The following is a 54,397-nucleotide window of genomic DNA, read 5'->3' on the forward strand; positions in this document are numbered from 1 at the left end:
TGAGAGGTGGAAAGCCACCGTCACGCGTCACATCGCTCACGACGCGGCGCATGAAGGGGAAGATCTGGCGCGGACACTCGATCAACAGGAACGGGTGAAGCTGATCGTCGGGCACGCCTTCGATGTGGAAAACGCCGACATAGTCCATCTCGAACACGAAGAGCGCATCTTCGCTCCCCTTGTTGCGCGAGGTGATATTGAGTTTGCAGGCGACCTCGTATTGATGCTCGACGGCCCGCTTCTTGGCGTCAAGATTGACGGTCACCTGCACGTCGGGTTGCACCTCGCCGCCGGTGCCGCGTTGGGCAAGCACGTTCTCGAATGACAGATCGCGCACGAATTGCGTGAGAATCTGCATCTTGAGTTGCGGTTGCGGCTGCTGTTCTGTGGCTCCGGCGGTTTCCGGCGCGGCTCCGTTCTCGTGTTCGGCCATCTGGCTCTCCTGATCGAAATGAAGTCCGCGATTGCTTAGCAGGGGAGCGGCCGCGCCTCAATGCCTGGTCCAGCCCGAGGGGTCATTTCTGTCCGGCTCGACGGCTTCATACTCGCCCTCGATGATATCGGGCCGGGGCCTGGGCCGGTTCATGTCATGCACCACGATGCGTCTGCGGATTTGCGCGAACAGCCAGGCGCGCACCGGCGGCAGCAGCAGGGCAAAGCCGACGGCGTCGGTAAAAAATCCCGGCGTGAGCAAGAGCGCACCTGCGAAGAGGATCATTGCCCCGTGAACCAGCGGCTCCGACGGATCGCCATCGCCGCCAAGGGCCGCGCGCAGCCGGTTCATTTCCTGAAATCCCTGTCGCCGCAAAAGAGCTGTGCCCGCAAGGGCAGTCAGGATCACGATGGCCAAAGTCGGCCAAAGGCCGATAACCCCGCCAACCTGAATGAAGAGTGCGATCTCGATCAGCGGCACGGCGATGAATGCCAGCAAGAGCCACATGGACGGCCTCCTTGGATTTGCGTGGCTTGTGGTGGACTTGGCCACTTCCCTCCCCTACATAGGGGCAAGTGACAGAGCCTGCCATGCCCGCACGACACGAGGTGCTCATGAATTCGCCGATCCTGCAATTACTGGTTCTCGCCGGTATCGCCATTTTCCTGATTGTCCGGCTCAAGAGAGTTCTCGGCACGCGGGAAGGTTTTGAGCGAAAACCCGCCACGCGTCCGCTTGAAAAGCCGGTGGAGCGTCGCGGCTTCGAGGTGATCGAGGGCGGTCCCGATCACGACATCACCGATCATGTGCCCGAGGATTCAGACGCTGCTGCCGCGCTCGCAGAGATGAAGCGGATCGAACAGGATTTCGGCGTGACCGATTTCCTTCAGGGTGCGCGGGGGGCCTATGAGATGATCCTCATGGCTTTCGAGCGTGGCACGCTCGACGAGGTGACGCCGTTTCTGTCGCCCGAGGTCTATGAGGCCTTTGCCCAGGTCGTCGATTCGCGTGAGCAGCAGGGGCTGAAGATCGAGTCGGAATTCATCGGCATTCGTGACCTTGCGCTCAATGACGCAAGGTTCGATCCGGCAAGCCGCCGTGCAGAGATTGACGTGCGTTATGTCGCCGAGCTTGTTTCGGTGGTGCGCGATGCCAATGGCGAGATTGTCGAAGGCGAACCCGGGCGCAGCAAGAGGCAGAAGGATCTGTGGACTTATGAGCGCATCATGGGTGCGGACGATCCGAACTGGCGGCTTGTTGCCACGGGCGAATGACCGGAGCGCGGCACGCGTTTCCCCTGATTTTGACGCTATGGTCGGCCATGGCGGGCGCGTCTGAGTTTCGACACGAGATCCTGGATTTTTCCGACCTGCGCGGTTGGGCGGAGGATGACCACGCGCGCGCGCTCACGGTTTTCAACGAAACCTGTGCCGATATGAAGGATCCGGACTGGCAATCGCTTTGCGCCCTCGCGCAGACCGGACCGGACGCACGGACGTTTTTCGAACTGTTCTTTCGTCCGGTGATGATTTCGGACGGAAGCCCGGCGCTTTTCACGGGATATTTCGAGCCGGAGCTGCGCGGCGCGCTGCAACCCGGCGGGCGCTACCGCTACCCGGTCTACCGGATGCCGCCCGAAGCGCGCGAGGTCAGCCCTTGGCTGTCACGGCGCGAGATCCTGTCCGGCGATGTGATGTCGGGCCGCGGATTGGAAATCGCCTGGGTCGATGACCCGGTCGAGCTGTTTTTCCTCCAGATTCAGGGGTCAGGCCGCATCCGGCTGCCGGATGGCGGGGTGATCCGCGTCGGGTATGGCGGCGCGAACGGCCATCCCTATCGCTCCATTGGCAGCGAACTGGTGCGCCTTGGTGTCTACGAGGCGCATCAGGTCTCGGCCGAGGTGATCAAGAACTGGGTGCGGCGTAACCCGGAGGCCGGCGAAGCGTTGCTCCATCACAACCCATCCTATGTGTTTTTCCGGCGCGTGGACCAGGTCCCGCCGGACCGCGGCCCGCTTGGTGCGATGAACCGTTCGGTGACGGCAGGGCGCACGATCGCGGTTGATCCGGCCCATGTGCCGCTCGGAGCGCCGGTCTGGATCGAAAAGGAGGGGCACGGGCCGATCCGCCGGTTGATGGTGGCGCAGGATACCGGCTCGGCGATCAACGGGCCGCAGAGGGCGGATATCTTTTTCGGCACCGGCGCGGATGCCGGGCGCGCGGCGGGGCGCTTGCGTGATCCGGGGCGCATGGTCGTTCTCATGCCGATCCAGCGCGCCTACGCGATGCTGATGGAGACCGGCCAGTGACCCGCAAGCGCCACCTGCGCCCCGAGGAAGAGGCGCTCTGGCAGGAGGTCGCGCGCCGCACCGTGCCACTCAAGCCGCAGCGGCCCGCGATGCCGCTCCTCTCCAAACCCGCGCCACGCGAGGACCCGGCGTCGCAACCAATCGCGCCGTTCCGTCCTGGGCCGGTCGCGCGCCCCGGCGCGCCCGGTCTCGATATGCTGCCCGGTCTCACCGACCGAAGCAAAACCCCACCCGTCGCGATGGATCGCAAGGCGTTCGAGCGGTTGCGGCGCGGCAAGCTGACGCCCGAGGTCAAGATCGACCTGCACGGCATGACGCTGGATCAGGCACATGGCGCGCTTACCGGCTTCATCCTGCGCGCGCATGGTCAGGGCCGGAGGCTGGTTCTGGTCGTCACAGGAAAGGGCAAGCACCGCGACGATGGTGGCCCGATCCCCGTGCGCCAGGGCGTGTTGCGCCATAATGTGCCGCATTGGTTGCGCATGGCACCGCTCGGGCCACTCGTGCTCCAGATAACCGAGGCGCATCTGCGGCATGGCGGGGGCGGGGCCTATTACGTCTATCTAAAGCGGCAGCGATAGCTCTGGTCGGGCGCGGACCACGCCGATCGTCATCATCAGGCTGGAAAAGGCGAAATAGGCGGCAATCATGACGAATTGCGTCTCGATCCCGATCCCGAAATCAATCGCAAGCCCGGTAATCCCCGGTCCGATCGCCGAGCCGAGCACCATGATCGCCGCCGCCATCGCCTTGATCGAACCCATATTGGCGCTGCCATAGAACTCCGCCCAGAAGGCATTGGGCACCACGCTGTTGGCCCCGGTGGTGAGCGCCAGCAGCACAAACCCCGCAAGCAGCAAAATCGGCCCGTCCGAGACCGAAAACACAAGGAAGGCCCCGATCATCGGAAGCTGGATGAACGGCAGCACCCGCGACGTGCCAAGCCGGTCGATCAGGAACCCGGCCAGCACCATCGCGCCGATGCCGACCAGCGTGTAGAGCGGGAACATGGCGACGAGGTCCAGATGCGCCACGGCCTTCACCTCGGCGATATGGACCTGGTGAAAGAAAAACGCGGTGTTGAAGGCGGACGGCCCCAGCAATGCGGGCACCATGAACCAGAACAGGAAATGCCGCAGCGTTTCCCCGCGCGTCCAGTGCCGCCCGCGCATCCCGAGCGACTGGCTTGTCTGTGCCCAGCTTTGCGGCGTGCGTTCCTTTCGGAGGAGCAAAAGAAGCAGCGGGATGCCGATGAAGGCCGCGACCCCCGCCACAACCCACAGCGTCCGCCAGTCATACGTGACCAGCAGCGCCACGAACACGATGGGCAGCAACGATTCTCCGATCGCATTGCCCAGCGTCGCCACCGACAGGGCCTTGCCGCGGGTGGCGACGAACCAGCGCGCCATGGCGACGACGGCAAGGTGGCTCATCATCCCCTGCCCGGCAAAGCGCAGCGCGAAGACGATCACCGGCAGGAGCCACCACACCGGGTTGAGCGCCATCGCCAGACAGGCCAGCACCATGCCGACCAGAACGATGGGGGCCAGCACGCGCACACGGAAGAGATCGGTCAACCCCCCGGCCCAGACCATCAAGAGCGCCGAGGCGGTGGTGCCAAGCGTGTATATTCCACCCCATTCCCCGTGACTTAACGAGAATGCCGCGCGGATTTCCCCGGCAAAGACCGAGATGAAATAGGTCTGCCCGAAACTCGACAGAAACGTGAGCAAAACACCGACCGTCAGCCAGCGCGCATTGTCCCGGAGAAAGGCGAGAATCGGCATGTCCTTAAGTCGCGCGAAACCGGGGGAGAGAAAAGCGGTTTCCACCCACCCGCCCGGACCCGGGGGATCAGGACCCTGTCACCACGGCAAACCCCCGGCCGGGATCGCGCCGGTTTCCTGCCGGTAGCGTGTCGATATCGCGCCGGTGCCGGATGCCGCGCGGGGCGGGCTACCGGCGAGGCGCGGGGTAACGGCGCGGTCGGCGGGGGCGGGACGCCGCCACAAACACACCGTCATCCCCGCGAAAGCGGGGATCTCCTGGGGTGGGTGCTGCGTGGGGGAGAGTCCTGCCTTTGGGGGAATGACGGGGGGGTGGGGAGCGTTATCCAATCTAACACGGGTGCTCGGCATGCGACACGCCAGCACCAGCGCTAGCATTGATCGAGTAGAGTGCCACACCATATAGAAAACACTTGACTTTAAAGCAGTTTTGTTTGCCAGAATTCGATTCGCCCTTGACAAATCCACTTAATCATCTATCTATAGGTTGTTCATCTGCCCATGGCAGAAGGAGCTCGAAAGCCGCTTAATCTCATGGTTGGGCGGCTTTTGCATTAAAATACGTAACCTTTGCTCCGTTTTTTGTCCAAGTCTCTGATGGTCCAATCCTGTGAGACATAGAAGGCTGTAACTAGAACGACGACATGCTTTTTTTCGGCGAGAATGACCACGTATCTTTCGAATTCAAGCCAAAGGTAGATTTTCACCGTACCGTCGCCCTCGACATAGCGCCAACGGCTAAGACTTTGAGCCGTTCCTTCCAACATGGATTGGATCCACGATAGGCGGCGCGCACGCTCAGGATCAAATAGCCTCGGGTTGCCTTTGGATATCACGTGCCAAACGCCCTCCTCTATGTCACCGTCCTTGATCGATGAGTTGTAAACAATAGGCTTTCCTTCGAACTGTCTGCGCGGATTGCATCGAAAAACTTTAGTAAACTCCGAATCGAGTCTACTAACAACGTCTTCCCAGTTTCCATCGGTGTCTATCATTGGCGGCAAAGGCATCAGTTCACCCTCGGACGCCAGACGAAAATGTTGAACTTCTGGTTGCTCAGAGGTGTTGAAACTAGCAAAGACCGTTTAAGCTTGGCTTCAATGCGTTTGCAGATAGCCATCTTTGCAAGGCTTGAATCTAGCCCACGTTGAGCATAAACAAGCGCTCCCAAAAACAAGTCAGTGAGCTGCATAAGCTCCAGCTCGTGCGACCGAGCGTGCTGAATCTTGGAGATCCTTTCACCCGTGAAGTCATAACGATCATTGCACAGGACCTCTTTAAGTTTCTGAACCTTAAATTTGCTCCTTGTATCCTTGATGTCAATGTAAATCTCGTTCTGTTCGACAGGTGAAATAATCTTATTAAGCAGGGAGAAAAACATCTTGTAATAAAATGCATCATGACTTCCAGCATTGAAAGTGTCGTGATCCAAAAGTCTTTTGTCTGGCACGATCAGCGCCCGAAAATGGATGGCGTCATTGTCAAAAAACCAATCAACAACCTCTTGATAGAAATCAATCCGAGAGGTCGACACTTTGGTCCATTTCAATTCCCCGTTCGCGTTATGTCTCCGCTTGATATCACGAAGTTGTGCTGAAAGTAGGCGAACAGAACTGCGGTTCGTCCAAATTGAGCCCAAGCCCATGGCTGTGCTTTCATCATGCTCTAGATGGCAAGATTCGTCACAATAGATCGCGATGCTCATGTGCACGTCTCTTTTAAACTTCTTAAAGGAATAGCGGCTTTGCGCTTCGTCAGCAAGCGGACGATGACCGTTCTTTGCTCACTAATACAACATGAGCATCGGCTTTAGGGGGCGCAGAAGTGTACCATCGGGGACGAATACTTGGCACCTGTGTGCAGCTTCCCCCCTCTACAAAACATACCTCGACAAATCCGCCGACCGCATCAACTCGCCCAAATTCTTCTCCACAAACGCCGCATCCACCACCACGCTCTCGCCCGAGCGGTCGGGGGCGGTGAAGCTGAGTTCCTCGAACACCCGTTCCATCACCGTATAAAGCCGCCGCGCGCCGATGTTCTCGACCGACCGGTTGACCTCCGCCGCGATATGGGCGAGCGCGGCGATGCCGTCCTCGGTGAAGCTGACCGTGACCTCCTCGGTGCCCATCAGCGCGGTGTATTGCAGGGTGAGGGCGTTGTCGGTCTCGGTCAGGATGCGGACAAAATCGGCCTCGGTGAGCGCGCGCAACTCGACCCGGATCGGCAGGCGGCCCTGCAGTTCGGGCAGGAGGTCCGAGGGTTTGGCGATGTGGAAGGCACCCGATGCGATGAAGAGGATATGGTCGGTCTTGACGGGGCCGTGCTTGGTGGAAACGGTGGTGCCCTCGATCAGCGGCAAGAGGTCGCGCTGCACGCCCTCGCGGCTCACGTCGCCGCCGCGCGTCTCTGCGCGGGCGCAGACCTTGTCAATCTCGTCGAGAAAGACGATGCCGTTCTGTTCGACCGCCTCAACGGCGGTGCGGGTCACGGTTTCGTCGTCGAGCAGCTTGTCGGCCTCCTCAGAGATCAGCAAGTCATAGCTCTCGGCGACGCTGAGGCGCTTGGTGGTGCGGCGCTGTCCGAACGCCTTGCCGAAGATCTCGCCCAGGTTCATCATGCCCATCTGACCGCCGGGCTGGCCGGGAATGTCCATCATGCCCAAGGGGTTGGAGGTATCGGCGAGCGAGACCTCGATCACGGTCGCGTCAAGCTCTCCGGCGCGGAGCTTCTTGCGGAACATCTCGCGGGTGCCGTCGCGGGCATCCTCTCCAGCGATGGCGGCGATGACGCGATCCTCGGCGGCCTTGTGGGCGCGGGCCTTGACGTCCTCGCGCATGTGCTCGCGGGTCTGGGCGATGGCGGTGTCGAGCAAATCGCGGATGATCTGCTCGACGTCGCGGCCGACATAGCCCACTTCGGTGAACTTGGTCGCCTCGACCTTGAGGAAGGGGGCGCGGGCAAGCTTGGCGAGGCGACGGGAGATTTCCGTTTTGCCGACGCCGGTAGGGCCGATCATCAGGATGTTCTTCGGATAGACCTCGTCGCGCAGGCCCTCGGGCAGTTGCTTGCGCCGCCAGCGATTGCGCAGGGCGACGGCGACCGCGCGCTTGGCACCCGACTGGCCGATGATGTAGCGGTCAAGCTCCGAGACGATCTCGCGCGGGGTCAGGTCGGTCATTGAGGAATCCTTTACCGGTTTGCGTCAGAGATACGCAGTGTGGGGGGGGATTTGAAGGGGTTGAAAATTGTAGCTACAAAGTGTATCTTTCATGTGAAATTCTTCATCTGATACCGGCGAGGCGAGAAGGCTATCATGGCAGGCAGTGGTAATATTCTCGCAAACGGAGCCGGACATGAATTTCGAATGGGACGAAGCCAAGCGAGTGGCGACGAAAAGGAAGCACGGGATCGACTTTGCCGATGCCATACAAGTCCTTTTGGCAAACCCTATGATTTTAACTGCAAAAAGCGACGTAGAGGACCGCTTCATCGCCATCGGGCCATTGGCGAACACGCTGATTGCCATCGTCTTTACAATGCGAGGCGATACTGTCCGCCTGATCACGGCGAGAAGGGCACGAAAGGATGAGCAAGAGCGATATCAGACGTTACACACTGGAGGAGGCCCGCGAGCTTAAGGGCGAAACGGACTGGGAGGCCTTGAAGAACTCCCCGCCTTATGAGGGGGAACAAGAGTTCGAAGTTGACTGGTCCAAGGCGCGTCTGGTTGAGCCGATGCCAAAGAAGCTCATCTCGCTGCGCCTCGATCCCGATATTGTCGAGTTTTTCCGCAGCCAAGGCAAAGGCTATCAGACGCGGATGAACGCCGTGTTGCGCGCCTATATGGAGGCCAAGATCTCCGGTCAGGGTTGAATACGCTCGACCGTCAGGTTGCCATTTGTGTAGACGCAGATATCGGCGGCGATGGCCATGGCGCGGCGGGCGATGTCTTCGGCCGTAAGGGCGGGGTTTTCCGCAAGGCCACGCGCGGCGGCGAGGGCGAAATTGCCGCCCGAGCCGATGGCGGCGATGTCATGTTCGGGCTCGAGCACGTCGCCCGCGCCGGTGATCACGTAAAGCTGGTCGCCGTCGGTGACGATCAGCATCGCCTCGAGCTTTTGCAGGTATTTGTCGGTGCGCCAGTCCTTGGCCAGATCGACGCAGGCGCGCTGGAGCTGGCCCGGCGTCGCTTCGAGCTTGGCCTCGAGCCGCTCGAGCAGGGTGAAGGCGTCCGCCGTCGAGCCGGCAAAGCCCGCGACAACCGGATGACCGCCGGGGCTGAGGCGGCGCACCTTGCGGGCCGTGCCCTTGATCACGGTCTGGCCAAGGCTCACCTGACCATCGCCCGCGATCACCACCTCACCGCCGCGCCTGACGCCGATGATGGTGGTGCCGTGCCAGCCGGGAAAATCGCTCATGGGGGTCTCCGTTTTGCCTTGGCCTATATGGAAGGGGTGCGCGCGGGGTGCAAGGGCGCGGTCAACCCAGAAGGTCGCGCGCGATCTGCGCGAAAATGCGGCTGCCGATGGGAATGAGGTCGTCGGGAAAGTCGTAATCGGGATTGTGCAGCGCGGCGTGATCCTCGCCCGCGCCGAGAAACAGCATGGCGGCGCAGGCGGCATGGCCAAAGCGCCCGAAATCCTCTGACGCGCGCATGGGCAGGCCGCGCGTGTCGTGGGATATGGCCAGCGCATCGAGCGCATTCCGCAGGATCAGGGTCGCATCCGGGTGGTTCTCACAATGGGCGAAGATGTCTTGATAGCTGTGCGTGACACCGAGGTTGTGGGCCTGTGCCGTTTCCTCCAGGAGCGTTTCGGCGGCCTCACATAGCGCGGCCATGCGGTCATCGGTGAGCGTGCGCAGGGTGACGTAAAGCCTGGCCTCGCCCGGTGCGATGCCGAAGGCGGGCGCGCCCATTTGGGCATGGGTCACTGTGGCGAGGGTATAATCCGGGCGCGCGGTCGTGCCATGGCTGAGCGCGGTCAGCGCCGGCATGAGACGGGACAAGGCGGCCATCGGGGAGGCACCGTTTTCCGGCTCGGAGGCATGGGCGGATTTCCCGGTCAGTATCATGGCCATGCCACGCGAGGCGCAGTTGACCGGACCGGGCGCAAGGCCGACATGGCCCAATGGCAAGCCGGGCATATTATGCAAGGAAAACGCGTAATCGGGTGAAATGGTCTCGAATTTCGGATCGGCAAGGACTGATGCAGCACCGGCGCCGGTCTCCTCGGCGGGCTGAAAAAGGAGGACGGCCCGGCCCCGCGCGGGACGCTGGCGCGACAGCATGCGGGCAAGGCCCATGAGGATCGCCATATGTCCGTCATGACCGCAGAGATGGCCCTTGCCGGGAACGGTGGAGCGGTGCGGCAGCGCGCTTTGCTCTTCGATGGGCAGCGCGTCAAGCTCACAACGGAAAAGCACAGTGGGGCCAGGGGCGGATCCGTCAAAGACAGCGGCAAGCCCGTGCCCACCAAGCCCTGTGACGAGACTATCGGGCGCAAGCGGGGCAAGCGCCACCTCGATGCGCTGCGCGGTCATGGCCTCCTCGCCCGAAATCTCGGGGTGGCGGTGCAGCTCATGCCGCAGGGCGGTCAGGTCTGCGATATCGGAATTGGTCAGGGTCATGGCGCGATCATGCCGATTGGCAGACAAAAGAAAAGGGGCCGCGACATGCGCGACCCCTGACATGCGTTAAGCGGTGGCTCAGATGCTGTCTTCGATCCAGCTTTGCAGCGCGGCCTTGGGGGCGGCGCCGGCGCGGTTGGAAACCACCTCGCCATCCTTGAAGATGAAGAGCGCGGGGATACCGCGCACGCCCATGGCAACGGCGGAATTGGGGTTGGAATCGACATCGACCTTGACGACCTTGACGCGGCCCGCAAGCTCGGTCGACAGTTCCTCAAGGGCGGGACCGATCTGTTTGCAGGGCCCACACCACTCGGCCCAGAAATCCACCACGACGGGTATGTCGGAATTCTTCACCTCGGCATCGAAGGTGGCATCGGTTACGGCGACGGTGGCCATTGGCTCTCTCCTATGATCGGACACTTGCCGCGAACCTATGGAGCGCGGGCGTCAGCGTCAAGGACCGGTGGCGCGGGCAAGCGCCGGGCTCACAAGAGCGTGTGGCAGGCGCATGAGCGTGGCCGTGCGCGTCCAGAGGAGGGCCGTTTCGATGCGACGGCCGGGATAGACGAGGGCGAGCGCATGGGCATAGGCCCCCATCTGGCGCAAAAGCGCCTCCGGCGTGTCCTCCGGGCTTTCGGGCACCTCGGCATTGGTCTTGAAATCGACCGCGAGGATATGGTCGGGGGCGACGACCAGCCGGTCGATGACACCGTGCAGCCGATTTTCGCCCCAAGGCGCGGTAATCGGCACCTCGGCGAGGGCGTCTGCGCCGAACAGCGGTTCGAGGGCGGGTTTGTCGAGCACCCTTTGTGCCTCGGCCAGCAGGAGGGTTGTTTCCTCGGGTCCGGCTGCGTCGGGACCCGATGCAAAGATCAGCGCGGCCTGCTCGGGCCAATCGGCGCGCGGCAGGTCCGGCAAAAGCTCCAGCAGGAGGTGGATCTGATGCCCGCGCCGCTTGGCAGCGGTCTCGTCAAGGCCGCGCTCACCCGGCAGCGCCTTGACCCCTCCAAGATCGGAGGGGCTCCGGGGCTTGGGCGGGTCGAGAGAGGGCGCGTGGGTCTGAAAGAGCGGTGCAAGGGGCGGTTGTGATGGCAAGTCGCGTTGCGTAACTTCAGACACCGTTTCAGCCCAAACACCGGTTTGAACCCTCAATCCGGGGCCAGTAGGCAGCATCTGCTCCGTTGCGCCGACCGCCTCCATTCCGCGCCGCACCCGATCGTGCCAGGCAAGCCCATCCCTTCCCGGATCACCGGCGGCGGCGACGATGAGCCACGTCTCTGCCCGCGTCATGGCGACGTAAAGCAGTCTGTCGCGTTCGGCCATCTGCGCGGCGCGGCCTGCCGCCACGGCGCTGGAGATGGGCGGCGGCATGAGGTCGGTCTTGCCGCGCCAGAGCGGAATCCCGTCATGTGCGACGATCTCGGGCGCGTCGGGCGGTTTCCAGGCACCGGTTTCAGGCAGGATCACCACCGGGGATTCAAGCCCCTTGGCCCCGTGCACGGTCATGACACGGATGCGATTCCCGGCGCTGTCCATCTGGCGCTTGATTTCGAGATCGTCGGTTTCCATCCAGACGAGAAAGCCGGTCAGGCTGTCCACGGCGCGTTGTTCATAGGCAAGCGCCTGAGTGAGCAGCGCGTCGATCCCGTCTTCGGCCTCGGCACCGAGACGCGCGAGCAGGCGGCGGCGGCCGTCGTGGCGCGTCAGCAGGCGCTCGATCAGCTCGAACGGGCGGAGGAAATCGACCTGACGGCGCATATCGTCAAGGATCGCGCGGGTTTCGGGGTGCTCGTCGCGCTCGCGCAGCACCTCCCAGAGGGTCCGGGGGCCACGGCCCTGGGCAAGGGTGAAAAGGTCATTCTCGGACCAGCCGAAGAGTGGCGAGCGCAGCGCCGTGGCGAGCGACAGGTCATCTTCGGGCGTCGCCAGAAACGAGAGCAGCGCGGCGATGTCGCGCACGGCAAGTTCGCCGCCGACCTTGAGCCGGTCGGCCCCGGCGATGGGCAGGCCCTCGGCCTTGCAGGCGCGAATGATCTCATGAAACAGCGCGGAGCGGCGGCGCACCAGAATGAGCACATCGCCTGCCGTGATGGGGCGAAAGGAACCCGGAGCGTCGCGCACCGGCAGCGGCGCGCGCCCCTTGATCAGCGCGCGGACATGCGCGGCGATATGGCCTGCGAGGATCACCGCCGGGTCGCTCTCGTGCCGGATGTCGACGGGCAGGTGCCAGGGCGGGGGGTCCTCTTTGTCGGGCTTGGGCACGACCGGCCAGAGATCGACCCGTCCGGGGAGGGAATCGAAAAACGCGATGTGGCTCTGATCCGGCAGAAAGCCGCTTTCTTCGGCATCGTCAAAGGTGGCATCGACGGTAGCGAGGATCGCCGGGGCGGAGCGAAAGGAGTGGGCAAGAACGCGGCTCTGAAGCGGGGTATCGGTCTCCGCAAGGCGCGCGGCGAAATCGCGCTGCATCCGGTCGAACTCTCGCGGGTCGGCCCCTTGGAAGGAATAGATCGACTGCTTGCCGTCGCCCACGACAAAGATCGTGCGCCGCGTGTCGCCGCGCGCGCCCTGCCCGCTGGTGAATTCCTGCGCCAGACGCTCGATGACCTGCCATTGCGCGGGGCTGGTATCCTGTGCCTCGTCCACAAGGATATGGTCGATGCCACCATCGAGCCGGTAGAGCACCCAGGCGGCGACGGCGGGATCGGTCAGCAGGTCGCGGGCACGCAGGATCAGATCATCGAAATCGAGCAGGCCGCGACGCTGTTTTGCGCGGGAATAGTCTCTGATGAAAACCGCGCCAAAGGCGTGCAGCGAGGTGCTGCGCTCGATGGCGAGCAGCGCGAGACGGGTGTCACGGGCGGTCTCGACGCGGGCCATCCATTGCTCGATCTGCGGCATGATCGCGGCGAAGGACTGTTGCGTTGCCTTGGTCGGAAACGATCCGATCTTCGCGGAAAAAGGTGATTTTGCGGCCTTGCCTGTCAGGAATACATCCTCAAGTATCGGCAAGGCGGTGAAATCGAACGTGGCAATGCGCGCAAGCTTGTCCGCCGCCTTCACATCGTTGGAAGAGCCTGCGCGCAGGCCCGGCAAAAGCTGCTCGAGCAAGGCGCGCTCGGACCCGAGAAAAACCTGCGCCGCGAGGCTTTCGCGGCTCAGATCCGGGGGCTGGCCGAACAACGCACAGAGCGCGGCGGGGTCCTTGATCTGGGCAAAGCCGACCTGATGGCGGAGGATCTCAAGGGTGAATTTATCGAGAGTCTCGCCGGAATAGTGCCTGGCGACATCGTAAAATAGCGCAGCGTCGGGTCCGGCGGCGATCTCCTCCACGATTTCGGCGCGCAGCAGGCGCGCGGTCTGGTCATCCATCTCGGTAAATTGCGGCGTGACACCCGCCTCGAGCGGAAAACGGCGCAAGAGGCTGGCGCAGAAAGAGTGGATCGTCTGGATCCGGAGCCCGCCCGGCGTCTCGATCGACTGTGCAAAGAGACGCCGAGCACGGCGCAGGTCGCTGGCATCCGCCGTTCCCTGATGGCCGAGCTTGCGCAGAGCGTCGGTCAGGGCTTCATCCGGCTTCATCGCCCAATCGCCGAGACGCGCGAAAAGCCGGTTTTGCATCTCGCTGGCGGCGGCCTTGGTATAGGTGAGGCAGAGGATATGCTGCGGGCTGACCCCGTCGAGCAGAAGCCGCGCCACCCGGTCGGTGAGCACACGCGTCTTGCCCGAGCCGGCATTGGCCGATAACCACGTGGACTGATCGGGACGCGCGGCGGCGAGTTGGGCGAGGGTGGCAGCGTCGGTCATGGGCCGACCCACTCGGGTTTGGGAGGATCGGTGATGTCCCATTCGCCGAAGCGTGCAAGCTGATCGAAATCGCCACTCTCCTTTTCGTTGCGCGGGGCGCGGCGGGAGACGTAGCCCTTGTCCCGCTCCATATAGGCAGCGATCAGCTCGGTCAGTTCGGCGATGGTCTGAGCGGTTTGTATCTCATCGAGCGGTGCCTCGACGATGCCGGGGGTGCTTCCCATCCCGATATAGGCGGCGCGCAGCACGGGCAGGGGGCCGAGGTCGTCAAAGCCGCCGCGCTCGGCTATGGCCGCCTCGAGCAGGAGTTGCTTGTCGAAATGAGTCTGCTCCTTTTTGGAGGGCGGCGCGCCGGTCTTGTAGTCGTAGATCAGCGCGCGCCCGTGCGGATCAAGGTCGATGCGGTCGGCTGTGGCGGTCAGGGTAAAGAGCGGGGTTTGCAAAGCGAGCGTGCCGCGCCTTTCGACAGCAGCGGGCCGCGCGTCGCGGCGGCGCGCGGTCTCACCTTCGACAAACCACTCCGCCACCCGTTCGATACGCGCGAGCCAGAGCGCCCGCGCCTCTCCCCAAGGCACCATTTCAGCCAGAACAGTCTTTGTTACCTGCAAAAGAGCCTCGGCGCTCAGGCGCACAGGATCGTTGCGCGTCTCGGAGATGAACCGCTCCAGGATGGTATGGAGCACGGTTCCGCGCATCATCGCGTCGGGTAATCTCATCAAAGGATTGAGAGGCTTGAGGCCAAGAACATGTTTTGCATAGATCGCATAAGGATCTCGGACCAGCCTCTTGATCTCCGTGACCGAGAGACGGTCGGGCCGTAGTGCTACGGGTGGACAGGGCGCGGGCCGTGGAGCGCGGGGCACCGCACCCGATTCCTCGAGTTGGGCGGCGCGGGCAAGCCAGGCCTGACCCCGGGCGCGCATGGTTGAAAGCGTCTCTGTTCCAGCCTGATCCGGCAGACCGGCCAGCAGATTCTGAAGCCGGTTGAGCCAGCGGGAGACGACGGTTTGCGCATCCGAAGAGCGCACGGAGCGCGTGAGCCAGACTTCGCGCGCTGCGATGGCCTGCTGAAAATCGTGCGCCTGAAGGCCGATACGCCGCTCGGGCAGCAAAAGTCCTGCCTGTGTGCGCAATGCGCGATTGAGCCAGGGGTCCGGCGCGGCGCTTTCGGGCCAGGTGCCCTCGTTGAGACCGCCCAGAATGAGCAGGTCGCAGCCTTGAACGCGCGCTTCGAGCGTGCCCCAGATGCGGATTTGGGGATGCGGCTCGAGCGGGTCGCGCACCTCGCGCTGTCGCAGGAGGGCGTGGAAGAGATGCGCATAGTCGACTGCCGAAATCGGGCCACCAGAAGGTGCCTCGGCGATGAGCTCGTCCATCGCGGCGCGGGCCTCTTCGCCTGCCTCGCGCTCCCAAAGCGTGCCACTGCCTTCGGCCCGGCAGCCGCGCGCGATATGTTCGGCGAGCAGGAGATGCTCGGTCACGCGCTCGACCAGCGGGCGGTCGCCCGGAGTGTTGCGCCCGGTGAAACAGGTGCAGAGCCACCGCACCCAGTCGGCGGCAAGCGGCTCGGTCCGGGTCTCGCCCCAGGCGCGCAGGCTCTCGGCATCGGGGTAAGGCGGGCCGTGGCGGCGCAGGTGCAATTCCAGCCGCGCGGTGAGGTGGTGATGCGGGCCGCGCCCGTCGCCCTGATGGGTGAGGGGGTGCTTGAGCAGGGTCAGAAGCGCCTCGGCGCTGAGCCCGTTGGCGAATATCTCGGCGACATGACGCAGAAGGCGACCGGGTGGCGAAAGGTGCAGGGGCTGACCGGCGCTGTCATCGGGGCGGATGCGCCAACGGTCGAGCGCGGCGGCAACCTGACGCCCAAGCGTCCTGTCCGGCGTGATCAGAGCCGCAGTCGTGCCCGTCTCGGCGGCCTCGCGGAGGCGCATTGCGATGGCGAGCGCCTCTTGACGGGTGCTTTGCGCCTCGATCAGGGTGACGCCCTCCATCGCGGCGGGAATATCCGAGAGCGCGGGGCCGTCGCGCAACCATTGATCGGTGACCGGGGCAGGGCGGAGCGCCAGCGACAAGAGGCGGTTGCGCGCGGCATTTGGCGGCGCCGCGTCGGCCCAGCGGCGGATCGCGGTCGGGGCGATACCCGCACCCCTGGCGAAGCGCGCAAAGCGGAATTGCGGGTGATCCTCGGAGGTGTCGGGATCCGCGAGCGCCTCCCAGACGGCGGCGGGCGCGTCGAAATCGAAACCGGGCAGGACAACGGCCCCTTGCGGCAGCCGCGCCACTGCCTGCATCAGAAGCTGTGTCGTTCCGCGCGAGCCGGTGGATCCCGCAACGATCACCGGGTGTTGCGGCGGGGCGCTCCGCCAGCGTTCGATGAGCCGCTCGATCACCATCCGCTGCCGTGTCTCGGGGTCGGGCGCGGTGGCAGAGGCATCAAAATAGGGTCTGACAATGCCCAAAAACGATTTTATCCGCGCCCAATGGCCGGATTGGTCGGTGATGTCGAGCGCGTCGATGGCTTGGGGTGCAACACCTTCGCCATGCATCTCGTCCATCAGCGTGGCAAGGCTGTCGGCGAGATCGAATGCGGCGCTGCGGGGGGCGAGATCAGGCTGGTGGTCGATGAGCGCAGTCACGAGTTGCACCAGTTCCAGCCGTCGCCGCAGACGCGGGGCGGGGGGCGGGAGATGCGCCAGATCCCATCTTTCGCCGAGATCGGTGACAAGGCCGATGCGCGGCAAGAGGCAGGGCGGCCCCTCGTCCAAGATCTCGCGCAGGCGGCGGGCCATGCGGCGGGTGTTGACGATGATCTGAACGCGGGCCAGCGCCTCGGGCGGGGCATCTCGCAGCCGTGCGCGCAGCCCGTAGATGAGCGCGCGCGGGAAATCGACGCCAGGGGCGAGCGCGAAGACGTGAGGGGTCGACTCAGTCTCGAACATTGCCCAAATCCAACATCATTTCGGCCAGCGCGAGTCCCTCGGGGCGGCCCACATCGCACCAACGACCGGGATAGCCGACGCCGAAGAGACGGCCATTTTCAGCGATCCGGTCCCAGACGCGATTAAGCGAAAACCGCGTCTCGGGGACGGTATGGAGCGGATCGGGCGCGATGATCTGGACGCCGGAATAGACAAGACCCGGCCCGCGCGAAAGCATACCATCCTCCGCCATCGTGAAATCGCCCGCGCCGCTGTGGCCGATGGCGTTTTGGGGCGGAATGCAGAGAAGGAGCGCGTCCATGCGCGCAGGATCCCAGAGCGGCGCGAGGAAGGTGAGCGGGTTCGGGCCGCGCCAGATCGCATCGGTGTTCATGGTCACGACCGGGCCGGGGCCGAGGAGTGGCAGCGCAGCGCGCAGACCGCCGCCGGTTTCAAGGATTTCGGGGGTCTCGTGCGAAAAGAGCAGGTCGCGTCCGGCGAGATGGGCGCGGATCTGCTCGGGCAGGTAGTGGAGATTGACCACGGTGCGCGGTGGGGCATAAGCGTCCACCAGATCGAGCGCATGGTCGATAAGGGCGCGGCCTGCCACCTCGACCAGCGGTTTGGGGCGGGTGGCGGTGAGCGCGCCCATGCGGGTGCCGAACCCGGCGGCGAAGAGCATCACCGGCAGGGTCATGCCGCGCACCGGGATTTGAGGCGGGCAAGGATTTCGGGCGTTGGGACCGGCAATTCCGACGCGACCAGAGCAGCGACGGGCGCAAGCGCGGGATGGCGCAGGTCCTGGGCAAGATGTGCCCACACCCGGGGAATGAGATCGACATAATGCGCCTTGCCGTCGCGCAGACAAAGCCGGGCGAAAACGCCGAGTATCCGCAGGTTGCGCTGGGCACCGAGACAGGCATAGGCGGTTGTGAAGCTCTCGGTGTCCTGCGCGGTTCCGGCGATGTAGCGGGCGATCATCGCCTCGGCCAAGGGGCGGCTCACGTCGCGGCGGGCGTCTTGCAACACCGAGACGAGGTCATAGGCCGGATGGCCGCGCATCGCGTCCTGAAAATCGAGCAGACCGACACGGGCGATGCCGTCACGCTCGGGCAACCAGAGCAGGTTTTCGGCGTGATAATCGCGCTGGATCAGCACCGTGTCGAGAGCGGAGAGCGTGGCCAGAACAGTCTCTGTTTCAGCGTAAAATTGATCTCTTCTGATGCTTGTTGTGCCTGTTGCGCCGGGGCGATACCAGTCGAGCGCGAGGCAGGCGAGCTCGGCCATGAGCGCGGGCGTGTAACTGGCAAGACCGGCGGGCGGGGCATGGCGGTGCAGGGCCACGAGAAGATCGGTGGCGGCCTCGTAGAGCGGGGCCTCCATCCCGGGGCTCTGTTCGAGCAGGCGGGCGAAGAGCGCGTCGCCGAGATCTTCGAGCAGCAGAAGGCCGGCCCGCACGTCCTCGGCAAGGATCGTGGGGGCGGAGAGGCCAAGGCCCGAAAGATGCCGCGCGATGTGCAGGAACGGGCGCACGTCCTCGCCGCGATCGCGGGGCGCATCCATCAGCACCGCGCATGCGCCGCCGGGGGCGGTGAGGCGCAGGTAGCGACGATTCGAGGCGTCGCCGGCAAGGGGACGCGCCTCGGCCGCAGCCCAGCCGACGGAGGTGAGAAAGGCGGTGATTTCGACACTGCGCTCAGGCATCGGCAATCCCTTCGAGGCGGGAGGTCCAGCGCGGATCGGACCAGCGCAGGGTGAGGCGGCGGGCTTCGTCGGCGTCCCCGGGGGCAAGGTCGAGCAAGAGCGCGCTCCCGGGCGCAAGATCGCCAAGGCGGTCAGGCCATTCGACAAGACAGATGTCCGTTTCGAATGCTTCGGTCAGGCCAAGCTCGACCAGCTCACCCGGTTGGGTGAGCCGGTAGAGATCGGCGTGCCAGATCCCGGCATGGGGTCCGGGATAGGTCTGGACCAGCGTATAGGTGGGCGAGGGCACATCCTCGGGGGAGGGCAAGAGGCTCTGGATCAGGCAGCGGGCAAAATGGGTTTTCCCCGCGCCGACACCGCCCGACAGCAGCAGGACATCGCCGGGGCCAAGGCGGGGCGCGAGGCGCTGGGCCAGCGCGCAGGTTTCGGCGGGACTGACAAGATAGAGGGTTCGGGTGGTCATGGCGCGAGACTACACGCCCCGCCGGTGCCTGCAAGCCGGATGCGGGCTCAGGCGCTGAGCGCGGCCGCGTCGCTTTGCGCCCGCATGTGGCGAAGCGAGAGCATGGCTTGCCCGTGACCGAGCGGCGAGAGCCCCACGGCAAGGACGGCACCACGCTCGAGTGCCGCGCTTTCACCGAAGGCGGTGATGGCCTCGTTGCGCAATCTGGTCTCGATCCCGTCCCAGAGCGCGGGGCGCGGAAATCGGGTGCGGCAGGCGGCGAGCAAATCGGGCAGGGAAAGGCCCGCGCGCGCCTCTGGCATGAGGCGCAGGAGAAGGGCGAAGCGCCGGTTGCAAAAGAGCAGCGCGCCGTCCCGGTCGAGCACGGCGATCCCCTCGTCGACGCGATCGAGCGCGGCCTGACGCAGATCGAGCGCGGCGCGTTGATCGCGGGTGCTGGCGACCTCGTCGGAGATGTCGGCAAACAAAAAGGCCACCGCCCCGTTCGGATGGGGCCGCCCGGTGACGCGGTAGGTGCGCCCGTTCACAAGGCTCCAGACCTCCTGATACTGGCCGACATCGGCGGCATGGATCATCGCCGTGATCTGCGCTCGCCAGGTGGCATAGCTCCGAGGTTCCGGCATGACCTGCCGGTCGCGCAGCCTGTCGAAGAAATCGAAGATCTCGGGGCGGTTGCTGAGAAATACGGGATCGAGGCCGGTCAGGTCCGTAAGCGCCGGGTTGAACATCGCGAGCGCGCGGCTTCGGTCGAAGGTAGCAAGTCCGGTCGGCAAATCGGCGAAGGTCCTGGCGAGGGTCTGAACGAATTCACGCTGCGATTGTTCGGCACGCACGCTGGCGGTGACGTCGTTGGCATAGATGATCTGCCCCTGTTCATGCTGCACACAGGAGATGTCATACCAGCGCGGCGGGTCATCGAGCGCCACGCGGCCCGGTTGCGTCGTGGCAAGAAGGCGGTTCAGATCCGGTTCGGGGATGATCTCTGCGGCCCTGTTCTGCCACAAAACCCGGCCCGAGGGATCGCGCAGCCAGACCGGCAGTGGTGCCGTCCGGAGTGCGCTGCGGTGACAATCATCCGCTGCCAGCCGCGCGAGGAGGTCCTGGCGCGCGGCGGCGCAAATGTTGGTGTCGGCGAGCGTCACACGGAGCGTTGCGCGTTGCGGGGTGAGCGTGAGGCGCGCGCTATCCGCGGTCAGGGTCATGTCTTCCCCGACCGTTTCGGGCAGGGAAAAGCGGGGGGCGAGCCAGCGGCGGAATCGGGACCAGTCGCTTTCCTGTGGCTCAGCGGCGTCAGGCATCACGAAATCCGACACATCCGTGTCGATCAGCGCGCCATCGCGGAACAGAAAGTGACGCATGGTATCGGTTCCGGGGACGGGCGAGGGCCGCGCTACGAGAAACCCCGAAAGCCACACAACCAAAAGCGAAAGGACCAGGGCTGTCCCCGCAAGGATCGCGAAATCGAGTGTCGTCAGACCCGCCATGCCGCCTCTCCGCATCTTTCCTGTCGGCAAGCGTGGCACAAAGAGGTTAAAGGGCCATTAACAGAGACCGGGTGCTCCCGTGGCACCCGCTCTCTCGAGGTGGGTGTCCGAAAGACACCGTGGATCGTGGTCACGCGCCGATGGATCGCGCGCGGTCGTCTTGCGTTATTCCGCAGCGCCGATGGTGATGGTGAGCGGCGCAAGCCCGTCGATCTCGCCCCGCAGCACATTTCCGGGTGCCACCGGTCCCACACCCGCAGGCGTGCCGGTATAGATCAGATCGCCCGCCCCCAGATGATAGAAGCGTGAAAGATGCACGATGATCTCGGGCACCGACCAGACCATATCCGACAGCCGCGCCTCCTGCGCCACGCGGCCATCCACGTCAAGGCGGATCATCTGTTCGCCGATGTCGCCAAAGGCCGCCTTGGGGGTCAGCGCGCCGATGATCGCCGAATCCTCGAAATCCTTGCCCAGATCCCATGGCCGCCGCTTGTCCTTGGCCTGCCCCTGAAGATCGCGCCGCGTGAGGTCGATGCCGCAGCCATAGCCCCAGACCGCCGCCATGGCCTCGGCCTCGGTCACCCGAAAGGCAGGCGCACCGAGGGCCACGACGAATTCCATCTCGTGATGACAGTCGCGCGTCTCGAGCGGATAGGGGATGTTTGCGCCGCTGAGGCAAAGCGCATGGGGCGTCTTGGTGAAATAGAACGGTGCCTCTCGGTCCACCTCGTTGCCCATCTCGGCGGCATGGGCAGCATAGTTGCGCCCGACGCAGAAGATGCGGCGCACCGGATAGCCCCGCGCATCCCCCTCGACGGGGACGAGCGGCGGGGCGGCAAGATCGAAAAGCGGCGTGGTCATGGGGCCTCCGGGTCTGGTTCGCCGCCGGTTATGCGCCCCGGCCGTGGCCTTGTCAAAGCCCCCGCTCAGGCCACCCGCCGCCCCTGCGACCAGACCCCGCGCACCGCCGGGGTCTCGCCCCGGAGCGTCACGCGGATCACGTCCGCGCGCGCGCCCGGCGCGATGCTGCCCCGGTCCGAGAGCCCCACGGCGCGCGCCGGGGCTTCGGTCACGGTGGCGATGCCGCGCGCCATGTCGCCCCAGTGCCGTCCCAGCCGCACCGCCGCAAACAGGAGCGCCGAGGGCACGTAATCGGATGACAGAATGTGCAGGAGACCAAGATCGGCCAATTCCCCCGCCGCCACATTCCCGGAATGCGACCCGCCCCGGATCAGGTTCGGGGCACCCATGATCACCTTGATCCCCGCCGCGTGACAGGCGCGCGCGGCCTCCACCGTCGTCGGGAACTCCGCGATACCGACGCCATACCGATGCGAGACCGCCACCTGTTCGGCGGTGGTGTCGTCATGGCTGGCCAGCACCGCGCCATAGCGGCGTGCCTGCGCCACCGCCGCCGCCTCGTGCCGGTCGCCATGCGCTTCGCGCAGCGCCTGAAGGTGCGCCACATGGGCTGCAAACTGCGCATCGTCAAGGCCGTGCTTGCCCTTCACATAGGTCTCGAGCTTGGAAATGTCGCGGAACTGCCGCTGTCCCGGCGTGTGGTCCATGAGGCTGACAAGACCCACACGGTCCTCGGGGCCAAAGGCGGCCATCTCGGCCTCGAGCGTCTCGGAACAGACCTCGGCGCGCAGGTGCAGGAAATGGCTGATCCGGAGCGCGTCGGCGGCGCGCAGCGCCAGAAGCTCGTTCGCCAGCCCGCGCGCGTATTCGGCATATTTGCCGATGCCCGACGGCACCGACCCCACGCGCATCGCGTCAAAGACCGTCGTGATCCCGACGCTGGCAAGCTCTGCGTCATGGGCAAGGATTGCCGCCTCATGGGGCCAGTGGACCGAGGGGCGCGGCTGGATATGACGCTCCAGATTGTCGGTATGAAGCTCGACCAGACCCGGCATGACCAGATCGCCCGCGCAATCCACCGCCCCGGTCGGCACGCCTGCGCCATCGGCCAGATCGGCGATGCGCCCCTCGCGCAGCACGACCGATCCGCGCCGCACCTCACCGGGCAGGACGATTTCCGCATTGGCGAGAATGGTCTCTTCTGTCATGTCGCTCTCATGCCTTTCCGCGATCGTGGAGAAATGCCCGATGCCCTTCACCCGCTACGCCATTTATTTCACACCCGCGCCGGGGCCGCTCGCCGCGTTCGGCGCGTCCTGGCTGGGCTGGGACCCGGTGCACGGTGCGCCTTGCGCCCATCCCGCGATGGACCTGCCGCTGGCCGAGATCACCGCCACACCGCGCAAATACGGGCTGCACGCGACGATGAAGCCGCCCTTTCGCCTCGCCCCCGGCCAGAGCGAAGAGGCCCTCGCCGAGGCGCTCGGCACCTTTTGCGCGGGCCGCGCCCCGGTCGCGCTCGATACGCTCGAACTTGCGCGGCTTGGCCGGTTCCTCGCGTTGCGGCCCGTGGGGGATGACCGCGCCCTCGACACGCTCGCCGCCGACACGGTGCGCGCGTTCGACCCCTACCGCGCGCCCCTGACCGAGGCTGAGCTCGCGCGCCGTCGCGGCAACGGGCTCTCGCCGGACCTTGAGGCCAACCTGTGCGACTGGGGCTATCCTTATGTCATGGAGGCCTTCCGCTTTCACATCACCCTCACCGGCACCCTGCCGTCTGACATGCTCGATGTCGTGCAGGCCACGCTTGCGCCGATCCTCACACCGCTCCTGCCGCGCCCGTTCGTGATCGACGCGCTGTCGCTCATGGGCGAGGATCGGGAGGGGCGGTTTCACCTGATCCACCGTCACACCCTGACCGCATGAAGCGCCTTGAGCGCGGCGCGGGCCAGCCTCTCGACCGGCGCGCCGGCGTCGAGCGTCACCACCGGCCCCACCCCCTCGGGCAGCGCTTGCGCCGCGCCGCCGAGGCGCTCGGCGATATCTTCGTCCGTCTCGCGCCCGCGCCCCGCAAGCCGCGCCGCCAGAACACCCGGATCTGCGGTCAGATGCAGGACAAGGAAGGGCTGAAATCGCGCCTGCGCAACGGCCAGCACCGTGCGCGAGAGGTTGACCAGAAGGTCACGCCCCTGCGCCAGGTCCATGCAGACCCCGACCGGCACGCCATACTGCAGCCCGTGCGCCCGCCAGTGCAGCGCAAAACCGCCATCCCTGAGCCGCGCGTCGAATTCCGGTTCGCTCACGGCCTCATGCCCCTCGCCATCCGGGTCGGCGGGGCGCGTGATCACCCGGCGCACCCGCCGCAGGGCGGGCCGCGCCTCGGCCATGGCGCGCATCAGCGTGTCCTTGCCCACGCCCGAGGGCCCGACCACGGCGATGAACCGGCCACGGGTCATGCCGCCGCACCGGCCGCGAAGCCCGACACATCCACTTCGCGGTCGCAGACCCGCGCCCGCGCCCCCTCGTCGTGGAATATCCCGAGGATCGCCGCGCCGCGCGCCTTGGCCTCTTCGATCAGGCACATGACCGCCTCGCGGTTTTCCGCATCGAGGCTCGCCGTCGGCTCGTCCAACAACAGCGCCGGGTAGTCATGGGCAAAGCCGCGCGCGATGTTCACCCGCTGTTGCTCGCCACCCGAAAAGGTCGTGGGGCTCAGTGACCAGAGGCGCGCGGGGATGTTGAGCCGCACAAGCAACGCCTCTGCGCGGTCCAGCGCCTCGGCCCGCGCCACGCCCAGAACAAGCAGCGGTTCGGCCACCACCTCCAGTGTCGGCACACGCGGCACCACACGCAGGAACTGGCTCACATATCCCAGAACCTCGCGGCGCAGCGCGATGATCTCGCGCGGGGCCGCCTGCGCCACATCGACCGCGCCCACCATGATCCGCCCGGCATTCGCGCGGTAATTGCCGTAGATCATCCGTATCAGCGTCGATTTGCCCGCGCCCGAGGCTCCGGTCAGCGCCACGCATTCACCAGGCTCCACCCGCAGATGCGCGCCCGCCATCACTTTGATGACCGCGCCGCCCTGATTGTGCAGCGTGAAACTCTTGTCTGCCGCCTCGACTGCAATCATCCCGTTTCCTTTCAGAGCCATCCACGCCTGCGGAAAAACCACAAGGGCACCGCCGCCGAGAGCACCATCAGCCCCAAAGCCATCGGATAGCCGAGGGTCCATTCCAGTTCGGGCATATGGACAAAGTTCATGCCATAACTCGACGCCACCAGCGTCGGCGGCAGGAACGCTACCGCCACGACCGAGAAAATCTTGATGATCGCGTTCTGCTCGATATTGATCATCCCCAGCGTGGCATCGAGCAAAAGTGCCGTCTTCTGTTGCAGATAGCTTGCGTGTTCCGCGATCGTGTGCGCGTCGCGGTAATGGGTCTTGAGCATCGCCCGCAGCACCTTGCCCGAGCGCAGCTTGTCAAAGACCGGTGCGAGAAAGCCCAGCAAGCGCTCCAGCGTCATCAGGCTCTCTCGGAGCTGCATCACGCGGGTATCAGTTGCCCCGATTTCACGGAGCGCCGCACGGTGATCCTCGGTGCTCAGCTTCTTGGCTCCGAACAGGCGGCGCGAGATGGTGTCGATCTCGCGCCCGGTCTGTTCGATGATATCCGCCAGCCGGTCGATGATCTCTTCCAAGAGCCCCACCAGCACCGCCTCGGCACTGGCACAGCCGAGCGAGGCCTTGTCGGCGCGACCGGGAAAGGTCGTGAACGGGCGCGGCGCATGGTGGCGGATGGTGATCAACTGCGCGGGCCGCAGCACGAAGGTAACCGGCCCCACCTGCATCGCCTCGCTGCCCGCCTGCGACGGCAAAAGCGCCGTCATCACCGGCACCCCGTCTTCGAGATAGAGCCGCGAGGATTGCTCGATCTCCTCCTGATCGGCGCGCGTCGGCAGGTCAACCCCGCTGCGCCCGGAGACAAGCGCAAGCTCGTCCGCATCGGGCTGATAAAGGTCGATCCAGATCGGCGCGGTCGCATCGCCATTGTCAAGAGCGCGTAGCCCCTCGCCCTCGCGCGCATAGGCAGTGATCATCGGTGCTCTCCTTTTGTCAATGCCACCATGCTTATACCTGCAAGACCGAACTGACGAGAAGCTGCGTATACCCGTGCTGCGGATCGTCGAGCACCTGATCGGTCAGCCCGGCCTCGATCACGCGGCCATCCTTCATCACCATGAGCCGGTCCGCCAGAAGCCGCACCACTGCCAGGTCATGGGTGACGATGACGGCCGAAAGCCCCATCTCGCGCACCAGCCCGCGCAAGAGATCGAGAAGCCGCGCCTGCACGCTGACATCAAGGCCGCCGGTCGGCTCGTCCATGAACACAAGGCGCGGACCGGTCACAAGATTGCGCGCGATCTGAAGCCGCTGCTGCATCCCGCCGGAAAAGGCCGTGGGGCGGTCATCGACCCGGTCGGCGGAAATCTCGACCCGGCCCATCCAGTCGATCGCCCGTTCGCGGATATCGCCATAATGCCGCGCCCCCACGGCCATCAGCCGCTCGCCCACATTGCCCCCCGCCGAGACCCCCATGCGCAGCCCGTCGCGCGGGTTCTGATGCACCAGCGCCCAGTCGGTGCGCATCAGCATCCGCCGCTCGGGCTCCGACATCGCGCGCGTGTCCACCGGTCCGCGGTCGCGCGTGTCATAGATCACCGCGCCCCGATCGGGCGCCATCTGCCCCGAGAGGCACGCGAGCAACGTCGATTTGCCCGACCCGCTCTCGCCCACGATCCCCATCACCTCCCCGGGCCAGAGATCGAAACTCACCCCCTCGCAGCCCCGGCGGGACCCGTAGAACTTCGCCACCTCGCGCACCTGCAAGAGCGGGGTCATGCGCCAGCCTCCTCAAAGGGCGCACCCTCGGCCCCGATATGCCCCGCCGCACGCCGCGCCCGGCAATGATCGGTGTCGGAGCAGACGAACATCCGCCCGCCCGCATCATCGACGATCACCTCGTCGAGATAGCTCGTCTCGGACCCGCAGAGCGCGCAGGGCGCATCGGCCTTGCTCGCCTCGAACGGATGATCCTCGAAATCGAGGCTGACAACTTTCGTATAGGGCGGCAGCGCATAGATCCGCTGCTCGCGCCCGGCCCCGAAAAGCTGGATCGCGGGGCAATCCGACAGTTTGGGATTGTCGAATTTCGGAATCGGCGACGGATCCATCACATAGCGCCCCTCGACCTTCACCGGATAGGCGTAGGCGGTCGAAATCGCGCCGTGGCGGCTGATATCCTCGTAAAGCTTGACATGCATGAGGCCATATTCTTCGAGGCTGTGCATCTTGCGCGTCTCGGTCTCGCGCGGCTCCAGAAATCGCAGCGGCTCGGGGATCGGCACCTGATAGACCAGCACCTGATCCTCGGTGAGCGGCGTCTCGGGTATCCGGTGGCGGGTCTGGATAAGGCTCGCGCGCGCCGTCTCCTCGGTCACGGCCACGCCTGCCGTCTTCTCGAAAAACTTTCGGATCGACACCGCGTTGGTGGTGTCATCCGCGCCCTGGTCGATCACCTTCAGCCGGTCCTCGGGCACCAGACACGCCGCCGTCACCTGCACGCCGCCGGTGCCCCAGCCATAGGGCATCGGCATCTCGCGGCTGGCAAAGGGCACCTGATAGCCGGGAATGGCCAGCGCCTTGAGGATCGCGCGCCGGATCATCCGCTTGGTCTGCTCGTCGAGATAGGCGAAATTGTAGTCGCTCACAGCAATCCCCTTTCGCGCAATGCCGCGCGCAACCCGTCCGGCCCATCGAAGAGATGCGCCTGCCAGCCCGCCGCCCGCGCCCCCGCCACGTTCTCCGCACTGTCATCGGTAAAAAAACACGCCTCCGGCCTCACGCCCGCCCGCGCGCACAGAAGATCGAAAATCGCCCGCTCGGGCTTCACCATGCCCTCATGGCCCGACACCACGATCCCCTCGAATACCGCGCCGAGCTGAGGATGCAGCCGCAGCGCCTCGGGCCATGTATCGGCCGAGAAATTCGTCAGTGCCCAGAGGCGCACCCCCCGCGCGCGCAGTGCCGCGATGATTTCCCATGTCCCGTTGATAGGTGTGCGGATGGTCTCGCCAAACCGGTCGAAATAGCCCGCCATCACCCCGGCATGTTGCGGCCAGCGCGCGGCAATCGCGTCCACCGCATCCAAACGGGCACGCCCCCGGTCATTGGCATAATTCCAGTCGTAAAACCCCACCGCGTCAAACAGCGCGTCGATTTCGGCGTCGCTGCCGACTGCATGACGAAACGCCGCCCTTGGATCCCAGCGGATCAGCACGTTGCCGATGTCAAAAACAACCACCGCCCCCGGCTTCATCCTTCCACAAATACTCATTCTGCCTCCCGTCCGTCACCGGCCTCGCGGCGCAGCTTGCGGATCAATTCAAGCTCGCTCTGGAAATCGACGTAATGCGGCAGCTTGATATGTTCGAGAAACCCGGTGGCCTGGATATTGTCGCAATGCATCAGCACGAATTCCTCGTCCTGCGCCGGTGCGCCCTGATCCTCCTCGCCCAGATCCTTCCAGCGTAGTGCGCGATCCACCAGCGCCATGGCGATGGCCTTGCGCTCGGTCTGCCCGAAGACAAGGCCATACCCACGGGTGAATTGCGGCGGCTCGGATTTCGAGCCGGTGAACTGGTTGACGGTCTCGCATTCGGTCAGCACCACCTCGCCCAGCTCGATGGCGAAGCCAAGCTCGGGGATCTCCATCTCGACCGCCACCGCGCCGATGCGCAACTCAGCCACAAAGGCGTGGTTGCGCGCATAGCCGCGCTGCGTCGAATAGGCGAGGCCCAGCAGGAACCCCTCGTCGCCCCGCGCCAGCGCCTGCAAGCGCAGAGCGCGGTTGGCGGGCAGGTCCATGGGTTGTCGGGTCAGGTCGGGCGGCACATCCTCGACGGGCGGCTCGCCCTGGATAAGCCCCTCACGCCCGAGAAATCCCGCCACATGCTGCACATCGCCCGCCCGCGCCGGGGCCTCGGGCGCAGGCAGCGGTTCCGTGCCCTCGGCGGCCAGCGCGAAATCCAGCAGCCGGTGCGTGTAGTCAAACGTGGGGCCAAGCACCTGCCCGCCCGGCGCATCCTTGAAGGTTGCCGAAATGCGCCGCTCGCAGCGCATCGCGCCAGTGTCGACCGGTCGGGACGCACCGAAGCGCGGCAGCGTGGTGCGATAGGCCCGGATCAGAAACACCGCCTCGATCAGATCGCCGCGCGCCTGCTTGATCGCCAGAGCGGCCAGGTCCGGATCATAAAGCGAGCCCTCGGCCATCACCCGGTTGACCGCCAGGGCCATCTGCTCGCGGATCTGCGCCACGCTCAGCTCGGGCACGTCCCGCGCACCGCGCCGCTCTTCGGCAAGCCAGTCATGCGCCGCCTCGATGGCCCGCTCACCGCCCTTGACCGCGACATACATCAGCCTGCCTCCACGCGCGTGCTGCGCGGCAGCGCGGCCAGCCGCTCGCCACAACAAAAGATGAAATCGAGCCCCAGAGGAAAGCGCGCTGCATTCGCCTGAAATGCCGCAACCTCGGGCAGGGACAGCGCCGACACCCCGTCGATCCCCGGCCCGGAAAGCTGTGCGCCCGCCGCCTCCAGCCGCGCCAGCTCGACGATGAGGGTGGCCGAGCGGTCGGGGTATTCCGACGTGCCCATGGCATAGCCGTCGAGCGGCATCAGCGCCTGCCACTCGCCAAAGGCAAAGACCGCCGCCTGCCGCCCGACCACCGGCGCACCGGTATGGAACGCGAGCCAGCCGCGCACGGCGGCGCAGTCGAGCGCCCCCGCCAGACAGACCGGCGTATCGGGATCGCACAGCGTGAGCGCCACCACCCCCGCCGCCACGGACATCGGCGCGGGCGGTGCGGCACCCGCCAGGCGCTCGATGCGACCGGGCCGCGCCATCGCCTGCATCACCGCGCGAAACGCCCGCGCCCCATCGGTCGAGGGGTCGGAAAACCCGCCTGACAGTGCCGCTGCCTGCATCAATCCTCTCCCCGCACCATGGTGAAGAATTCCACCTTCGTCGCCGCCGCCTTGCGGGCGCGCGCGGCACGTCGTGCCGCCTCGGCCTCGGCCAGCGGGGCAAGCACCCCGGCGCGGACCTCGTCGGCACGCGCGCCCTGCATCAGCGCATCGACCAGTGCGGCGTCGCGCGCATGCCCCTTGTCGCGCCCCTGCACATGGCCGTGTCCTGTCGTGCCGCAGCCCAACCGCAACGCACAGCGCGTCACCGTCATCTCGCCAAGGTTGAACGGTGCGCCCGTGGCCCCGGTGCGGCCGCGCACCATCACGGTGCCGGTTTCGGGCGGGCGCAGCCAGTGGTGATCGGGCAGGTCGCCGATACCCGCCACCAGCCGCGCGACATCCCCGGCCCGCGCGCGCGCCAGCAATCCCATCCATCCGGCCCGGTCCAGGTTTTTGGTCACGTAGACACCTTGTCGATTTGTCGGAGTTACTATACAACTAGACAAATCAATACCCGATCCGATCCTGCCCGACAAGCCATCCCAAGGTGAAACTTCTGTGACATGACCCCCGATCCGCTCTGGCGCACCATTCACGACAGCCTGCGCGGCGACATCGCCGCCGGGCGCTATCGCCCCGGCGACAAACTGCCGACCGAGGCTGCGCTTGCCGCGCGCTTTGCCGTCAACCGCCACACCGTACGCCGCGCGCTCGGGGCGCTGGCCGAGGCGGGGACGATCCATACGCGGCGCGGGGCCGGGGCCTTTGTCTCGCATCGTCCGACCGATTACCCCTTGGGCAAGCGCGTGCGCTTTCACCAGAACCTGCGCGCAGCCGGTCGTGCGCCCGCCCGCGAAATCCTAGCTATCGAGACCCGCAGCGTCGCACCGACCGAGGCCGAGGCGCTGCACCTTGCCCCCGGCGCGCCGGTTCATGTCTATGACGGGCTTTCGCTGGCCGACGGGATGCCGCTCTCGCTCTTCCAGAGTCTCTTTCCGGCTGATCGGTTTCCCAGCCTGCCCGAGGCGCTGAGGCGGCACCGCTCGATCACCGCTGCCCTCGTCGAGTGCGGCCTGCCGGACTATACCCGCGCCTCGACCCGCCTGACTGCGAAACTCGCCACACAAAGTCAGGCGCGCCACCTTCAGATCGCTCCCGGCGCGCCGATCCTGCGCACCACGACGATCAACGTGGATGGGGATGGCGTGCCGGTCGAATACGGTCGCGCGTGGTTCGCCGGAGAGCGGATCACCTTCACCCTCGACGCGGAATAATCACGGCAGCGTCACCTGCCCGTTACAGAACCGGCCTATCGGACGGGCATTGCCAGTCCCAATTCCAAGTGTGTTTTGAGAACCAACCGGGGCGGCCTTCGGGCCGTCCCTTTTTCATGCATGTTTCTCGATGAACTCGGCCGCCGACAGCGCGCGGAAATCGTCAAGACTCTCCCGCAGCCGCGCATGATCCCAGTCCCACCATGCCAGCGCCATCATCCGTTCCGCCAGATCGGGGGACAGCCGCGCGCGCAAGGGTCGCGCGGGCACGCCTGCCACGATCATGTAAGGGGCCACGTCGTGCGTCACCACCGACCCCGCCGCGATCACCGCGCCATGGCCCACCGTCACCTCGGGTTTGACCTGCGCGTTGTGCCCGATCCAGGTGTCATGCCCGATCCGCGCCACGCGGGTGCGCCGTCGAGCGAACCAGTCGGTATCGTCTGGCGCATCCTCCCAGTAACTCGCCGAGCGGTAGAGGAAATGATGCAGCGAAGCGCGGTCAAGTGGATGATCCGTCGCCCCCACGCGCACGAAACTGGCGATATTGGCGAATTTGCCGATCTCGGCATTGGCCAGGTCACAGACCCGGTCGCAATAGGAATAATCCCCCATCGCCACATGCGCGAGACGGCTGCCGCGCCCGATCTCGGTGAAGGCGCCAAACTCGCAATCGGTGATCTCGCAATCGGGGTGGATCACCGCCCCGTCAGCCCGCAATTCCGCCATCCGGCACCCCCGATCATGAAGCAGACGAAACCGCTGCGCCTTGGATAGACTAACAGGCTTTCATGACATGCCAACTACGATGGCACCGTCTTGGCTGCGCCGACCGGTTGAGACCGCCGACTGTCTCCGGGTCAATCGGTTGTGCCATGGACATGATCGCATGGCGCGGTTTCCGGTCGCGCTTCAGAACGCCGACAACAATCTCGCAGTGCCGCCGGTCATGACCAGACGGGCGTGCCCGCCCCTCAAATCCGCAGGAAAGGTTGTGCAAGCCGCGGCATCAGCGCGCGGAACCGCAGCGGCGCATCGGTCGCCGCAAGGCAGATGCAATCGTCCCCGATATCGGCCACCGGCATGTGATCCATCGCTTCATTCGCCACCTCGATATCGCCGGGGCCAAAGCGCGCGGTCTCGTCAACGAACGCGCCCCGAAGCACCAGCGTCAGTTCGGTGCCCCGGTGGCCGTGATCGGGCACCGCAGCCCCGGCGGGAATATAGAGAAGCCGCGCGGTGGCGTCTTTCGCCGTGGGCAGGATCGCCTGTTTGACGCCCATGCCGATGGGTCGCCAGCGCACCGATTGGAGATCGCCGCCCACGTAATCGCGCAGCGGCGCGGGCAGCAGGCCGGATTTTCTCGGCGCGGGGCGCTCGCGCTCCGTCCCGGCACCCGCCCGGATACGCGTCATGGTAGCGGCAAGGCTGTCCTCGGCCATCGGGGTCGCCACTTCCTCCAGCAGCGAACCACCAACGGTGTCAAAGGCCCCTAGCCGCGCGCGACATTCGTCGCACATGGAAATATGCGTGGCCACGGTCAGGCTGAACGCCTCGGGGAGCGACCCGGCGGAATAGGCCATCAGGAGCGCGTCGGTAAGGTGATGCTTGATCTGGGTCATGGGGACTTCACTTCATTGCGTGGCGCAGCCTGTCGAGCGCCAGTCTGATTCGGGATTTGATCGTGCCGAGCGGCAGGCCGGTCTGTTCGGCAATCTCGGAATGGCTGAGATCGCTGAAATAGGCCTTTTCGATCAGCGCGCGCTGTTTCTCGGGCAGGGTGGCCAGCGCACGGCCAAGCTGTTCGCTTTCCTGTTGCAGGGCCAGCACATCGGCCTGATCGGGCTCGGGTTCGGGCCCCCAGGACAGGTCTTCGGGCTCGGGACGCCTGGCGCGGCGCAGCACGTCGATGCGGCGGTTGCGTGCAATGGTGAAGATCCACGTCGCCACCGAGGCGCGCGCGGGATCGAACAGGTGCGCCTTGCGCCAGAGCGTCGCCATCACGTCTTGCGCCACTTCCTCGGCCAGCGCGGCATCGGCCCCAGAGCGCATCAGGAACCCTTTCACGCGCGGCGCGAAATGCGAAAACAGGCGGGCAAAGGCCGCCTCGTCGCCCGCGTCGCGTATGAGGGCCATGCACGCCACCCAATCCTCATTCTGGTTGTTCGCGTCCGTCGATGCCACGTCGGTTTCCGTCACTCTCTTCTTCATGCACCGAGGCTTAACACGCGCTGCCGTGGCGAGCGAGGGCACAGGTGCGGCTTGCGCCGATGTGGCATCCATCAACATAATCCTGTTACGTGGACAAAATGCCCCCGGATCACTTTGCGCGCAGGGGTGATCATTCTAATCCGCAAACGCACCTTCCGCGTAATGATCGCAACAACAACATCAGCAGGTTCCCGCCCATGACCCCCAGAAAGATTGCCGTGATCGGTGCCGGTATCAGCGGCATGGGCGCCGCCGAACGGTTGGCCGGACGTCATCATGTCACGCTTTTCGAGGCCGAGCCGCGTCTTGGCGGGCATGCGCGCACGGTGATGGCGGGCAAGCGCGGCGATCAGCCGGTCGATACCGGGTTCATCGTGTTCAACTACGCCACCTATCCCAATCTGACCGCGATGTTCGAGCGGCTCGGCGTGCCGGTGGTGCCCAGCAACATGAGTTTCGGCGCATCGTTCCGGGATGGCGCGTTCGAGTATGGTCTGCAGGGCGCGCGCTCTTACTTTGCGCAACCCGCGCGCGCGCTCGACCCCCGGCACTTGCTGATGCTGCGCGATATCTTCCGCTTCAACGCAGGTGCCCTTGCCGCGTCGGAGGAGGCGGGGCTGAGCATCGGCGGGTTGATCCGGAAGATGCGCCTTGGCCGCTGGTTCCGCGACTATTACCTCGCGCCGTTCTCCGGGGCGATTTGGTCCACGCCGGTGGAGAGGATCCTCGATTTCCCGGCGCAAGCGCTGGTGCAGTTCTTCAAGAATCACGGGCTTTTGGGCTATGACGAGCAGCATCAGTGGTTCACCGTCGAAGGCGGCTCGCGCGCCTATGTCGCGCGGCTTGAGGCGTCGATGCGCCGCGCGGGCGTGGCGTTTCGCCTCGGCGCACCGGTCGCGGGCATCCTCCGCCGCGCTGACGCGGTAGAGGTGCGCGCCGAGGGTGGCGAGTGGGAGCGTTTCGACGAGGTGATCCTCGCCGCCCATTCCGATGACAGCCTGAGGATGCTGTCGGATGCCGACGAGACCGAGCGCGCCGATCTGGGGGCCATCGCCTATCAGCCCAATGACATCACGCTCCATGCCGATGCCTCGCTCATGCCGCGCCGCCGTGCTGTCTGGTCATCGTGGAACTATACCGAGGCGCGGGTCAAGCGCGCGGGCCAGATCGACCTCACCTACTGGATGAACAGCCTTCAGCCGATCCCCGAAAGCGATCCGCATTTCGTGACCCTCAACACCACCCGCCCGATCCGTGAGGAGCTGATTTACGATCAGGTCACGCTCCGCCACCCGGTCTACGATCTGGCGGCGATGGCCGCGCAGGATCGGGTGCGCGCGGGCAACGGGCGGCGGCGCACGTGGTTTTGCGGCGCGTGGCTGCGGCACGGGTTTCACGAGGACGGGCTGTGGAGCGGGCTGGAGGTCGCGGACGCTATCCTTGCGCGCGACACGCGGTCTGTGGCCGCCGAATGAACGAGGTCGCCCATATCGCGGGCCAGACATGGCACGGGCGCAAGGGCGCGGTCGAGAACGCTTTTCGCTACGGCGTGGATTACGTCCTGCTCGATGCCGAGGCCACGCCGAGCGCGCCGCGTCTGTTCGGGCGCAACCGCGCGGGGCTGATGTCCTTGCACGACAGCGACCATGGCGGCGAACCGGGCAAGGGGAGGGGCGCGCTCTGGGTGCGCGAGGTGCTGGCCGCCCATGGCCTGCCCGCGCCCGCACGGATCGAGTTGCTGGCGCAGCCGCGCGTTCTGGGCCATGTCTTCAACCCGGTCTCGTTCTGGATCTGTCGTGATGAGGCGGGCACGGTGCCCGTGATCATCGCCGAGGTCACGAATACCTATGGCGACCGCCATTCCTATCTGTGCCACCGCGACGATCACGCGCCGATCATGGCCACGGACCGGCTCCACGCGCGCAAATGCTTTCACGTCTCGCCGTTTCAGCCGGTGGAGGGGCAGTATGAATTCCGCTTCGATCTGCGCCCCGACCGTATCGGCATCTGGATCGACCTGACGGCGGGCAATGGCGGGGTGGTGGCGACGCTGACCGGGCCGGTAACACCCTTGCGCCTGTCGGGGATCATGGGCGCGGCGCTGCGGCGCCCCTTCGGCTCGCGCCGGGTGCTGGCGCTCATTCATTGGCAGGCGCTGCGGCTCTGGTGGAAGGGCGGGCGGTTTCGCGCGCGCCCCGCGCCGCCCAAGGATGAGGTCAGCCGATGAGCACCATTGCCCTTGGCGCGACGACGGCTCCGCGCCTGCCCGCCTACGCGCTTTTCGCCGCGATGCTCGCCGCCGCCGGGCTGCCGCTCTATATCCACGCGCCCAAGGTGTATGCCGATGCGCATGGTGTGTCGCTCGCCGCGCTGGGCACGGCGCTGTTCGTGCTGCGCCTCATCGACGTGGTGCAGGACCCGGCGCTTGGCTGGCTTGCCGCGCGGCTGAGCGCGGTGCGCGGGCTGGCCGTCAGCGTGGCGGTGGTGCTTATCGCGGGCGGGATGCTGGGACTGTTCGCCGTCACCCCGCCGATTGCGCCGCTCTGGTGGTTCGCGCTGATGCTGTCCGTCGTGTTCACCGCCTTCAGCTTCCTGACCATCTGCTTTTACGCCGAAGGCGTCGCGGCGGCGGATCGCCTGCCCGAGGCGGGGCATCTGCGCCTTGCCCGCTGGCGCGAGACCGGCGCGCTTCTGGGCATCTGTGCGGCGGCGGTGGCCCCGCTGGCGCTTGGCGGTTATGTGGGCTTTGCGGTTGCCTTTGCGGCGCTGGCCCTTGTCGCCTGGCTCGCCATGACGGGCGAGTGGCAGGGCGTGCGCGTTGCTGCCACGGGCTTTGGGCCGGTCTTGCGCGACGCGCAGGCCCGCAGGCTGTTGCTGATCGCGCTCGTGAATGCTGCGCCCGTGGCGATCACCTCGACGCTGTTTCTCTTCTTCGTCGAGAGCCGCCTTGACGCGCCGGGATGGGAGGGGGCCTATCTGCTCCTCTTCTTCCTCTGCGCAGCCCTCGCCGCCCCGCTCTGGGGCGCGCTGGCCGAACGCTATGGCGCGAAGCGGATGCTGCTTGCCGCCATGCTCCTGTCCATCGCGGCGTTTGGCTGGGCGGTGACGATCGGGGCAGGCGACACGCTGGCCTTTGCGCTCATCTGCGTGATCTCGGGGGCGGCGACGGGGGCGGACATGACGCTTTTGCCCGCGCTTTTCGCGCGGCGCATGGCCGAGGTGGCCCCCGGCGCGGCCGAAGGGTTCAGCCTCTGGGCCTTCGTGTCGAAATTCACGCTGGCACTGGCGGCGGTGGCGGTGCTGCCCACGCTCGAAGCGGGCGGGTTCCGGGCCGGCACACAGAATGACGAGGCGGCCTTGCGATTGCTGGCGATGCTCTATGGCGGGGTGCCCTGCCTGCTCAAACTTGGCGCGGTCGCCCTTTTGGCGCGCATGGATCTGGATGAAAGGAGGCGATGAAGATGGAGGCTGTCCTGTGGATGCTCTTTGGTGCGCTGGTGATGCTGGGGCTTGTGCTGCTGCGCGCGCGCCTCGCCGGGTTCGCCGCGCAACGCCCCGAGGATTATGCCGGGGCCGGACCCCGGCTCGACCTGCGCGAACACCTGACGGGCCCGATCAAATGCGAAGGCGTGATCTACGGCCCGCTTGGCCGGGTCGCCTCGCGGTTCGATGCGGATTTCGAGGCGGAATGGCACGGCAATCGCGGCGTGATGCGCGAGCATTTCCGCTATGACAGCGGGCGCAAGCAGGACCGTGAATGGCAGTTGACGCTGGGCAATGACGGCTCGATCCGCGCGGAGGCCGTGGATCTGGTGGGCACGGGCACGGGCCACCAGTCCGGGGCGGCGGCGCGCCTGCATTACCGCATCCGCCTGCCGCGCGAGGCGGGGGGGCATGTGCTCTCGGTCACCGACTGGATGTATCTCACCCCCGGCGGCGTGATCGTCAACCGCAGCCAGTTCCGCAAGTTCGGGATCAAGGTGGCCGAGCTTGTCGCCACCATGCGTCGGGTCGAGGCATGAGCGGCTGGGTTGGCAAACGCTACTGGCTGGTCGGCGCGACCGAGGGGCTGGGCGCCGCACTTGCGCAAAAGATCAGCGCCGCCGGGGCCGAGGTGATCGTGTCGGGGCGCAATGCCGCGCGCTGCGCCGAGGTGGCCGAGGGCCTGCCAGGGCGGGCGCAGGGGCTGCCCGTCGATGTGCAGGACAGCGCCGCCGTATCGCAGGCAGCGGCAAGCCTTGGACAGATCGACGGGGTGGTGTTCCTGGCCGGGGTCTACTGGCCGATGCCCGCGCAGGAGCTGAAGCCCGAGCAGTTCATAGCCATGGCGGACGTGAATTTCACCGGGGCTGCCCGGGTCATCGGCGCGGTGCTGCCCGCCATGGTGGCGCGCGATGCGGGCCATATCGTGCTGACCGGATCGCTTGCCGGGTTCCGCGGGCTGCCGGGGGCGATGGGCTATGCCGCCTCCAAGGCCGGGGTGATGAGCCTTGCCGAGAGCCTGCGCGCCGATCTGTGGCGCACGGGCGTGCGGGTGCAACTGGCCAATCCCGGCTTCATCAAGACGCGGCTCACCGACAAGAACGCCTTTGCCATGCCGTTCCTGATGACGCCCGACGAGGCCGCGCAACAGATGTTCGAACTCATGTGCGACGACTCGGCGTTTCAGCGCAGTTTTCCGCGCCTCTTTTCCTATGTTTTCCGGCTCTCGCGTTTCCTGCCGGATTGGGCCTACTACCGATTATTTGCGTGAGATCAAGGAAAGGGTCTCGGCGCGCGGTCAAAGCTGTGGCACCATGCGCCAAGGGAGGCCCGCCATGCTTGACATCACCGTTCACAAGATTGCGCATGTCGTCCTGATGGCGCGCGAGCTTGACCGCGCCGAGGGAGAATTGCGCGCCTTCATCGACCGCTTGACCGAGGAGGAGCAGGCCAGCCTTGTCGCCGTCATGTGGATCGGGCGCGGCAGCTTCGAGGCCGAAGAGATCGAAGAGGCCAAGCGCACCGCCTATGAGGAGGCGACAACGCCTTGTGCCGATTACCTCATCGGCACCCCGCACCTGTCGGACCATCTTGAAAACGGGCTCGATGCGCTTGGGCTGTCGGCGCAGGATGACGAGGATGAGTTGATCCGGGGCGGATGACCCGCGCCCTATCTCAGGACTTGCATGAAATGGCGACAGGCCCTGCGGTGACATGGCCGATGCGCGCGGCGCCGTGCCCGGCCTTGCGCAGGCGCGCAAGGATCGCATCGGCATCCTCGGCCTCGACAGCGGCAAGCAGCCCGCCCGCCGTCTGCGGATCGTGCAACAGGTCGCGCCGCGCGCCTGTGCCGCCCTCGACGGGGGCTGCGGCCATGTTCGCCGCCCAGATGGTCGACCGCACGCCCGCCTCCGCCAGCGCCAGGGCCCCCGGATAGACCGGCACCGCCGCCAGATCGACCTCGGCCCCGACGCCAGAGGCGCGGCAGATCGCCATCAGGTGCCCGGCAAGGCCAAAGCCGGTCACATCCGTCATCGCCCGCGCGCCGGCCAGAATCTCCGCCGCATCCCCCTGCGGCACCTGCAGGATCCCGAGCAGGGCCGCGATATCGCGCCCTGATGCCTGACCGCGCATTTCGGCGGCCAGAAGCACGCCGGACCCGATGGGCCGCGTCAGGATCAGCGCGTCACCGGGCCGTGCGCCCGCCATCGTGACTGCGTCGCGTTCCAGAAGTCCGGTCAGCGTGAAGCCGATGCTTGCCTCTGCGCCCATGATGGAATGCCCGCCCACGATCCCGGCCCCCGCTGCGCGCAGGGCGTCCCCCGCCTGCGCCATGATTTCGGTCATGCTGCGCGCCTGCAACGCCTCGGACATGCGCGGCAACGTGACGGACACAAGCGCCACCTGCGGCTTGGCCCCCATCGCCCAGATATCGCCAAGCGCGTGCAGCGCGGCGATCCGGGCCATCACGCCGGGATCCTCGGTAAAGCCGCGCAGGTGATCCGTGGTCAGCACCTGTCGCACGCCCCCCACCGTGATCACAGCCGCATCGTCGCCCGGCCCGGTCAGCACGTCGGGGCGCGCGTCGGGCGGCTCTGCTGCGAGCACCGTTGCCAATACGCCCGGTGCCACCTTGGCCCCGCACCCGCCGCAAAGCGGCTCGGGCCCCATATCGCCCAAGGCCCGCACACGCGGCCCCTCGACAGAGGCCATAGCGGGCATTTCCTTGAATTGCGCCATGAACTTGCGGTCGATCCGATCCTTCAGCCGCCAGAGCAAAGGCCCGCCAAAGGCCATGCCCATCTTCTCGGCCAAGGCGGACCTTTCCCCCAATGAGATGAGCTTGAGATAATCGCGCTGCGGATGAAACGGCCGCATCCTGCCGCCGCTCAGCACCGCGCGCAGATTGTCGCGCAACACCGGGGCGGCGCGCACCGCGTAAACCCCGGCCTTGGGGCGCGGCGCATGGGTCAGATGCGCGCAATCGCCCGCGGCAAAGAGCGCCTCCTGCCCCTCGACCCGCAAATCGGCACCCACGCGCAAGAACCCGTCCGCCGTGACCGGCAATCCCGTCCCGGCCAGCCAGCCATGGGCGCGCGCCCCCGCCGCCCCCGCGACAAAGCCCGCCGCAATCTCCTGGCCATCGCCGAGGGCCACGCCCGTGGCCGTCACCTCCGACACCGCGACGCCCGTCACGATCCGCACCCCCGCCGCCGCACAGGCGCGCATCAGGCGCGGTCGGATCACCGGTGCATCCGGCGCAATCACCGCCTCCCGTTCAAGAAGCGTGACCTCTGCCTGCCCCGTGACACGCTTCAAACGAAAGGCCATCGCCATCGCAAGTTCGATCCCGGCAATGCCGCCGCCGATCACCGCCGCCTGCGGGGCGGCCCCTTGGGCCACCCGGCCCAGAAACGCCTCCCACGCCCCGGCAAAGGGGCCAAGCGGCTTGGCGGCAACCCCATGCTCGGAAAACCCCGGCACCCGTGGCATCGCCGAATGGATTCCCACATCGACCGAGGCCACGTCATAGCCGATCTCGCCGCGCCGCCCCGCGACCGTCACCCGGCCCGTGATCGCATCAATCCCTGTGACCGCTCCGACAATCAGCCGCGCGCCGGCAAACCGCGCCAGCCGCACCAGATCAATCTCCAGTTCCTCGCGCCGGTAATGCCCCGCCACCAACCCCGGCAACATGCCGGTATAGGGGGCAACCGGGTTGGGGTCGATCACCGTCAGCCGCGCGCCGGGCAGCGGGTCCATGCCCCACATCCGCAGCACGAGCGCATGGGCATGGCCCCCGCCGATCAGCACGAGATCGCGCGACAGGGGGACGGGGCTGTGTTTCATGCGGGGTGTATCCTGACCATGCGGCGCGGTCTACGACACATCCCGCCGTGCGGAAAGATGCGATACGGTCGCGGACAGGTCCTGCCTGTCAGCCCTTGGCGCGGATGGCGTCGAATTTCCGCAGCAGATGCTGCTTCATCAGCCGACCCGCGCGCTCGGCGTTACGCGCCAGCAGTGCGGCCGCGATGTCCTCGTGTTCCTCAACGGCGGCGCGCCAGCGCTCCGGTGTCAGGTTGGCCTGATACCGTGCGCGCTGAACGCGGAAGGCAAGCAACTCATGCGCGCGCAAAAGCGTGTCGTTGCCCGCCGCCGCAAGGACCGCCTTGTGGATCGCCTGATTGATCCGGAAATAGGTCGGGCGGTCGGCCTTGTCATAGGTCGCGCGCAGATCGCGCGTGAGCGCGGAAATCGCGCTCAGAGCGGCGTCATCCGCATTTTCGGCGGCCAGTTCGCCCGCCAGCCCCTCGAGCGCGGCAAGCACACGAAAGACCTCGGCCAGTTCGGCTTCGCTCTGGCGGGTGATGACGGCGCCACGATGCGGGATAAGGTCCAGAAGCCCCTCGGCGGCCAGCACCTTGAGCGCCTCGCGCAGCGGCGTGCGCGAGACGCCGAATTGCTCGGTCAAGGCCTTTTCGTTGATTTTCTCACCGGGATGCAACTGGCCCTCAAGGATCATCTGGCGCAGGCGGTTGGTGATCTCGACGGCCAGCGCCGTGCGTCCGATCGGATCGGGTTTGAGGGCGGTCATCGGGGCCTCCGGGCCGTGGTTATCCATCGTCGAGGGCCTCTCTTACAGCAGTTTCCGACGCCCGGTCGAAGATTTCCGCGATATGATTGGCGCGCCGCCCGGTGCCATCGGCGATCTGGTGCCGGCAGGAGGTGCCGTTGGCGATCACGATATCATCGGGCGAGGCGGCGCGCACGGCAGGCAGAAGCGACAATTCGCCCATTTTCAGCGATACGTCCATGGTTTCCGCCTGATAGCCAAAGGCCCCCGCCATGCCGCAACAACTGCTCTCGATGGTCTTGGGGTCAAGGCCGGGGATCAACGCCAGCGCCGCGCCCATATCGCCCATCACCCCTGCCGCCTTCTGATGGCAATGGCCGTGGACATGGGCGGTCTGGCCCAGATCGGCCAGCGGCAGATCCAGCCGCCCGGCCTGTGCCTCGCGGGTGACGAATTCCTCGAAGAGATAGGCGTTTTGGGACAGTAGCCGGGCGTCCTCGCCCGGCAAAAGCGTGAGAAACTCGTCGCGCAGCGTCAGGAGGCACGACGGCTCCAGTCCCACCACCGGCACGCCCGCGCGGACATGCGGCAGGAGGGCGTCAAGCGTGCGCTGCGCCTCGGCGCGGGCCTGCGCGATCATCCCCGCCGCCAGATAGGTCCGCCCGCAACAAAGCGGGCGACCGGGGGCATGGGCGACGATCACCTCGTAACCGGCGCGCGTCAGCACGCGCAGCGCAGCGCGGGGGATGTCCGGCTCCATCCAGCGGTTGAACGTGTCGGTGAAGAGGATGACCTTGCCCGCCTTGGCCGTGGAATTGGCGCGTTTGACTTCCGAGTCCCTGAAGTAATTCCCACGAAAGAGCGGCAGCGAGCGCCCCCGCGCCAACCCGGCCATCCGCTCCATCAGCGCCGCCAGAACCGGCACCCGGTTGCGCAATGTGGTGAGGCTGCGCAGCGCCACGGCGATCCGCGCATAACGCGGCATCTCTGCAATCAGCCGCGCGCGCAGGCCAAAGCCCAGCTTTTGCCCGCGCTGATAGAGCACCTCGGTCTTCATCTTCGCCATGTCCACGCCGGTCGGGCATTCGCGCTTGCACGCCTTGCAGCCGACACACAGCTTCATCGTCTCGGCCATCTCGTCGGAGAAAAGCGCATCCTTGCCCAAGCGCCCCGATAGCGCCAGCCGCAGCGTGTTGGCCCGGCCCCGCGTCACGTCGCGCTCGTCGCGGGTCACGCGGTAGCTGGGGCACATCGCGCCGCCCGCCAGCTTGCGGCAGGCACCGTTGTTGTTGCACATCTCCACCGCGCCCTGAAACCCGCCGCCCGCGCCGGTCCACTCCGACCAGTCATGCCCGGTCTTCAGGTCCGCGAAATCATAGCCCGGCGGATAGCGCATCAGTGTCCGGTCATCCATTTTCGGCGCATGGACGATCTTGCCGGGGTTGAGGCGGGCGTCGGGATCGAAGGCCGCCTTGACCTCTTCAAACGCGCGCAGGATGCGCGGCCCGAACATCGCGCCGTGAAATTCCGAGCGCACGATGCCGTCGCCATGCTCGCCGGAATGCGACCCTTTATATTCGCGCACCATGGCAAAGGCCGCCTCGGCAATCTCGCGCATCTTGCGCACGTCGGCTTCCAGCTTGAGGTTCAGGACCGGGCGCACATGCAAACAGCCCTCGGAGGCATGGGCATACCATGTGCCGGTGGTGCCGTGGCGCGCGAACACCTCCGAGAGCCGGTCGGTGTAATCCGCCAGATGATCAAGCGGCACGGCACAATCCTCGACAAAGGATACGGGCTTGCCCGCCTCCTTCATCGACATCATGATGTTGAGCCCCGCCTTGCGCAACTCGCCAATCTCGGCGGCAAGGGCCATATCCCAGACCTCGACCACGCCGCCCTCATGGGTGCCGCCGCGCCCGAAACCATAGCCGAGATCCGCCATGGTATCGTTGAGGTGCGCCATGTTCTCGGCGTTCTCGGGCGGGCTGTCGGCGAATTCCACCAGCAGCATCGCGGCAGGCGCGCCGCGCACGAATTGCTCCAGCGTCTTGGCATAGATGGGTATCGCGCGGGCAAGGTCGATCATCGTCGAGTCGACCAACTCCACGGACGTCGGCCCAAGCGCCACCAGCGGTTTCGCCGCCTCCATCGCGGCGCGGAAGGTGGGGAAATGGCAGACGCCAAGGACGCGGGTTTTCGATGGCAGGGGCGAAAGCCTGATCTCGATGGCAGTTGACGTGGCCAGCGTGCCCTCGGAGCCGATCAGCAGATGGGCAAGGTTGATGGGGGCCGCACCGGGCACCAGCGCGTCGATATTGTAGCCGCCCACCCGGCGCTGCACTTTCGGGAAGCGCGCGGCGATTTCTTCGGCCTCGCGCGCACCCAGATCGAGCATCTGGCGCAAGAGCGCCTCGGGCACGCGATTGCCCGAGCCGTGGCCAAAATCGAAGGGCGTTCCATCGGCAAGATAGCCCTCGATCCGCTCCACATTATCGCGCGTCGTGCCATAGCGCAGCGAGCGCGAACCGCAGGAATTGTTGCCCACCATGCCGCCTATGGTCGCGCGCGAGGCGGTGGAGACATCGACCGGGAACCACAGGCCATGCGGCCTGAGCGCGCGGTTCAGATCATCCAGAACGATCCCCGGTTCCACCACCGCGCGACGCCCCGCCACATCGAGTTCCAGAATCCGGGTAAGGTATTTCGAGCAATCGACGATCAGCCCCGAATTCACCGTCTGCCCACATTGCGAGGTGCCGCCGCCGCGCATCGTCAGCGGCAACCCGCCCTCGCGTGCGGCGTCAATGGCGGCGGCGATATCGCTGGCCGCGCGCGGCACGATCACGCCTGCGGGCATGATCTGATAGATCGAGGCGTCGGTGGCATAGCGGCCGCGCGAAAAGGCATCGAAACGCGTTTCGCCGCGCACCTCGCGGCGGAGGCGGTCCTGAATGGCGCTGTCCAGCATGATCCCCCGATCCGGTGATGACTTGAGATAGTGTCTTGACAGAATATTGAATTCAGAATTCAATTCAACAAAATTAACGCTCGTCCGGGCCTGCCATGTCCGGTTGCGTTGCGCGACAGCGCCGTGATTTTTCGGGGGGAAAACCTATGCCTGCTGGCCGTCACTTTCTGCAAATTCCGGGGCCGTCCAACGTGCCCGACCGTATCCTGCGGGCGATGGATTATCCGACGATGGATCATCGCGGCCCCGCCTTCGCCGATGTCGGGCGCAAGGCGCTGGAGGGGATGAAGCGCATTTTCAGGACAGAGGCGCGCGTGGTGATCTACCCGTCCTCGGGCACCGGTGCGTGGGAGGCGGCGCTGGTCAACACGCTCTCGCCCGGCGACACGGTGCTGATGTATGAAACCGGGCATTTTGCGATGCTGTGGCAAAAGCTGGCGGGAAAACTGGGGCTGAACCCGGTCTTCATCGACGGCGACTGGCGCAGCGGGGCCGATGCAGGTGCCATCGAGACACGGTTGCGCGAGGACCGCAGCCACGAGATCAAGGCCGTCTGCGTCGTGCACAACGAGACCTCGACCGGCTCTGTCACCGACGTGGCCGCCGTGCGCCGCGCGATGGATGCGGCGGGCCACCCGGCGCTTCTGATGGTCGATACGATTTCCTCGCTGGCCTCGATCGACTATCGCCATGACGAGTGGGGCGTGGATGTGACCGTCTCCGGCTCGCAAAAGGGGCTGATGCTGCCGCCGGGCCTGTCGTTCAACGCGGTCAGCGACAAGGCGATGAAGGCGTCGGAAAACGCCGCGCTCAAACGCTCCTACTGGAGCTGGGCGGAAATGGCCGGGCCGAATGACACCGGCTATTTCCCCTACACGCCCGCGACCAACCTGCTTTACGGGCTCAACGCGGCCATCGACATGCTGGAGGAAGAGGGGCTTGATGCCGTCTTTGCCCGTCACAAGCGGCACGGCGCTGCGGCGCGCGCGGCGGTCGAGGCATGGGGGCTGGAGGTGCTGTGCAACAAGCCCTCGGATCGCTCGCCTGTGCTGACGGCCGTGATGATGCCCGAGGGGCATTCCGCCGACAATTTCCGCTCCGTCACCTTGCGCAACTACGACATGTCGCTTGGCAATGGCCTGTCGAAAGTGGCGGACCGGGTGTTCCGGATCGGCCATCTGGGCGATTTCAACGATCTGATGCTCATCGGCACGCTGGCCGGTGTGGAAATGGGCCTGCGCGATGCAGGCGTGCCGCATCGCGCGGGCGGCGTTCAGGCGGCGATGGCGGTGCTGGGCCGGAAATTCGACAGCGCCCGCGCCGCCGCCTGACCGGACGCAGAACGACCGCCGCACCGGGGGGAGCCGTGTGGCAAAACGAAACCAAGGGAGGAAGACAATGAAAAAGACACTGATTGCAACCGTGGTGGCATCTTTCGTGGCGGTGCCGGCAATGGCCGCCGATGTCACAATGCGCTTTGGCCATGTCGGGGCGCCGGGCTCGCTTTTCGAGGCGACGGCCAACCATTTCGCCGCCTGCGTGGCCGAGAAATCCGGCGGCAAGGTCGAGGTGCAGACCTTCGGTTCGTCGCAGCTGGGCACTGACAAGGAACTGTTGCAGAAGCTCAAGCTGGGGCAGGTGGATTTTGCGCTGCCTTCATCGGTGATGTCCTCGGTTGATGCCGTGTTCGGTATCTTCGAGATGCCCTATATCATCAAGGATCGTGACCATATGCGCCGGGTGCAGGACGCGATGATGGACACCTTCCAGAGCGCCGCGCAGGACAACGGCTATCACATCGTCGGGCTGGCCGAGAACGGCTTTCGCCACATCACCAACAACACACGGCCGATCAACACGCCCGAGGATCTCAAGGGGATCAAGCTGCGCACGCCCAATGGGGAATGGCGGGTGAAGATGTTCCAGCAATACGGGGCCAACCCGACGCCGATGTCCTTCTCGGACGTGTTCACCGCGCTCCAGACAGGGGTCATCGACGGGCAGGAGAACCCCTATGCCCAGATCGCCTCGGCCAAGTTCCAGGAGGTTCAGAAATATCTCTCGATCACCGGGCATGTCTATACGCCGGCGTATATCCTGACCTCCAAGAGAGCGTTTGACGGACAGCCGGACGATGTGAAGGCCGTGCTGTCGGACTGCGCTGCTGACACGCAGACCTTTACCTACGAGACGGCGGCGCAGATGGAGACCGACCTGCTCGAGGTGATCAAGGCCGCCGGGGTCGAGGTGAACGAGGCCGACAAGGACGCCTTCATCGCCGCGTCCAAGCCGGTCTATGACGCCTTCGCCGCCGAGGTCGAGGGCGGGCAGGAACTGATCGACACGGTGCTAGGTCTGGGCAACGCAAGCTGAATGCCGATCCGGTGGCCCTAAGCGGGGTCGCCGGATGTTTACCTGTCCCCAAAGATGGACTTCTCCCGGCACGCGCGTGCCAGGGGGGAGCCATGCAGCGCAAGACTGGCCCGAATGAACGCTCTTCTTCACCGAACGAACCGGATCGCAAGCACGCTACTGGAGTGGATCACGGTGCTTTTGATGGTCGGCCTCACGGCCATCGTGATCATTGCCGTGATCGCCCGCCTGATGGGGCAAAGCTTTTCGTGGTATGACGAGGTGGCCGCGATCATGCTGGCGTGGATCACCTATTACGGCTCGGCGCTTGCGGCGCTGCACCGGCGGCATATCGGGTTCGACTCGGTGCTTTTGGCCATCCCCAAACGGTTCAGGATGATCGCGGTTCTGGTGGGCGAGGCGCTGGTGCTGCTGTTTTTCCTGTTGATGGCGCGGGCCGGGTTTCAGGTGCTGGAGGTGCTGGCGGGTGACACGCTCACCTCTCTGACATGGGTGCCGGTGCAATTCACCCAATCGGTGATCCCCATCGGGGCCATCCTCTTCATCATCTGCCAATTGCTCAGCCTGCCCGATTACTGGTCCAAGACCGCGCGCGGGGTGTCGCTGGAACATGCCGAGATCGAGGAAGAGGTCGAGACCGAACTGGCCAAGAACAAGGAGCGCGCGTGATGCTGATGCTGGCGATTTTCGCGGCCCTCGTGGCGATGATCTGCATCAATGTGCCGATTGCCATCGCCCTCGCCCTCGCGGGCGTGCTGGGCCTGCTGGTGACCGAAGGGGCGGGCAGCCTCGTGACCATCGCGCTCGACATGTATGGTGGCGCGACCAAGTTCTCGCTCATCGCCATTCCGATGTTCGTGCTGGCGGGGGCGATCATGAACGCGGGCGGCATCACCGACCGGCTGATCAATTTCGTCTCGGCGATCATCGGTTTCGTGCGCGGTGGCCTTGCCATGGTCAATATCGGCGTGTCGCTGTTTTTCGCCGAAATTTCGGGCTCGGCGGTGGCAGATGTCGCCGCCATGGGGTCAATCCTCATTCCGCAGATGAAGAAACGCGGCTATTCCAAGGAATTGTCGGCGGCGGTCACCTCGTCCTCGGCCTCATTGGCGATCATCATTCCGCCGTCGATCCCGATGATCCTTTATGCCGCGTCGGCCAATACCTCGGTCGAGCAGCTTTTCGTCGCGGGCGTGGTGCCGGGGCTTCTGGGGGCTGCGGGACTGATGTTCGTGGCCTATATCTTTGCCCGCCGCTACAACCTGCCCACGGAAGAGGCGTTCAACATCCCCCGCCTGCGCGAGACCTTCATCGACGCGCTGCCCGCCTTCACCCTGCCGGTGATTATCCTTGGCGGTATTTTCGGCGGCTATGTCACCGCGACCGAGGCGGCGGGGCTGGCGGTAATCGCAGCCATCCTCGTGTCGGCGTGGTATCGGCAGGTGGATATCAAGCACCTGCGCCGCGCCATGCTCGACGGCGGCATGCAGACCGCCGTGGTCATGCTATTGGTCGCGGCCTCGGTGCTTATGGGCGGGTTTCTGACCCGTGCGCAGATCCCGCAGCAACTGGCCCAAGGCATCCTCAGCATCACCGATCAGCAATGGGCGATCCTGCTGATCCTCAACTTCTTTTTCCTCGTCATCGGCTTTTTCCTGCATTCGGCGGCGGCGATCATCCTCGTGATCCCGATCGTCATGCCGCTGATCACGGCGGCGGGCATCGACCCGGTGCATTTCGGCCTTGTCGTCACGCTGAACCTTGCGATTGGGCAACAGACACCGCCGGTCGCCTCGGTGCTGATCACCGCCTGCGCGGTGGCGCGGGCCAATATCTGGGAAGTGTCCAAGGTCAATATCTGGTTCATCATGGTGCTTCTCGCGGTGCTCATGCTCTGCACCTATGTTCCTGCCGTGCCGCTGTTCCTTGTCGAATATTTCTACCGCTGAAAGGGTGCCGATGACCGAAATCCTGTCGCAGGTCCGGGGCACAACCCTCTGGATCACCTTCAACCGGCCTCAGGCGCGCAATGCGCTGACGTTTGAGATGTATGAGGGGCTGGCGCGTCTGTGTCGTGAGGTGCCCACTGATGGCAGTATCCGCGCGGTGGTTCTCCATGGCGCGGGCGGCAAGGCGTTTGCGGCGGGCACCGACATGACCCAATTCCGCGCCTTTGACAAACCGCAGGATGCACTCGATTACGAGGCGCGGATCGAGCGCGTTCTGGAGGCGGTCGAGCGGTGCCCGCTGCCCACCGTGGCGGCGATCAACGGGGCCTGCACTGGCGGAGGGGCGGCGATTGCCGGGGTCTGCGACATCCGCATTGCCGCCGCCAATCTCAAGTTCGGATTTCCCATTGCCCGCACGCTCGGCAATTGCCTGTCTGCGGCCAATCTGGCGCGGCTCGCGTCGTTGATGGGTGCGGGCCGCGTGCGCGAGATGATCTTTACCGCCCGCCTGATCGGTGCCGACGAGGCGCAGGGCTGCGGCCTTGTCTCCGAGGTGCTGGAGGATGAGACCTCCCTGATGACCCGCGCCGGGGACTTGGCCGAGACGCTGGGCCAGATGGCCCCCCTGACCCTGCGCGCCACCAAGGAGGCGCTGCGCCGCGTCGGTGCCGCCACCCGTGTCGCGGATGCCGACCTGATCGAGATGTGTTACATGAGCCGCGATTTCCGGCACGGGATGGAAGCGTTTCTGGCCAAGCAGAAACCTGAGTGGAGCGGCACATGAGCGGCACCGGCCCCCTTGCCGGCATGAAGGTGATCGAGCTTGCGCATATCATGGCCGGGCCTGTCTGTGGCCTGATGCTGGCCGATATGGGCGCGGATGTGATCAAGGTGGAAAAGCCCGAGGGCGATGACAGCCGCCGCTTTGTGCCCCCTGCGATCAAGGGCGAATCCGCCGCCTACATGATGATGAACCGCAACAAGCGGGGCCTCGCGCTCGACCTCAAGAAACCCGAGGCGGTCAAGGCGCTCCACCACCTTCTGGCGACCGCCGATGTCGTGATCGAGAATTACCGCATGGGCACGATGGAGCGGCTGGGGCTGGGATATGACACCCTGCGCGCGCTCAATCCCCGCCTGATCTATTGCGAGATATCGGGCTTTGGCCGCACGGGGCCCTATGCCGAACGGGGCGGGTTCGACCTGATTGCACAAGGCATGTCGGGCCTCATGTCGATCACCGGCGAGGGGCCGGGGCGCCCCCCGGTCAAGACCGGCGCGCCGGTCTCGGACATCACTGCCGGGATTCTAGCGGCTATGGGCGTGTCGGCGGCCTATGCGCGGGTGTTGCAGACCGGGGAAGGGCAGAAGGTCGATACCTCGCTTTTCGAGGCGGCGATCACGCAGACCTATTGGCAATCGGCGATTGCCTTCGCCACCGGCGTGGCCCCCGGCCCGATGGGTTCGGCGCATCCCCTCAATGGCCCCTATCAGGCGTTTCAGACGGCGGATGGCTGGATCAATGTGGGGGCTGCCAACCAACGCAACTGGCTGCGCTTCCTCGACGTGATCGGTGCGCCGGACCTGAACGACGACCCGCGCTTTGCCACCAACCACGACCGGATGCTGCACCTGAACGAGCTTGAAGCGATTCTCAACACCTATCTGCGCCAGCAACCCTCGGCGGTGTGGCTCGCGCGGATGGAGGCGGCGGGGCTGCCCGCCGGGCCGGTGCTGGATATATTGGAGATGCAGGCCGACCCGCAGGCCCATGCCCGCGACATGATCCTTGACGTGGATCACCCCGTGGCGGGCCGGGTCCAGACGTTGGGCCATCCGGTCAAGTTCAGCGAAACGCCCGCCCATATCCACCGCCCCGCGCCGATTCTGGGGCAACACAGCCGCGAGGTGCTTCAAGAGGCGGGCTATGCGGCGGCGGAGGTCGAGGCGATGATCGCCTCCGGCGCGGTGATCGCGTCATGACCGATCCGCTCGCCAAGGCGCTGATCGCGGCGTGGGGGGGTGGCCCGAAACTGCCGGAAACGGCAGGAGAGGGGCTGACACGGGCGCGCATCCTCGCGGTGCAGGAAGAGGTTGCCGCGCGCCTTGGCCCGGTGGGTGGCTTCAAGGTGGCCTGCCCGCCCGGTGCGCCCATCGTCATCGCCCCGATCATGGCCCGCGACATTCACCCGAGCCCCGCCGTGATCGCCTGTGCGGCGGCCGAGGAGGTCGGCATCGAACTTGAATACGCCTTTCGCCTGATCGCCGCGCCGCCCGCGCCCGACGCCCCGGATTTCGAATCCCGCCTGAGGAACGCGGTCGAGCTTCTGCCCGTGTTCGAACTGGTTCAAAGCCGCCTGGCTGATCCGAAGGGGGCAAGTGCGGGGCTCAGGATGCTTGACAATCAACTCAATGGCGCGGTCGTGCTCGGTGCGCCGCTGCGCGCGTGGCACGGCGTCGATGTCACCCGCGCTGACGCCTGGCTGCGCCTCGGCTCCGAGACGCTGCTTGACGGCGCGGCGCAGGTGCCGGGCGGCGACGCCTTCGCCACGCTCTGCGCCCTTGCGCGCGCGCTGGGCGGGCATTGCGGCGGGCTTCGGGAAGGCCATGTCGTCATCACCGGCTCGCTCAACGGGCTGCCATGGCGGTATCCACCGATGTCGGCCCAAGGCCGCATAGCCGGGCTTGGCGATGTGGCGCTGCGGATCGAGACCTGAGCGAAGCCTTGCACGGGGCTCACTCGCCCGTGCGGAACACCATTTCGCGGCCCGTTTCCGTGGACAGGATCATCACCGGGCCGATCACCTCCACAAGGGTCATGTCGTCAAGCGCGCCGAGGAACAGCGCTTCGGCCTCCAGTTGCGGGCAGGCGCTGTCGCCGACGGTGATCGCTTCGGCATGAAACCACGGATAAGGGGCGGTCTGGCGGGCGGTGAAGCGGTTGCAGGGGGTTTCGCCCGCAATGGTGCCTTCTTCGGGAAACCACAGGCGAACACCCGCGTTGAATGGCACGTCGTCGATCGTGGCGAGGTGCCAGATACCCTCCGCCCCGCCGTGCCCTGTCACGGTTTCGTCCTTGCAATACCCCAGGATCGCCAGAGCCGGGATGAGCAGGAGCACACGCATCCGGCTACCTGAGTGCCAGCACAAGATCGACAAGCGATCCGATGGCGTCGTCGTCGTTGGGGGTCGGCAGGCTCCGAATGCCGATGACGGCGGCGTAGAGAATGCGGGCCATCTCGGGATTGCCGATGCCGCACGCGGCCAGATGGTTCGCCAGACGGGCGAGACGCGCGGCATCCACGGTGCGGATGGCGCTGGCCGCCTGCGTATCGGTCGCGGCCCAGGCGCGGATATGGCGTTCGGGCGGGAGCGGGTTCGCGAAATGCTGGGCGGCGGCCCGTAAACGGGCAGCAGGTGCGCCCTCGGCCTCTGCGGTATCGAGATCGGCCAGCGCCAGCGCTTGCCAGCGCGCAAGCAGCGCGGCGGCAAAGGCCGGCACATCTTCGAAATGCCAGTAGAACGAGCCTTTGGTCGTGCCGATGCGCCGTGCGAGCGGTTCGGCCCCGAGCGCGGCGGGCCCCGCCTCGGCAAGCGCCTCCAGTCCGGCGGCAAGCCAGTCATCGGGGGTAAGGCGTGGGCGCGGCACGGGCGGCATGCCGATCACCTAAGCTGCGGGAGACCGGGACGCAAGGGAAGGTGCGGGCGCGGGCGGGGCGACACCGATGTCACAAAAGTTTTGCGATTCTGTCGCATGTCCTTCGCTCTACTCGCCTACGGAACGCGCAAACCATGGGGGTTCTCACGTGCTGAAGATCGAAGCGTTGACCAAGTCATTTGGTCAAAACATCGCGGTGGACAAGGTAACCGTCGCGGTGGAGCGGCCCGCCATGATCGGGATCATAGGACGGTCGGGCGCGGGCAAATCCACGCTGTTGCGGATGCTGAACCGGCTGACCGATGCGACCTCGGGACAGATCATCTTTGAAGGGCAGGACGTGACCGCGCTCAAGGGCGGTGAGAAGCGCGCCTGGCAGTCGCAATGCGCGATGATCTTTCAGCAGTTCAACCTCGTGCCGCGGATGGATGTGGTCTCGAACGTGCTGCATGGCACGCTCAACCGCCGCTCGACGCTGGCGACGATGTTCAACCTCTATCCCGATGCGGATATTCACCGCGCCATCGAGATTCTGGACCGTCTGGGCATTGCCGATCATGCGCCGAAACGCGCCGAGGCGCTCAGTGGCGGCCAGCAACAGCGCGTGGCCATCGCCCGCGCGCTGATGCAGGACCCGAAGATCATTCTGGCCGACGAGCCGATTGCCAGTCTTGACCCGATGAACGCGCAGATCGTCATGGATACGCTGCGGCGCATCCACGAGGAGGACGGGCGCATGGTGATCGCCAACCTGCACACGCTGGATACAGCGCGGCGCTATTGCGACCGGGTGATCGGGATGCTGCACGGGCGCGTGGTCTTTGACGGCACGCCGGATCAACTGACCACCGGCGTGGCGCGCGATATTTACGGGGCCGATGCGAGCTTTTCCGAAGAGGCCACATCGACCGCCATCGAAACGCTGGATCGTGGCAACCAGCGCGCGCTGCGCGAGGCCGAGGCCGCGATCTGACGACCCTGCCCGCCGGGGGATGGCGGGCCATGACCCCAACCGGAGAGAGATCCATGAAGAAACTGATTGCTGCCATCGTGGCGACTACGGCCCTTGTCAGCCCCGTGCTGGCGCAGGAGAAGATCGAAGAATTCCGTATCGGTATCCTGGGTGGAGAGAATGCGCAGGACCGGATGACCTCGAACGAGTGCTACCGCGCCAAGATCGAGACCCTGCTGGGTGTGCCGGTCAAGCTGTTCACCCCAGCCGATTATGATGGCGTGATCCAGGGCCTGCTGGGTGGCACGCTCGACATGGCTTGGTTGGGCGCGTCGGCCTATGCCAAGATCTATCTGACCGACCCCGAAGCAGTTGAGCCGATCATGGTCAAGACCAACATGGATGGCTCTTACGGCTATTATTCCATCGGGTTCGCCCGCAAGGACAGTGGCATTGCCGCGCTTGAGGATGTCAAGGGCAAGTCCTTCGGGTTCGGCGATCCCAACTCGACCTCGGGCTACCTGATCCCGGCGATCGAGATTCCGGCCCTGACCGGTGCCAGCATGGAATCCGGCGATTATTTCGGCGAGGTGAAGTTCACCGGCGGGCACGAGCAGACCATCGTTGCTGTGGCCAATGGCGATGTCGATGCCGGTGTGACCTGGGCCGATGGCATGGGCGCGTGGGAAGATGGCTACAACTCGGGTGCGCTGCGCAAGGCCGCCGATGCGGGACTTGTGGACATGAACCAGCTTGTCGAAATCTGGCGCTCCAAGCCTATCCCCGAAGGTCCCGTCGTGCTGCGCAAGGCGCTACCCGAGCGCGTCAAGCTGGATGTTACCACGCTCACGGCCTCGCTGCCCTATATGGATGCCGAGTGTGCCTATAACGTCATGGCCGGTGAAGCGCTCGGCTTTCAGCCGATCAACCACGACGCCTACCTCTCGATCATCGAGGCGCGCAAGTCGCAGATGTGATCATGTGACATGATCTTGGGCCGGGCCTTCCGCAGTGGGGGTCCGGCCTTGACGTATCGGGGGACAGGATGAGCGATCTGAGTGCAACGACCCATATCGGCCAGGTGCAGGCCGCTTATATGGAGATGACACGGCGCAAGCGCATTTATGGCGGCGTGATGCTGATCGTGTTCATTGCGCTCATGGTGTCGGGGTTTCGCCTGGCCGATGGGCGCAATGCCGGGGGCTTCTGGAACGGGATTGGCAATATATTCCAGTTTCCCGGCGAGGTGCTGGCCGAGGCGGGCGAGAAGGTCGCCAACTTGCCGGGCCTGATGTGGAAATTCCTGCCCTCGCTGATCGAGACGATCAACATCGCCGCCGCCTCGACGCTTTTGGGGGCGATGATTGCCATTGTGCTGTCGCTTCTGTCGACGCGCGGGTTGGCGAAATGGCCGCGTCTGGTAGGGCTCTTCCGGCGCGTCATGGATATCCTGCGCGCCTTCCCCGAGATCGTGATCGCGCTGGTGCTGATCTTTATCCTCGGCGGCGGGCCGGTGCCCG

56 protein-coding genes (2 of these 56 running past the window's edge) are annotated in these 54,397 nt (G+C 65.5%); 23 read left to right on the top strand and 33 right to left on the bottom strand.

Annotated elements, in window-relative coordinates; all coding sequences use genetic code 11:
• Together secB and ACSSV8_RS11775 are read right to left on the bottom strand one after the other, a co-directional pair.
• Positions 1–433, bottom strand: the 5' portion of a protein-coding gene (gene secB / locus ACSSV8_RS11770; protein WP_354537769.1) for a protein-export chaperone SecB. 83 nt of this gene lie to the left of the window's left edge; only the first 433 of its 516 coding nucleotides appear in the window; its start codon is at positions 431–433; its stop codon lies beyond the left edge, outside the window.
• Between the two features lie 57 nt (positions 434–490).
• Complete coding sequence (locus ACSSV8_RS11775) at positions 491–940, bottom strand: FxsA family protein (RefSeq protein WP_354537770.1); 450 nt, start codon at positions 938–940, stop codon at positions 491–493.
• Positions 941–1,047: 107 nt separating this feature from the next.
• Here ACSSV8_RS11775 and ACSSV8_RS11780 point away from each other — a divergent pair, with 107 nt between their 5' ends.
• The 3 genes from ACSSV8_RS11780 to ACSSV8_RS11790 are packed head-to-tail and all read left to right on the top strand — an operon-like array spanning position 1,048 to position 3,322.
• Positions 1,048–1,707 (top strand): Tim44/TimA family putative adaptor protein, encoded by a 660-nt coding sequence (locus ACSSV8_RS11780; RefSeq protein ID WP_354537771.1) that lies wholly within the window; start codon positions 1,048–1,050, stop codon positions 1,705–1,707.
• A 47-nt stretch (positions 1,708–1,754) separates the two neighbouring features.
• On the top strand, positions 1,755–2,741 hold the full coding sequence (gene mltA, locus ACSSV8_RS11785) for a murein transglycosylase A (RefSeq protein ID WP_454282557.1): 987 nt from the start codon (positions 1,755–1,757) through the stop codon (positions 2,739–2,741).
• A complete protein-coding gene (locus ACSSV8_RS11790) occupies positions 2,738–3,322 on the top strand; it encodes a Smr/MutS family protein (protein WP_354537773.1) in 585 nt (194 codons plus the stop codon). The genes mltA and ACSSV8_RS11790 overlap by 4 nt, the downstream gene beginning before the upstream one ends.
• On the opposite strand, the gene ACSSV8_RS11795 is transcribed toward ACSSV8_RS11790, so the two are convergent.
• The 3 genes from ACSSV8_RS11795 to hslU all read right to left on the bottom strand — a co-directional run bounded on the left by ACSSV8_RS11795 (position 3,305) and on the right by hslU (position 7,709).
• Entirely contained in the window at positions 3,305–4,528 is a 1,224-nt protein-coding gene (locus ACSSV8_RS11795) for an MFS transporter (protein WP_454282558.1), read from the bottom strand. The two genes, ACSSV8_RS11790 and ACSSV8_RS11795, sit on opposite strands and share 18 nt — an antisense overlap.
• Before the next feature lie 1,009 nt (positions 4,529–5,537).
• Positions 5,538–6,233, bottom strand: a complete 696-nt coding sequence (locus ACSSV8_RS11800) for a DUF3800 domain-containing protein (RefSeq protein ID WP_354537776.1) — start codon at positions 6,231–6,233, stop codon at positions 5,538–5,540.
• Between the two features lie 168 nt (positions 6,234–6,401).
• Positions 6,402–7,709: an ATP-dependent protease ATPase subunit HslU gene (gene hslU / locus ACSSV8_RS11805; RefSeq protein ID WP_454282559.1), complete on the bottom strand. Its 1,308-nt coding sequence runs from the start codon at positions 7,707–7,709 to the stop codon at positions 6,402–6,404.
• Positions 7,710–7,884: 175 nt separating this feature from the next.
• On the opposite strand from hslU, the gene ACSSV8_RS11810 reads away from it, so the two are divergent.
• Positions 7,885–8,169: a BrnT family toxin gene (locus ACSSV8_RS11810; protein ID WP_354537778.1), complete on the top strand. Its 285-nt coding sequence runs from the start codon at positions 7,885–7,887 to the stop codon at positions 8,167–8,169.
• Entirely contained in the window at positions 8,117–8,404 is a 288-nt protein-coding gene (locus ACSSV8_RS11815) for a BrnA antitoxin family protein (protein ID WP_354537779.1), read from the top strand. The genes ACSSV8_RS11810 and ACSSV8_RS11815 overlap by 53 nt, the downstream gene beginning before the upstream one ends.
• Here ACSSV8_RS11815 and hslV read toward each other — a convergent pair.
• The 11 genes from hslV to ACSSV8_RS11870 form a co-directional block, all read right to left on the bottom strand.
• On the bottom strand, positions 8,395–8,949 hold the full coding sequence (gene hslV, locus ACSSV8_RS11820; protein WP_454282560.1) for an ATP-dependent protease subunit HslV: 555 nt from the start codon (positions 8,947–8,949) through the stop codon (positions 8,395–8,397). The two genes, ACSSV8_RS11815 and hslV, sit on opposite strands and share 10 nt — an antisense overlap.
• 61 nt (positions 8,950–9,010) lie before the next feature.
• A complete protein-coding gene (locus tag ACSSV8_RS11825; protein WP_354537781.1) occupies positions 9,011–10,159 on the bottom strand; it encodes an amidohydrolase in 1,149 nt (382 codons plus the stop codon).
• Positions 10,160–10,237: 78 nt separating this feature from the next.
• Positions 10,238–10,558, bottom strand: a complete 321-nt coding sequence (gene trxA, locus ACSSV8_RS11830) for a thioredoxin (RefSeq protein WP_354537782.1) — start codon at positions 10,556–10,558, stop codon at positions 10,238–10,240.
• A gap of 57 nt (positions 10,559–10,615) precedes the next feature.
• Positions 10,616–13,969: a double-strand break repair helicase AddA gene (gene addA / locus ACSSV8_RS11835; RefSeq protein ID WP_454282561.1), complete on the bottom strand. Its 3,354-nt coding sequence runs from the start codon at positions 13,967–13,969 to the stop codon at positions 10,616–10,618.
• The gene (gene addB, locus ACSSV8_RS11840; RefSeq protein WP_454282562.1) at positions 13,966–16,905 is read right to left on the bottom strand and encodes a double-strand break repair protein AddB; all 2,940 of its coding nucleotides are present in this window, start codon (positions 16,903–16,905) and stop codon (positions 13,966–13,968) included. The genes addA and addB overlap by 4 nt, the downstream gene beginning before the upstream one ends.
• Positions 16,892–17,581 (bottom strand): nucleotidyltransferase family protein, encoded by a 690-nt coding sequence (locus ACSSV8_RS11845; protein WP_454282563.1) that lies wholly within the window; start codon positions 17,579–17,581, stop codon positions 16,892–16,894. Before ACSSV8_RS11845 ends, addB begins: the two co-directional genes overlap by 14 nt.
• Positions 17,578–18,588 (bottom strand): aminoglycoside phosphotransferase family protein, encoded by a 1,011-nt coding sequence (locus ACSSV8_RS11850; RefSeq protein ID WP_454282564.1) that lies wholly within the window; start codon positions 18,586–18,588, stop codon positions 17,578–17,580. The genes ACSSV8_RS11845 and ACSSV8_RS11850 overlap by 4 nt, the downstream gene beginning before the upstream one ends.
• Positions 18,581–19,051, bottom strand: coding sequence for a tRNA (adenosine(37)-N6)-threonylcarbamoyltransferase complex ATPase subunit type 1 TsaE (tsaE, locus tag ACSSV8_RS11855; RefSeq protein WP_454282565.1), 471 nt, complete (start codon positions 19,049–19,051; stop codon positions 18,581–18,583). Before tsaE ends, ACSSV8_RS11850 begins: the two co-directional genes overlap by 8 nt.
• 47 nt (positions 19,052–19,098) lie before the next feature.
• On the bottom strand, positions 19,099–20,535 hold the full coding sequence (locus tag ACSSV8_RS11860; RefSeq protein WP_454282566.1) for a PAS-domain containing protein: 1,437 nt from the start codon (positions 20,533–20,535) through the stop codon (positions 19,099–19,101).
• A gap of 165 nt (positions 20,536–20,700) precedes the next feature.
• Positions 20,701–21,399 (bottom strand): fumarylacetoacetate hydrolase family protein, encoded by a 699-nt coding sequence (locus ACSSV8_RS11865; protein WP_354537789.1) that lies wholly within the window; start codon positions 21,397–21,399, stop codon positions 20,701–20,703.
• 65 nt (positions 21,400–21,464) lie between these two features.
• Positions 21,465–22,607, bottom strand: a complete 1,143-nt coding sequence (locus ACSSV8_RS11870; protein WP_454282567.1) for an alpha-D-ribose 1-methylphosphonate 5-triphosphate diphosphatase — start codon at positions 22,605–22,607, stop codon at positions 21,465–21,467.
• Between the two features lie 40 nt (positions 22,608–22,647).
• Here ACSSV8_RS11870 and ACSSV8_RS11875 point away from each other — a divergent pair, with 40 nt between their 5' ends.
• The gene (locus ACSSV8_RS11875) at positions 22,648–23,325 is read left to right on the top strand and encodes a DUF1045 domain-containing protein (protein ID WP_454282568.1); all 678 of its coding nucleotides are present in this window, start codon (positions 22,648–22,650) and stop codon (positions 23,323–23,325) included.
• On the opposite strand, the gene phnN is transcribed toward ACSSV8_RS11875, so the two are convergent.
• The 9 genes from phnN to phnG are packed head-to-tail and all read right to left on the bottom strand — an operon-like array spanning position 23,307 to position 29,891.
• Positions 23,307–23,855 (bottom strand): phosphonate metabolism protein/1,5-bisphosphokinase (PRPP-forming) PhnN, encoded by a 549-nt coding sequence (phnN, locus tag ACSSV8_RS11880; protein ID WP_454282569.1) that lies wholly within the window; start codon positions 23,853–23,855, stop codon positions 23,307–23,309. The two genes, ACSSV8_RS11875 and phnN, sit on opposite strands and share 19 nt — an antisense overlap.
• Positions 23,852–24,535 carry a phosphonate C-P lyase system protein PhnL gene (gene phnL / locus ACSSV8_RS11885; RefSeq protein ID WP_354537792.1) on the bottom strand — a complete coding sequence of 228 codons (684 nt, stop codon included), beginning with the start codon at positions 24,533–24,535 and terminating at the stop codon, positions 23,852–23,854. The genes phnN and phnL overlap by 4 nt, the downstream gene beginning before the upstream one ends.
• 11 nt (positions 24,536–24,546) lie before the next feature.
• Positions 24,547–25,503: a magnesium transporter CorA family protein gene (locus ACSSV8_RS11890; protein WP_454282570.1), complete on the bottom strand. Its 957-nt coding sequence runs from the start codon at positions 25,501–25,503 to the stop codon at positions 24,547–24,549.
• 31 nt (positions 25,504–25,534) lie between these two features.
• Positions 25,535–26,305 (bottom strand): phosphonate C-P lyase system protein PhnK, encoded by a 771-nt coding sequence (gene phnK, locus ACSSV8_RS11895; RefSeq protein ID WP_454282571.1) that lies wholly within the window; start codon positions 26,303–26,305, stop codon positions 25,535–25,537.
• Positions 26,302–27,174 (bottom strand): alpha-D-ribose 1-methylphosphonate 5-phosphate C-P-lyase PhnJ, encoded by an 873-nt coding sequence (locus tag ACSSV8_RS11900; RefSeq protein WP_454282572.1) that lies wholly within the window; start codon positions 27,172–27,174, stop codon positions 26,302–26,304. The genes phnK and ACSSV8_RS11900 overlap by 4 nt, the downstream gene beginning before the upstream one ends.
• Positions 27,171–27,800 carry an HAD family hydrolase gene (locus ACSSV8_RS11905; RefSeq protein ID WP_454282573.1) on the bottom strand — a complete coding sequence of 210 codons (630 nt, stop codon included), beginning with the start codon at positions 27,798–27,800 and terminating at the stop codon, positions 27,171–27,173. Before ACSSV8_RS11905 ends, ACSSV8_RS11900 begins: the two co-directional genes overlap by 4 nt.
• Positions 27,797–28,879 (bottom strand): carbon-phosphorus lyase complex subunit PhnI, encoded by a 1,083-nt coding sequence (locus tag ACSSV8_RS11910; protein ID WP_454282574.1) that lies wholly within the window; start codon positions 28,877–28,879, stop codon positions 27,797–27,799. The genes ACSSV8_RS11905 and ACSSV8_RS11910 overlap by 4 nt, the downstream gene beginning before the upstream one ends.
• The gene (gene phnH / locus ACSSV8_RS11915) at positions 28,879–29,448 is read right to left on the bottom strand and encodes a phosphonate C-P lyase system protein PhnH (protein ID WP_354537798.1); all 570 of its coding nucleotides are present in this window, start codon (positions 29,446–29,448) and stop codon (positions 28,879–28,881) included. The genes ACSSV8_RS11910 and phnH overlap by 1 nt, the downstream gene beginning before the upstream one ends.
• Positions 29,448–29,891 (bottom strand): phosphonate C-P lyase system protein PhnG, encoded by a 444-nt coding sequence (gene phnG / locus ACSSV8_RS11920; protein WP_454282575.1) that lies wholly within the window; start codon positions 29,889–29,891, stop codon positions 29,448–29,450. Before phnG ends, phnH begins: the two co-directional genes overlap by 1 nt.
• A gap of 102 nt (positions 29,892–29,993) precedes the next feature.
• Here phnG and phnF point away from each other — a divergent pair, with 102 nt between their 5' ends.
• Positions 29,994–30,704, top strand: a complete 711-nt coding sequence (gene phnF, locus ACSSV8_RS11925; protein ID WP_454282576.1) for a phosphonate metabolism transcriptional regulator PhnF — start codon at positions 29,994–29,996, stop codon at positions 30,702–30,704.
• A 114-nt stretch (positions 30,705–30,818) separates the two neighbouring features.
• Here the strand turns inward: phnF and ACSSV8_RS11930 are convergent, their stop codons facing one another.
• From ACSSV8_RS11930 to ACSSV8_RS11940, 3 genes are all read right to left on the bottom strand, one after another.
• The gene (locus ACSSV8_RS11930; protein ID WP_454282577.1) at positions 30,819–31,433 is read right to left on the bottom strand and encodes a chloramphenicol acetyltransferase; all 615 of its coding nucleotides are present in this window, start codon (positions 31,431–31,433) and stop codon (positions 30,819–30,821) included.
• A 245-nt stretch (positions 31,434–31,678) separates the two neighbouring features.
• Positions 31,679–32,326: a ChrR family anti-sigma-E factor gene (locus ACSSV8_RS11935; protein WP_454282578.1), complete on the bottom strand. Its 648-nt coding sequence runs from the start codon at positions 32,324–32,326 to the stop codon at positions 31,679–31,681.
• 7 nt (positions 32,327–32,333) lie between these two features.
• Positions 32,334–32,915 (bottom strand): sigma-70 family RNA polymerase sigma factor, encoded by a 582-nt coding sequence (locus ACSSV8_RS11940; RefSeq protein WP_454282579.1) that lies wholly within the window; start codon positions 32,913–32,915, stop codon positions 32,334–32,336.
• 197 nt (positions 32,916–33,112) lie between these two features.
• On the opposite strand from ACSSV8_RS11940, the gene ACSSV8_RS11945 reads away from it, so the two are divergent.
• The 6 genes from ACSSV8_RS11945 (at position 33,113) to ACSSV8_RS11970 (ending at position 38,059) form a co-directional block, all read left to right on the top strand.
• Positions 33,113–34,390, top strand: coding sequence for an NAD(P)/FAD-dependent oxidoreductase (locus ACSSV8_RS11945; RefSeq protein WP_454282580.1), 1,278 nt, complete (start codon positions 33,113–33,115; stop codon positions 34,388–34,390).
• Complete coding sequence (locus ACSSV8_RS11950) at positions 34,387–35,142, top strand: DUF1365 domain-containing protein (protein WP_454282581.1); 756 nt, start codon at positions 34,387–34,389, stop codon at positions 35,140–35,142. The genes ACSSV8_RS11945 and ACSSV8_RS11950 overlap by 4 nt, the downstream gene beginning before the upstream one ends.
• Positions 35,139–36,374, top strand: a complete 1,236-nt coding sequence (locus tag ACSSV8_RS11955; RefSeq protein ID WP_454282582.1) for an MFS transporter — start codon at positions 35,139–35,141, stop codon at positions 36,372–36,374. Before ACSSV8_RS11950 ends, ACSSV8_RS11955 begins: the two co-directional genes overlap by 4 nt.
• Before the next feature lie 2 nt (positions 36,375–36,376).
• Positions 36,377–36,937 carry a DUF3833 domain-containing protein gene (locus ACSSV8_RS11960; protein ID WP_454282583.1) on the top strand — a complete coding sequence of 187 codons (561 nt, stop codon included), beginning with the start codon at positions 36,377–36,379 and terminating at the stop codon, positions 36,935–36,937.
• The gene (locus ACSSV8_RS11965) at positions 36,934–37,668 is read left to right on the top strand and encodes an SDR family NAD(P)-dependent oxidoreductase (RefSeq protein ID WP_454282584.1); all 735 of its coding nucleotides are present in this window, start codon (positions 36,934–36,936) and stop codon (positions 37,666–37,668) included. The genes ACSSV8_RS11960 and ACSSV8_RS11965 overlap by 4 nt, the downstream gene beginning before the upstream one ends.
• 64 nt (positions 37,669–37,732) lie before the next feature.
• Complete coding sequence (locus ACSSV8_RS11970) at positions 37,733–38,059, top strand: DUF3775 domain-containing protein (protein WP_354537809.1); 327 nt, start codon at positions 37,733–37,735, stop codon at positions 38,057–38,059.
• Between the two features lie 13 nt (positions 38,060–38,072).
• Here the strand turns inward: ACSSV8_RS11970 and selD are convergent, their stop codons facing one another.
• The 3 genes from selD to ACSSV8_RS11985 form a co-directional block, all read right to left on the bottom strand.
• Entirely contained in the window at positions 38,073–40,247 is a 2,175-nt protein-coding gene (gene selD, locus ACSSV8_RS11975; RefSeq protein WP_454282585.1) for a selenide, water dikinase SelD, read from the bottom strand.
• Positions 40,248–40,335: 88 nt separating this feature from the next.
• Positions 40,336–40,995 carry a GntR family transcriptional regulator gene (locus ACSSV8_RS11980; RefSeq protein ID WP_454282586.1) on the bottom strand — a complete coding sequence of 220 codons (660 nt, stop codon included), beginning with the start codon at positions 40,993–40,995 and terminating at the stop codon, positions 40,336–40,338.
• Positions 40,996–41,014: 19 nt separating this feature from the next.
• Complete coding sequence (locus ACSSV8_RS11985; protein WP_454282587.1) at positions 41,015–43,945, bottom strand: FAD-binding and (Fe-S)-binding domain-containing protein; 2,931 nt, start codon at positions 43,943–43,945, stop codon at positions 41,015–41,017.
• Between the two features lie 146 nt (positions 43,946–44,091).
• Here ACSSV8_RS11985 and ACSSV8_RS11990 point away from each other — a divergent pair, with 146 nt between their 5' ends.
• The 7 genes from ACSSV8_RS11990 to ACSSV8_RS12020 all read left to right on the top strand — a co-directional run bounded on the left by ACSSV8_RS11990 (position 44,092) and on the right by ACSSV8_RS12020 (position 50,984).
• Positions 44,092–45,276, top strand: coding sequence for a pyridoxal-phosphate-dependent aminotransferase family protein (locus ACSSV8_RS11990; RefSeq protein ID WP_354537813.1), 1,185 nt, complete (start codon positions 44,092–44,094; stop codon positions 45,274–45,276).
• A gap of 67 nt (positions 45,277–45,343) precedes the next feature.
• Complete coding sequence (locus ACSSV8_RS11995; protein ID WP_454282588.1) at positions 45,344–46,318, top strand: TRAP transporter substrate-binding protein; 975 nt, start codon at positions 45,344–45,346, stop codon at positions 46,316–46,318.
• A gap of 114 nt (positions 46,319–46,432) precedes the next feature.
• On the top strand, positions 46,433–46,987 hold the full coding sequence (locus ACSSV8_RS12000; protein WP_354537815.1) for a TRAP transporter small permease: 555 nt from the start codon (positions 46,433–46,435) through the stop codon (positions 46,985–46,987).
• Positions 46,987–48,267, top strand: a complete 1,281-nt coding sequence (locus ACSSV8_RS12005) for a TRAP transporter large permease (protein WP_454282633.1) — start codon at positions 46,987–46,989, stop codon at positions 48,265–48,267. The genes ACSSV8_RS12000 and ACSSV8_RS12005 overlap by 1 nt, the downstream gene beginning before the upstream one ends.
• A 10-nt stretch (positions 48,268–48,277) precedes the next feature.
• On the top strand, positions 48,278–49,051 hold the full coding sequence (locus ACSSV8_RS12010; RefSeq protein WP_454282589.1) for an enoyl-CoA hydratase/isomerase family protein: 774 nt from the start codon (positions 48,278–48,280) through the stop codon (positions 49,049–49,051).
• Positions 49,048–50,250, top strand: a complete 1,203-nt coding sequence (locus tag ACSSV8_RS12015) for a CaiB/BaiF CoA transferase family protein (RefSeq protein ID WP_454282590.1) — start codon at positions 49,048–49,050, stop codon at positions 50,248–50,250. The genes ACSSV8_RS12010 and ACSSV8_RS12015 overlap by 4 nt, the downstream gene beginning before the upstream one ends.
• Positions 50,247–50,984, top strand: a complete 738-nt coding sequence (locus ACSSV8_RS12020) for a 2-keto-4-pentenoate hydratase (RefSeq protein ID WP_454282591.1) — start codon at positions 50,247–50,249, stop codon at positions 50,982–50,984. Before ACSSV8_RS12015 ends, ACSSV8_RS12020 begins: the two co-directional genes overlap by 4 nt.
• Positions 50,985–51,003: 19 nt before the next feature.
• On the opposite strand, the gene ACSSV8_RS12025 is transcribed toward ACSSV8_RS12020, so the two are convergent.
• Together ACSSV8_RS12025 and ACSSV8_RS12030 are read right to left on the bottom strand one after the other, a co-directional pair.
• A complete protein-coding gene (locus ACSSV8_RS12025; RefSeq protein ID WP_354538521.1) occupies positions 51,004–51,393 on the bottom strand; it encodes an META domain-containing protein in 390 nt (129 codons plus the stop codon).
• Between the two features lie 4 nt (positions 51,394–51,397).
• Positions 51,398–51,925 carry a TetR family transcriptional regulator gene (locus ACSSV8_RS12030; RefSeq protein ID WP_454282592.1) on the bottom strand — a complete coding sequence of 176 codons (528 nt, stop codon included), beginning with the start codon at positions 51,923–51,925 and terminating at the stop codon, positions 51,398–51,400.
• Between the two features lie 148 nt (positions 51,926–52,073).
• Here ACSSV8_RS12030 and phnC point away from each other — a divergent pair, with 148 nt between their 5' ends.
• From phnC to phnE, 3 genes are all read left to right on the top strand, one after another.
• The gene (phnC, locus tag ACSSV8_RS12035) at positions 52,074–52,898 is read left to right on the top strand and encodes a phosphonate ABC transporter ATP-binding protein (RefSeq protein ID WP_454282593.1); all 825 of its coding nucleotides are present in this window, start codon (positions 52,074–52,076) and stop codon (positions 52,896–52,898) included.
• Between the two features lie 53 nt (positions 52,899–52,951).
• Entirely contained in the window at positions 52,952–53,854 is a 903-nt protein-coding gene (phnD, locus tag ACSSV8_RS12040; protein WP_354538524.1) for a phosphonate ABC transporter substrate-binding protein, read from the top strand.
• A 68-nt stretch (positions 53,855–53,922) separates the two neighbouring features.
• Positions 53,923–54,397, top strand: partial view of a phosphonate ABC transporter, permease protein PhnE gene (gene phnE / locus ACSSV8_RS12045; RefSeq protein ID WP_454282594.1) — the 5' portion only. The gene runs 392 nt beyond the window's last position; the window shows 475 of its 867 coding nt (coding positions 1–475); its start codon is at positions 53,923–53,925; the stop codon falls past the right edge of the window.

It is taken from the genome of Roseovarius sp. MBR-79, from assembly GCF_053628555.1.

Bases quoted from the DNA above. Each gene is read 5' to 3' on its own strand.
- ACSSV8_RS11775 (WP_354537770.1), bottom strand. From the start codon at position 940: ATGTGGCTCTTGCTGGCATTCATCGCCGTGCCGCTGATCGAGATCGCA.
- ACSSV8_RS11780 (WP_354537771.1), top strand. From the start codon at position 1,048: ATGAATTCGCCGATCCTGCAATTACTGGTTCTCGCCGGTATCGCCATT.
- mltA (WP_454282557.1), top strand. From the start codon at position 1,755: ATGGCGGGCGCGTCTGAGTTTCGACACGAGATCCTGGATTTTTCCGAC.
- ACSSV8_RS11795 (WP_454282558.1), bottom strand. From the start codon at position 4,528: ATGCCGATTCTCGCCTTTCTCCGGGACAATGCGCGCTGGCTGACGGTC.
- ACSSV8_RS11800 (WP_354537776.1), bottom strand. From the start codon at position 6,233: ATGAGCATCGCGATCTATTGTGACGAATCTTGCCATCTAGAGCATGAT.
- hslU (WP_454282559.1), bottom strand. From the start codon at position 7,709: ATGACCGACCTGACCCCGCGCGAGATCGTCTCGGAGCTTGACCGCTAC.
- ACSSV8_RS11810 (WP_354537778.1), top strand. From the start codon at position 7,885: ATGAATTTCGAATGGGACGAAGCCAAGCGAGTGGCGACGAAAAGGAAG.
- ACSSV8_RS11815 (WP_354537779.1), top strand. From the start codon at position 8,117: ATGAGCAAGAGCGATATCAGACGTTACACACTGGAGGAGGCCCGCGAG.
- hslV (WP_454282560.1), bottom strand. From the start codon at position 8,949: ATGAGCGATTTTCCCGGCTGGCACGGCACCACCATCATCGGCGTCAGG.
- ACSSV8_RS11825 (WP_354537781.1), bottom strand. From the start codon at position 10,159: ATGACCCTGACCAATTCCGATATCGCAGACCTGACCGCCCTGCGGCAT.
- trxA (WP_354537782.1), bottom strand. From the start codon at position 10,558: ATGGCCACCGTCGCCGTAACCGATGCCACCTTCGATGCCGAGGTGAAG.
- addA (WP_454282561.1), bottom strand. From the start codon at position 13,969: ATGACCGACGCTGCCACCCTCGCCCAACTCGCCGCCGCGCGTCCCGAT.
- addB (WP_454282562.1), bottom strand. From the start codon at position 16,905: ATGTTCGAGACTGAGTCGACCCCTCACGTCTTCGCGCTCGCCCCTGGC.
- ACSSV8_RS11845 (WP_454282563.1), bottom strand. From the start codon at position 17,581: ATGACCCTGCCGGTGATGCTCTTCGCCGCCGGGTTCGGCACCCGCATG.
- ACSSV8_RS11850 (WP_454282564.1), bottom strand. From the start codon at position 18,588: ATGCCTGAGCGCAGTGTCGAAATCACCGCCTTTCTCACCTCCGTCGGC.
- tsaE (WP_454282565.1), bottom strand. From the start codon at position 19,051: ATGACCACCCGAACCCTCTATCTTGTCAGTCCCGCCGAAACCTGCGCG.
- ACSSV8_RS11860 (WP_454282566.1), bottom strand. From the start codon at position 20,535: ATGGCGGGTCTGACGACACTCGATTTCGCGATCCTTGCGGGGACAGCC.
- ACSSV8_RS11865 (WP_354537789.1), bottom strand. From the start codon at position 21,399: ATGACCACGCCGCTTTTCGATCTTGCCGCCCCGCCGCTCGTCCCCGTC.
- ACSSV8_RS11870 (WP_454282567.1), bottom strand. From the start codon at position 22,607: ATGACAGAAGAGACCATTCTCGCCAATGCGGAAATCGTCCTGCCCGGT.
- ACSSV8_RS11875 (WP_454282568.1), top strand. From the start codon at position 22,648: ATGCCCTTCACCCGCTACGCCATTTATTTCACACCCGCGCCGGGGCCG.
- phnN (WP_454282569.1), bottom strand. From the start codon at position 23,855: ATGACCCGTGGCCGGTTCATCGCCGTGGTCGGGCCCTCGGGCGTGGGC.
- phnL (WP_354537792.1), bottom strand. From the start codon at position 24,535: ATGATTGCAGTCGAGGCGGCAGACAAGAGTTTCACGCTGCACAATCAG.
- ACSSV8_RS11890 (WP_454282570.1), bottom strand. From the start codon at position 25,503: ATGATCACTGCCTATGCGCGCGAGGGCGAGGGGCTACGCGCTCTTGAC.
- phnK (WP_454282571.1), bottom strand. From the start codon at position 26,305: ATGACCCCGCTCTTGCAGGTGCGCGAGGTGGCGAAGTTCTACGGGTCC.
- ACSSV8_RS11905 (WP_454282573.1), bottom strand. From the start codon at position 27,800: ATGAGTATTTGTGGAAGGATGAAGCCGGGGGCGGTGGTTGTTTTTGAC.
- ACSSV8_RS11910 (WP_454282574.1), bottom strand. From the start codon at position 28,879: ATGTATGTCGCGGTCAAGGGCGGTGAGCGGGCCATCGAGGCGGCGCAT.
- phnH (WP_354537798.1), bottom strand. From the start codon at position 29,448: ATGCAGGCAGCGGCACTGTCAGGCGGGTTTTCCGACCCCTCGACCGAT.
- phnF (WP_454282576.1), top strand. From the start codon at position 29,994: ATGACCCCCGATCCGCTCTGGCGCACCATTCACGACAGCCTGCGCGGC.
- ACSSV8_RS11930 (WP_454282577.1), bottom strand. From the start codon at position 31,433: ATGGCGGAATTGCGGGCTGACGGGGCGGTGATCCACCCCGATTGCGAG.
- ACSSV8_RS11935 (WP_454282578.1), bottom strand. From the start codon at position 32,326: ATGACCCAGATCAAGCATCACCTTACCGACGCGCTCCTGATGGCCTAT.
- ACSSV8_RS11940 (WP_454282579.1), bottom strand. From the start codon at position 32,915: ATGAAGAAGAGAGTGACGGAAACCGACGTGGCATCGACGGACGCGAAC.
- ACSSV8_RS11945 (WP_454282580.1), top strand. From the start codon at position 33,113: ATGACCCCCAGAAAGATTGCCGTGATCGGTGCCGGTATCAGCGGCATG.
- ACSSV8_RS11950 (WP_454282581.1), top strand. From the start codon at position 34,387: ATGAACGAGGTCGCCCATATCGCGGGCCAGACATGGCACGGGCGCAAG.
- ACSSV8_RS11955 (WP_454282582.1), top strand. From the start codon at position 35,139: ATGAGCACCATTGCCCTTGGCGCGACGACGGCTCCGCGCCTGCCCGCC.
- ACSSV8_RS11960 (WP_454282583.1), top strand. From the start codon at position 36,377: ATGGAGGCTGTCCTGTGGATGCTCTTTGGTGCGCTGGTGATGCTGGGG.
- ACSSV8_RS11965 (WP_454282584.1), top strand. From the start codon at position 36,934: ATGAGCGGCTGGGTTGGCAAACGCTACTGGCTGGTCGGCGCGACCGAG.
- ACSSV8_RS11970 (WP_354537809.1), top strand. From the start codon at position 37,733: ATGCTTGACATCACCGTTCACAAGATTGCGCATGTCGTCCTGATGGCG.
- selD (WP_454282585.1), bottom strand. From the start codon at position 40,247: ATGAAACACAGCCCCGTCCCCCTGTCGCGCGATCTCGTGCTGATCGGC.
- ACSSV8_RS11980 (WP_454282586.1), bottom strand. From the start codon at position 40,995: ATGACCGCCCTCAAACCCGATCCGATCGGACGCACGGCGCTGGCCGTC.
- ACSSV8_RS11985 (WP_454282587.1), bottom strand. From the start codon at position 43,945: ATGCTGGACAGCGCCATTCAGGACCGCCTCCGCCGCGAGGTGCGCGGC.
- ACSSV8_RS11990 (WP_354537813.1), top strand. From the start codon at position 44,092: ATGCCTGCTGGCCGTCACTTTCTGCAAATTCCGGGGCCGTCCAACGTG.
- ACSSV8_RS11995 (WP_454282588.1), top strand. From the start codon at position 45,344: ATGAAAAAGACACTGATTGCAACCGTGGTGGCATCTTTCGTGGCGGTG.
- ACSSV8_RS12000 (WP_354537815.1), top strand. From the start codon at position 46,433: ATGAACGCTCTTCTTCACCGAACGAACCGGATCGCAAGCACGCTACTG.
- ACSSV8_RS12005 (WP_454282633.1), top strand. From the start codon at position 46,987: ATGCTGATGCTGGCGATTTTCGCGGCCCTCGTGGCGATGATCTGCATC.
- ACSSV8_RS12010 (WP_454282589.1), top strand. From the start codon at position 48,278: ATGACCGAAATCCTGTCGCAGGTCCGGGGCACAACCCTCTGGATCACC.
- ACSSV8_RS12015 (WP_454282590.1), top strand. From the start codon at position 49,048: ATGAGCGGCACCGGCCCCCTTGCCGGCATGAAGGTGATCGAGCTTGCG.
- ACSSV8_RS12020 (WP_454282591.1), top strand. From the start codon at position 50,247: ATGACCGATCCGCTCGCCAAGGCGCTGATCGCGGCGTGGGGGGGTGGC.
- ACSSV8_RS12025 (WP_354538521.1), bottom strand. From the start codon at position 51,393: ATGCGTGTGCTCCTGCTCATCCCGGCTCTGGCGATCCTGGGGTATTGC.
- ACSSV8_RS12030 (WP_454282592.1), bottom strand. From the start codon at position 51,925: ATGCCGCCCGTGCCGCGCCCACGCCTTACCCCCGATGACTGGCTTGCC.
- phnD (WP_354538524.1), top strand. From the start codon at position 52,952: ATGAAGAAACTGATTGCTGCCATCGTGGCGACTACGGCCCTTGTCAGC.